Origin of the sequence: Streptomyces sp. GESEQ-4, assembly GCF_017948455.1 — a bacterium.
Taxonomy (GTDB): domain Bacteria; phylum Actinomycetota; class Actinomycetes; order Streptomycetales; family Streptomycetaceae; genus Streptomyces.
In genome coordinates this window covers 109,446-165,018 of the sequence record NZ_JAFFSU010000017.1, presented here as the reverse complement: position 1 = coordinate 165,018, position 55,573 = coordinate 109,446, and the positions used below count along the sequence as shown (strand labels likewise).

Here is a 55,573-nt window from a genome sequence, read left to right as displayed (position 1 = left end):
CTCGTCATCGGGCCGAACAAGTCCTTCCTGCACTACATCGAGCAAGTGCTGCCTGCCCTCGGCGAGTTGACGGTCCGGCAGGCGACGGTCGACGACCTCGTGGCGCACGTCGAGGTGCGGGGCGCGGACGAGGCGGCGGCCGCGGTGATCAAGGGGGACGCGAGGATGGCGGAGGTGCTGCGACGCGCCGTCCGCTCCCATGTGACCATGCCGACCGAGCCGGTCGTCGTCGTGCGCGGCTCGCGTCGCTGGCGCGTCCCGGCGTACGAACTCGAAGGCATCGTCCAGGAGTTGCTCGACCGCGACATCCGGTACGGCGCCGCCCGCGAGGCCCTGCCGCAGCGGATCGCGCACGCGGTGCTGGTGCAGATGGAACGCTCCGGAGAGGCGCCGGACGACCGGGTGCAGGACGCCGTCGCCCGCAACGCCGCGGTGAAAGCGGCGGTGAAGGCGATCTGGCCGCCGGTCGATCCGGCGAAGCTTGTGCTGCGGCTGCTGACGGACGCGGACTTTCTCGCCGTACACGCGGGAGGTGTTCTTGGCGCGGACGAGCAGAAGAGGATCCTGTGGGCGAAGCCGGTGCGGTCGGTGAAGGCCGCGAAGTGGTCCGCCGCGGACGCGGTGTTGATCGACGAGGCGACGGATCTGGTGCAGCGTACGCATTCGCTGGGGCATGTGGTTCTCGACGAGGCGCAGGATCTCTCGCCCATGCAGTACCGCGCGGTCGGCCGGCGGTGCACCACCGGTTCGGCGACGGTCCTCGGGGATCTGGCGCAGGGTACGACGCCGTGGGCTACGCGGAGTTGGGACGAGGCGCTGGCCCACCTGGGGAAGACGGACGCCGTGGTCGAGGAACTGACGGCCGGTTTCCGTGTGCCGACGGATGTGATCACGTATGCGTCCCGGCTGCTGCCGCATATTGCGCCGGGGCTGACGCCGGTGGCTTCGGTGCGGGAGAATCCCGGGTTTTTTGAGGTGCGTGAGGTGGCCGAGGCGGGGGAAGTGGTGGCCGCGTGTGAGGAGTTGCTGCGGAATGAGGGGTCTACGGGGCTGATTGCTGCCGATGCGCGGATCGCTGCGCTGGCGGAGGCGCTGGCGGTGGCGGGGATCGGTTTTCTCGATCCCGGTGAGGAGACGACGCAGGAGACGCGGCTGACGTTGGTTCCGGCGTCTCTCGCGAAGGGGCTTGAGTACGACTATGTGGTGCTCGATGAGCCGCAGGCGGTGGTTGATGGGGAGCCGGATGAGCGGACGGGGTTGCGGCGGTTGTATGTGGCGCTCACCCGGGCTGTCTCGGGGTTGATCGTGACGCATTCGGCGCCCCTGCCGCCTCAGTTGTGATTGCCTCTTGAGGTTGTGTGCGAGTGCGGGTGGGTGGGGGCTGGTCGCGCAGTTCCCCGCGCCCCTAGGGGGTTCCAGTCAGCCTTGGTCCAAGAGCCGACGCCACTTCCCTACCGCTTCCGCCGAGACCGGGGACGTCCAGCCCTTCGGCCTCGCCGCGCCCCCGATATGGAAGGCATCGACACCCGCGGCTTGCAGCTGCCGGACGTGGTCCAGCCGTAGGCCCCCGCCCACCAGGATCTGTTGCTCGTACCCCGGCTCCCCGCGCCGTCCCGCCTCCGCGAGCAGCGTCGAGAGGCCGTCGGTCACGCCGTCCGCCGATCCGGCTGTGAGGTAGGTGTCGAGTCCGGGCAGGTCGGCGACTTGCTTGCGTAGGGCTTCGCGGTCCGACGCGTGGTCGATGGCGCGGTGGAAGGTCCATCGGCAGCCGTGCAGTTCGGCCACGACTCGCTCCACCGCGTCCAGATCGACGCACCCGTGCCCGTCCAGGAAGCCGAGCACGAACTGGTCGGCCCCCGCGCCGCGCAGTTCCCGCGCCACCTCGACCAAGCGCTCGACATCCTCCGCCGCGAATCCGTCCGCGAGTCGCAGCATCACGCGCAGGTCGATGTCGACGGCGGCGCGGATCGCGGTGAAGGACGTGGTCGGCGGGGTGAGGCCGTCCGCTGCCATGTCGGTGACCAGTTCGAGGCGGTCCGCGCCTCCGGCCTGGGCGGCGAGGGCGTCCTCGGCGTCGAGGGCGATCACCTCCAGGACTGCACGCTTGCTCATGGGACCCCATTCCTCATTGCTCGGCGGCTCGGGACGGCTAGGAGGTCTAGTCCAATGCCAGCCTACGCGAGGACGGGGTCCAGAAAAGATCGTCTTCAGCCGAAGATGTTGAGCTCTGTCTCCTTCACGCCCGCCAGCTCGTACGACGCCCCTGCCGTCGTACGCCCCGAGTACAGCCGTACGAGCGTGGCGGCGTCCCCGATGAACCGTGCGGGTGTCCGCGTCCCCGACACATCGCCCAGCCGCACCGGCTCGTCGACGTCGTCGAGGTCGGCGTGCAACGGCAGATGGCCGCGCTCCCGGGTCACCGCGGCCAGCAGCGTGAGCGCGTACGGCAGTCCGGGCCCGGCGTAGGCTCCGGGCTCGCCCCACGCCTCGCGTACGTCCCCGGCGTGCACCCACTCACCGAGCGCGATCCCGTCGAAGGCGCCGCCCGACGCGGCGATCACGGGCCCGGCGTCGGTCATTCCGCGCTCCAGCTCGTCGACGACGCGCGCGTTGGTCCAGTCGGCGCGCTCGGCGATGTCCCGGTCGTTGGCCTCGGGTGAGAAAACGTCGTTCTCGAAGCGGCTCTCCACGACCCTCAGCAACGCGGCCGAACAGTGGGCCAGCACATCCCGGACGCTCCAGCCGGGGCAGGCGGCGACCGGCCTGGCGAAATCCGTGTCCGGTCGCTCCCGCAACAGCGGAATCAGCGTGTCGCGCTCGGTGATCAGCAGCCGTCCGGGCAGTTCGGGGTCACGTACGTCAGCAGAAGTCATGTCTCCCACGCTAGGGTGCGTGGCCCACGTCACGGGAGAATGGCGTACATGTCCGATCTCGAAGCCCTCGCCGCCCGCTTCGCCGACGCCCTGCGAGCGGCCCGCGCCCCGGTGGACTCGCCCGACCCGGCGCCGTACGCCGACGATCTGCTCACCCGCTGGCAGGAACCCCAGCGCCGCTATCACACGCTGAAGCACCTCGCCGCGGTCCTCGACCACATCGACGTGCTGGAGAAGCACGCGGCGGACCCGGACGTCGTACGTCTGGCCGCGTGGTTCCACGACGCGGTGTACCTGCCCGAGCGGTCCGAGAACGAGGAGCGGTCGGCCCGGCTCGCCGAGCGGGCGCTGCCCGAGGCCGGTCTGTCCGCGGCGAAGACCGCGGAGGTCGCCCGGCTGGTCCGGCTCACGGTCACCCACGCCCCGGCCGGCGACGACCGGGACGGGCAGGTGCTGTGCGACGCGGACCTGGCGATCCTCGCGTCGCCGCCGTCTGCGTACGCCGCCTACACCGCGGCCGTCCGCGAGGAGTACCACTTCGTCCCCAACGAGGCTTTCCGCGAGGGCCGTTCGGCGATCCTCCGCCAGCTCCTCGACCTGCCCCGTCTGTTCCACACGCCGCACGGGGAGCGGGAGTGGGAGGCGACGGCGCGCTACAACCTGCGGTCGGAGCTGGAAATGCTGTCGCTCGGCCGGCCTCCGTCGGCTTAGCGTGCACGGCATGCGGAACACGGGTGGGGATCAAGTACAGGAAGCCGTCGCGAGCTGCGTCGCTCTCCTGCGGACGGCCACGGACCGGGACTGGGAAGGCGTCAAGGCGGGTCGGATGAGCTGGAGTTGCCGCGGCACCGCGTTCCATGTCGCCGAGGATCTGATCGCGTACGCGGGCCAGCTCGCCGGACGCGCGCGGGACCGGTGGGTCCCGTTCGAGATCGTGCCCGAGGAGGGCATCGACAACGACGGCGTCCTGGAGGTGATCGAGACGTCCGGCGCGCTGTTCGCGGCCACCCTGCGCAGCACGCCCCGTGAGGTGCGCGCCTTCCACCCGTACCCCTTCCGCAGCGCGAACCGCGAAGGCTTCGCGGCGATGGGGATCGCGGAGGTGCTTCTGCACACGCATGACATCGCCGAGGGGCTCGGCCTGTCGTACGAAGCACCCGCCGAGCTCTGTGAGTCCGTCCTCACCACGCTCTTCCCGGATGTCCGCCCCGGCCCCGCGCCCTGGCCCACCCTGCTGTGGGCCACCGGCCGCGGCGACCTGCCCGGCCGCGCACCCGTCACCCAGTGGCGCTGGCACAACAACCTGGCCCTCCCCACCGACCGCCTCACCCTCGAGGGTGTCACCCCCGCGACCGCCGCCGACCTGCACGCGGGGGGTGACGGCGGGTTCGAGTGGGTCGACGGCGAGCCGTTCGAGGGCACCCGCGTGGCCTCCGGGATGCTGGTGAAGGCGTATGAAGAGGGGCTGCTGCGGCCCGAGTTCGGGGTGTTCGTGCTGGTGCGGCGGGAGGACGGGCGTGCCGTCGGTGCGATGGGCTTTCATGCGGCGCCGGACGACGAGGGCATGGTGGAGATCGGGTACGACCTGGTCGAGGGCGGCCGCGGCCATGGGTATGCCACGGAGGCGCTGCGCGCCCTGTCGGCGTGGGCCCTGGCCCGGGACGACGTCCGGCGGATCATCGCGAAGGTCGACCAGGGCAATCTGCCGTCGCAGGGTGTCGTGACCCGCGCCGGATTCGAAAAGGTCGGTGAGGACGAGGAGTTGTTCGTCTACGAGTTGCGCGGCTGACCGCTACGAGCTGCGCGGCCGACCGCTACGAGCTGCTCGGCTGACCTCGCCCCTTCGGCCGCCGCAACCCCGCCCCGTGCAACAGCCGCACCACCTCCCGGCTGCTGACCTCCACCGCCCCGGCGGCCACCACGTCCGCGTAACGGTGCGAGGGGATGTCGTAGTGATCCCGTTCGAAGGCGCGGCGGGGTACGCCCAAGCCCTCGGCGAACGTGTGGAGTTCGTCGTAGGAGACGTCGCTGACGAGGTGGGACCACATGCGGCCGTGGCCGGGCCAGGTGGGCGGGTCGATGTAGAGGGTCACGACGAGGCGGTCCCGCCGGCGCATGAACCGAGGGTGCCGACGGAGGCGACCTTCACGCCCGCCTTGTGGCACACCCAGTGCGGGTCGGGCCCCAGTTCCGGTTCTACGTCGAGGGCGTGCGGGTCGCCGGAGCCGCAGACGGGGCACAGGGGCCAGCGGCCGTACCGCTCCAGCAGCGCGTCCTGGACGTCCTGGGCGATCAGCCCGGCCACGAACACCGCGCCCTCCGGCCACTGCTCCACCCACCAGCGCCGCTGTACGACGGACTCCTCGACCAGCGACACCACGTCCGCCTCGGCGACATCGCCCGCGACCAGGTCGGCGAGCACGAGAGCGCGTGCCGCGTGCAACGCCTGCTCCAGGGGGCTGACAGAGGAGCCGGGAGAGTCGGGGGAGTCGGTGGGATCCATGTCTCCCATTGTGCGCACTCTTGACCATCACGCCGAGCCGAAAATATCTTTCAAGAGTGACCCAGGAAGTGAAGGAAATTTTCGGAACCGGCAACGGCACCCGACCTGGCGGCGCGCCCCCCGCGCCCGCCGCTCTCGCGGCCAAGGTGCGCACCCTCGCCCCCTCGATGACCCGTTCCATGCAGCGCGTCGCCGAAGCCGTCGCCCAGGACCCGGCCGGCTGCGCCGCCCTCACGGTCACCGGCCTCGCCGAACTCACCGGCACCAGCGAGGCGACCGTCGTCCGCACCGCCCGTCTGCTCGGATACCCCGGCTACCGGGATCTGCGCCTCGCCCTCGCCGGGCTCGCCGCCCAGCAGCAGTCCGGGCGGGCCCCCGCGCTCACCACCGACATCGCCGTCGACGACCCGATCGCCGACGTGGTCGCCAAGCTCGCCTACGACGAGCAGCAGACCCTCGCGGACACGGCGGCCGGGCTGGACACGGTGCAGCTGGGCGCGGCGGTGTCGGCGCTGGCCTCCGCGCGCCGGGCCGATGTGTACGGGGTCGGGGCGTCCGGGCTGGTGGCGCAGGACCTCACCCAGAAGCTGCTGCGGATAGGCCTGATAGCCCACGCGCACAGCGATCCGCACCTCGCCGTGACGAACGCGGTGCAGCTGCGCGGCGGTGACGTGGCGATCGCGATCACGCACTCCGGGTCCACGGGGGACGTCATCGAGCCGCTCAGGGTCGCGTTCGAGCACGGGGCCACGACGATCGCGATCACCGGGCGGCCGGACGGTCCGGTGTCGCAGTACGCCGATCATGTGCTGACGACGTCCACGGCCCGGGAGAGTGAATTGCGGCCGGCTGCGATGTCGTCCCGCACGAGTCAGCTCCTCGTGGTGGACTGCCTGTTCATCGGGGTCGCGCAGCGGACGTACGAGACGGCTGCGCCCGCGTTGTCGGCGTCGTATGAGGCGCTGGCGCATCGGCATCGGAACGGTTCGCGGTAGACGTAGGTCCGCCCCTGATCCTTGAGTGCCCCTGATCCTTAAGTGACCCTCGAGTGACCCTTGAGTGAAAGAGCCGCCCCCTCATGACCTCCACCTCTCCCCAGCGCGACGTCCGTGCCGAGTTGGAATCGCTGACCACGGAAGCCTTCCGGCCCGAACTCTCCGAGATCGACCAGCTGCCGACCCTGGAGATCGCGCGGCTGATGAACGGCGAGGACACGACCGTCCCCACCGCCGTCGCCGCGAAACTCCCGCAGATCGCCGCCGCCATCGACGCCGTGGCCGAACGGATGGCCCGTGGCGGCCGGCTCGTCTACGCCGGTGCCGGAACCGCCGGCCGCCTCGGTGTCCTGGACGCCTCCGAGTGCCCGCCCACCTTCAACACCGACCCCTCCCAGGTCGTGGGCCTGATCGCGGGCGGCCCTGCGGCCATGGTCACCTCCGTCGAGGGCGCCGAGGACTCCGCCGAGCTGGCGAGACGGGACCTCGACGGGCTCGGCCTGACCGCGCTCGACACGGTCGTCGGCGTCTCCGCGTCCGGCCGCACCCCGTACGCCGTCGGCGCCGTGGAGCACGCCCGGCAGCTGGGGGCGCTGACCGTCGGCCTGGCGTGCAACGCGGACAGCGCGCTCGCGGCGGCTGCCGATCACGGCATCGAGATCGTCGTAGGGCCGGAGTTGCTGACCGGATCCACCCGCCTCAAGGCAGGCACGGCGCAGAAACTCGTGCTCAACATGCTGTCGACGATCACGATGATCCGGCTGGGCAAGACGTACGGGAACCTGATGGTCGATGTACGCGCCTCGAACGAGAAGCTGCGCGCCCGCTCCCGCCGTATCGTCGCCCTCGCCACCGGCGCGTCGGACGAGGAGATCGAGGCCGCGCTCGCCGCCACGGACGGCGAGGTGAAGAACGCGATCCTGACCATCCTCACCGGCGCAGACGGCCCGACGGCCGCCCGCCTTCTGGAGGAGTCCGGCGGCCATCTGCGCGCCGCGCTGGCGGCGGCGAAGGGCTAGCCCGCACGCTCACCGCATGCACACCCCGCACACCCCACACACCCCCGCGACCACGGCCGCCGCCCTCCTCCCCCTGGTAGGCGGCCCCACGAACGTCACCTCCGTCGCCCACTGCATGACCCGCCTCCGCCTGGGCCTCGCCGACCGCTCCCTGGTCGACGACGAAGCCGTACGGGCCGTGCCCGGCGTCCTGGGCATGGTCGCCGACGACGACACGTACCAGATCGTGCTGGGGCCGGGGGTGGTGGCGAGGGTGACGCCGGAGTTCGATGCGCTGGTGACGTCGGCGGCTCAACTAGCCGTACAGGGCTATGAGTTGAAGGAAGCCCAGCGTGAGCGCAACGCAACCCCCCTCAAACAGACCCTCCGCCGCATCGCGAACATCTTCGTCCCCCTCATCCCCGCCCTCATCGGCTGCGGCATCCTCGCGGGCGTCAACGGCCTGCTCCTGAACGCCGGTTGGCTGCCCGGCCTCACCCCCGCCCTCACCGCCATCGCCGCCGCCTTCATGGCCCTGATCTCGGTCTTCGTCGGCTACAACACGGCGAAGGAGTTCGGCGGCACACCGGTGCTGGGCGGGGCGGTGGCGGCGATCGTCGTATATCCCGGAGTGGCGAAGGTGACGGCCTTCGGGGTCACCCTCGCTCCCGGCCAGGGCGGAGTGCTGGGCGCGCTGGCGGCGGCGCTGCTGGGGACGTACATCGAGAAGTGGTGCCGCACCCGAGTCCCCGAGACCCTCGACGTCCTGGTAACCCCCACCCTGACCGTCCTCATCTCCGGCCTGGCCACGCTCTACGGCCTCATGTACGCGGCCGGCGAGATCTCCACCGCCGTCGGCACCGCCGCGAACTGGCTCCTCACGACGACCGGCGCGCTCGCCGGCCTGATCCTGGGCGGCCTCTTCCTCCCCCTCGTCATGCTCGGCCTCCACCAGGCCCTCATCCCCGTCCATGTGACGCTGATCGACCAGCAGGGCCACACCACCCTGCTCCCCATCCTCGCCATGGCCGGCGCGGGCCAGGTCGGCGCGGCCCTCGCGGTGTACGTCCGGCTGCGCCACGACACCTCCATCCGTACGACGATCAAGTCGGCCCTCCCCGCAGGGCTGTTGGGCGTCGGGGAACCCCTGATCTACGGCGTCTCCCTCCCCTTGGGCCGCCCGTTCCTGACCGCCTGCGTGGGCGGGGCGGCGGGCGGCGGCTTCGTGGGCCTGTTCGCGATGCTCGGGGAGGGGGTCGGGGCGACGGCGATCGGCCCGTCGGGCTGGGCACTGTTTCCGCTGCTGGCGGGGGATGGAGGGTGGGCGGTGACGGTGGCGATCTACGCGGGCGGCCTGGTGACGGGGTACGGGGTTGGGTTCGCGGCCACGTATATGTTCGGCGGCTTGAGCGCCCCCGAAGGGGCGCGGGGAACTGCGCGACAAGCCACAACGGACCCGCAGATGACCGAGTAGCGTGACCGCATGTCCTCCGCAGCAACGACCACATTTCAGATCGGCGGCAACTTAGAGGTGGGCCGACTCGGATTCGGGGCGATGCACCTGCCGACAGACCCGGCTGATGCGCGCGCCGCCGCCATCGCGGTCGCGCGACGGGCCGTCGAACTGGGCGTCACCCTGATCGACACGGCCCACATGTACGGCTGGGGCGCGAACGAGGAGCTGCTAGCCGAGGCCCTGCACCCATACCCGGACGACCTCCTCGTAGCCACAAAGGTCGGCATCTCCCAAGTCGACGGCGAGTGGCAGCAGGACGCCAGCCCCGCCGGGCTACGCGCGGGCGTCGACGCGGCCCTGCGCCGACTCCGCCTCGACCGCATCGAACTCCTCCAACTCCACCGCATCGACCCGAAGATCCCGGTGACCGACCAGGTCGGCACACTCGGCGAGCTGGTGACCGAGGGCAAGGTAGGCCGGATCGGCCTGTCGGAGGTCACAGTCGCCGAACTCACCGAGGCACGAACCGTCGCCGACATCGCCAGCGTCCAGAACCGCTACAACCTGCTCGACCGCGAGCACGAACCCGTCCTGGAGGCCTGCGAGGCAGCGGGCATCGCCTTCCTCCCCTGGCGCCCGGTCGCCCACGGCACATCGGCCACGACCGCCGAGATCGCCGCCGTAGCGACAGAAGTCGACGCCACGGCAACGCAAGTGATGCTGGCCTGGCTCCTCGCACACTCGCCGGTGATGCTGCCGATTCCGGGAACGGCGAAGACGGCTCACCTGGAGGAGAACGTGGCGGCGGCGGAACTGGAACTCACGGAGGAGCAGATGACACGCCTGGACAAGCTCCACGCCGGTAACCCGTGACCTCGGCAATCCATGTCAGCAATATTGGTGCGGCGCACCACAGTTGACACACTGCTGCCCACGCGGCCTGGAAGACCTGGGCCACAACGTTCACGGGGAGCAGCCATGGCGTCGATCGGGTTGGCCGCAGCCATCGAGGAACTGCGGCAGGAGCTCTACCAGGCCCAGGCCCAGGGCGCCCAGCAGCAGTTCGCCTTTGAAATCGAGGAAGCCGAGCTGGAGCTGCTGCTGGAGCTGCGCAACGACGTCAATGGCAGTGGGAAACTGCAGTTCGGGGTGGCCACGGCAAGCGCGGGCGCCGGACACTCTTCCTCCCGCTCACACAGGCTGACGCTGAAGTTGCAGATCAAGGACCGTGCCACCGGCGGAACCAACCCCGAAATCGGCCATCGGCAGTCGGGTTCATGGAACGACGAGGCCTGACTTGGACCGTCGGAGGCTCGTCCTCATCCGAGGTGGCGATGACACCGGGTTCCGCCGGATCGGCAGCGGATACCTGATCGCACCACGTCTGGTGCTCACCGCCCGGCACGTGGTCGAGCAGAGGCATGCTGCTCCGTGGCCTCGGATCGACACGCGCGTGGGGCATCCCCAAGACGATGATGTACGCAGCAGTCGGGCGTCGGTGTGCTGGACGCACCCGGACGGTCGTGATGTCGCCCTGCTGCTGCTCACGGACACCGTCGAGGTACCGGGACCGGCGGTTCGCTGGGGCTGCCCCAACGGCACGGCCCCCCTGCCTTACAACGCACTCGGCTTCCCTTCGGCGTCCGTCAGGGACGGGCGGCACAGCGTCGAGCACATGAGAGGCGAGCTGCCCCCGCTGGCTGGCGGCGTCGGCCCCCAGGACCGGTACGTCCTGGACCAGGGCCCCGCGCCAGGCGTACGCACGGATGGCGGGCAGCCGTGGTCGGGCGCCTCCGGCAGCGCGGTTTTCTGCGATGACCATCTCATCGGCGTCGTCATCCACGACGACGCGGCGTTCGAGAACCGCCGCCTGCATGCGTGCCCGGCCCGCGCCTTCACCGACGACCCCGCGTTCACCGAACTGCTGTCACGCTACGGTGACGGCCCCCCGCGGCTGGTCCGCATTGGGGGTGCAGACGACGGGGACGACTTGGAGCGTTACCTACGCTCCGCTCGACTCGCCGCCGCCCAGCACCCGTACCCCGGAGTGGTCCCAGGTACGATGCCGCCGCTGTCCAACATCTACGTACGGCAGCAGGTCGTACGGCAGCAGCCGCCACTCAAGGACGCCGCACTCGGCTCGGAGAGCCTGCTCACCGTGGCGCCGCAGCAACCGGCCGACGAGGTCCTGACCGGCGACGGCGTCCGCCTGGTGGTCGCGGGACCGGGCGGCGGCAAGTCCAGCCTGCTGCGCACTCGCCTCGCCCACGGCGTCAGAGACTGGCTGGACGACCCCGACACGAGCCCGGTACCGGTCCTGGTACCCGCGGCCGCCCTGAACGGGGCACCGCTCACCAGAGCCCTGGCCGAGACGGTCAACGCCCAACTTCGCCAGTACGGCCTCACGGCTCCCCTGCCGGACGACTTCTTTGAGGGGCGACCGCGACGTGGAACGCGATGGCTGGTACTGGTCGACGGTCTCGACGAGGTCACGAGCCGCGACGGCCGCGAGGACGTCCTGAAGACCGTGACCCATGCCGGTGACCCGTACGCGTTCATCGTGGCCACCCGTCCCGTGCCCGAAGTCGAAACCGGCGTCCTCGGCCCGGAGGTCCCGCGTTACCACTTGGAGCCCTTCGACCCCGACGAGCTGGAACGCATCGCATGCGGCTGGTTCCGCGCCCTCGAACTCACCGAACCCGATGAGGCCGCCAAACGGTTCACGGGCGCCCTCGGCCCGGCCGGGCTGACCGATCTGGCCCGTGTCCCGCTGACGATGTCCATGCTCTGCCAGCTCCACGCCACTGCTCCGGAAAGGCCGCTCCCCCGTGGACGCGGCGAGATCTACCGGAACTTCGTGGAGTTGCTGCACGGACGCCAGTACGCCGTCGGCACATCGGGAGCCGTGCACCAGGCCAAGGCCGCCATGAAGCAGTACGGTTCCGACGCCGAGGCCAAGGCGGAGCGCACCGTCCAGAGCCTCCAGAGACTGCTCGCCTACCTGGCGGGCAACGAGCTGATCGCCAGTGATGATGAGCGGCACGTCGTGGACATCGTGCAGGAGCACGAGTGCGCCGAACGCCCTGAGGCGGTGCCGGAGCACCGATGGCGGGACTTCCTGGAGTCGGTCCTGTGCGGCACCGGCCTGCTGACCCGCCGCTCCGACGACCTCGTTTTCACCCACCACACGTTCGTCGAGTACTTCGCCGCTCTCCACGTCACCAGTGATGAAAAGAGACTCCGCAGCTTCTTCCGTGCGATCTTCATCAACCCGGCCCGCTACATCCCCTTGAGGTCGTACGCCCCAGCAGTACGACCGTGGCTGTGGTTGAGCAGGTACTGGCGACCGCCGATCTACGACATGTTCGACGGTTTCCTCCTCGATGTCACACCTGACGACTACCCCCTGAAACAGGAGTTCCTGAGCCGGATGGCGTCTCGGCGTGCGGGACTGGATGGCTTCGAGTTTCTGATCGGCCAGGCGCGATTGGGAACGTCCCTGCCCAAGGACATCATCCAGAGCGCCGTGAACCTAACCCGTCAGGCGGTCCACGACAGCACCCTGGACGACTACGACCGTCTCGCGGCGGCGAGAGTACTGGCCAGGAACGATTCAGTCGGCGGCGTCGAACTCCTCCGGGGCCTTACCCACGACAGCACCCTGGACGGCTACTACCGCATGGCGGCGGCAAAGGACCTGGCTGACATCGAAACCGCCGGGCTCACGGGACTTTTCCGGAACCTCGCCCAGGACAGGACCCTGGACGGCTACCACCGAACGGAGGCGGCGTGGTTCCTGGCAGAGCTGGATCCAGCTAACTGCACCGATCTCCTGCTCGCCCTCACCCAGGACAACACCCTGAACGACTCGCAGCGCGGGCAAGCGGCAAGGGCGCTGGCCAGGATCGATCCAGCGGCCGGTACCGAATTCGCCGATCTTCTCGCCCGCACCGAGTCCATGGGGCACTTCCACCTCGTGGCATCGGTGGAAGTGCTGGCCAAGGTCGATCCAGAGGCTGGCATCCAACGTTTGCGCGCCCTCGCCCACGACAGAGACCTGAGGGACTTCGACCGGGTGCAAGCAGCGTGGGAGCTGGCCAGGCTCGATCCGGCCGACGGCGCCGAAGTGCTGCGCGCCCTCGCCCAGGACAGCACGTTGGCGGGCCATGCACGCGTGGCAGCGCCAGTAGGCGTGGCCTTCACCGATCCAGAGGGCGCCGCCGAACTCTTCCGGGCTCTTTCTCTTGACCCCACCCTCCACGCCTCCGAGCGTCTGACAGCAGCGCATCGACTTCTTCTGTACAACCCGTCCCAAGGGCTGGCGATGCTTCGCGAGCTACGTCGCGACAACGCCCTCGGGCTCATCCATCGCTGCCGAGCGGCCGCATGGTTGATCAGGAACGGGCGCAACAGAGACTCAAGGTGACAGAAGCGCCGGCTCGGCCCCAACGCCCGCGCTCAACAGGGCAGCCTCCCCTCTCTGTTGACGCCCCGCACCCGAGCCCGCAGCACCTCCTCCCGCGGCGCGGGGCCCACTGCATCGGGCGGGCAGTCCCACTCCCGCCCGCCCCCGACCGGCCGCAACCGCACTGCGCCGCCCGCGTGTCCCATGACCTCGCCGATACGCCCGCTGCGCACGTCCACGACGTGCGTGCCGATCGCCGGCTTCTCCCCACGCAGCACGGAGGCCAGCTTCTCGGCGGTACGGACATTGCAGCGCCCCAGGTCGACCAGGGCGAACGGCTCATCGCTCGCGCCGCTGACGGGGTCCACGCACAGGGACGGCAGCAGGACGCCTACACCCACGAGAGCCTCCTTCAAGGTCGCCACCACTTCTTCGGTCGAGCGCACGCTTGCTCCTCCTTCACGTTGAGTTCGTGATTCACGACACAACGTGTCCGCCGCCTGCCTAACCTGGCCATACGGAGCGCCCCAACAACCTCTGTTGTCGAACCGGGAGTTGCCATGGCAGGACCGAGGGACCTCGACCCGTCGTCGTCGCCGCGTGCGTTGCTAGGCGCGGAACTCCGTCACGCAAGAGAGAAGGCCGGGCTGAGCCAGGAGGAACTGGGCGGCCGGGTCTTCGTCAGCGGCTCGTTCATCGGCCAACTGGAGGCCGGGACACGGAGGATGCAGCCGGATCATGCGCGGTTGTTGGACGAAGTGCTGGGGACGGGGGACTTCTTCACGCGCAACTGCGGTGCGGCAGCCAGGTCCCGCTATCCAAGGTATTTCGCCCAAGCGGTAGAAGCCGAGGCAGAGGCCACGGCCATCCGCCAGTACGCACCGTCATTGATCCCAGGACTACTCCAGACTCCCGCGTACGCACGAGCCGTGTGCCGCGCCTACGACCCAACGGGATCAGCCGAAACCATCGACAAACTGGTCGCCGATCGGATGGCGCGGACCTGTCTACTCGATGACCCGACAAAGCCGTTGTTGTGGGTGGTGCTTGACGAGGCCGCACTACGCCGGGAAACGGGTGGCCGAGCGGTGATGGCAGAGGTGCTGCGCCACATTGCCGGGCTGGCCCGCCGAGGTCGGGTCATCGCGCAAGTGCTGCCGTTCAATGCGGGCGCTCACACATTGATGCAGGGTCCGCTGAAGCTGATGGACTTCGATGCTGCTCCCCCGCTGATCTACTACGAAGGAGTCGGCTCTGGGCAACTGGAGGACGACCCGGCCACTGTCGCCCACCACAGGCTTCTCTTCGAACTCGTCACGGCCTCCGCGCTCCCGCCGGAGAAGTCCCTGGCCTTGATCGAGGCGTTGGCGCAGGATTACTCCCATGAGGAACACCCCTGACTACGACTTGAGCACGGCGATCTGGCACAAGTCCAGCCACAGCGGCGGCGATGGCAGCGACTGCCTCGAAGTCACCCACGACCTCCCCGCCCTCGTCCCCGTCCGCGACTCCAAGAACCCTCAAGCCCCGAACCTCGTATTCCGAGCGTCGGCCTGGTCGGTCTTCGTCAATGCGGTTCAACGCGGACAGGAACTGACCTAAAGGCCCTCTAGCGTGGCCGTCATGACACAGACCACGCACACCGCCACCGCCGCCGCCACCGACGAGCGCGCCGACCTGCTGGAAGCGCTGGCCAAGCAGCGGTACTTCCTGCGCTTCACCACCCGCGACCTCACCGACGAACAGGCCGGTCAGCGCACCACCGCCAGCGAACTGTGCCTGGGCGGCCTGATCAAGCACGTCGCGTCGACGGAGCGGAGCTGGGTGGACTTCATTCTGAACGGCCCCTCGGCGACGGACGACTTCACCGCCATGACCGAGGCCGACTGGGCGCAACGGGCCGACGAGTTCCGGATGCTGCCAGGCGAGACGCTGGAGGGCGTGCTGGCGGAGTACGAGGAAGTGGCCCGCCGGACAGAGGAGTTGGTCGCCGCCCTGCCCGACCTGAACGCGGCCCATCCGCTGCCCAAGGCCCCGTGGTTCGAAGCCGACGCTCGATGGTCGGCCCGCAGGACGCTGCTGCACATCATCGCCGAGACCGCCCAGCACGCCGGCCACGCCGACATCATCCGCGAGTCCCTGGACGGCGCGAAGAGCATGGGCTGACCCGGCCCGAAGCTCAAGCCGCCAGCTCCAAGCCCTCTTTTCAAGGAATGGGTGGAGGGCCTCAACCCGCCCTCCCACCCCGCGTGTTGACTTGACGCGTTCGGCTTGCCACGCACCGTGACGATCGTCTAGCGTCCCGAACAACGAAACAGCCCCCGCCAGGTGCTAGCAACACCTGCGGGGGCTTAACCAACGAGATCGAAGGCTGACGAGGTCCGATCCCATGGCTGACGCCAAGCTTAATGCTGCCTTCCTGCCCGCGCACGCCTCCCCGCACCCAATGGCCAATCCGGGTTACGGAAAACGCTCCGCCCCTGACCAACTCCCCGGCACGGCTCACGACTTCGCCCACCTCCCACCCCGCGAAGCCGCCATCGCCGCATTCATCGACCGCCTCCCCGACGGCGCCGACATCTCCGTAAAAACGCTGGCCAAGACGCTCCCGTACGGCCAATGCGCCCTGCGCACCGCCCTCAACAACCTTCAGCAGGCAGGGCACTTGCGCCGAGGGCGCGAGCACATCGCCGACTCCGGCAGCCAGCGCTGGATCACCCGAACGTGGTTCAGCCGTAACGCACGTGACGACACCTGGTGGGCGACCTTCGCGCGCGGCGACGTACCGGAGGAAGCGCCACCGGAACGCTCCCGCCCGACCCGTTCCCGCGCCCACATCCTCCTCGCCGCCCTCGGTCGCACCGCCCCCGTCCTGTCCCTCTCCGAGGCCGACTGCGCAGCCCTCGCTCCGCTGGTGACGGAGTGGTTCGCGCGGGGTGCGACCGACGAGGCCGTATTGCACGCCCTGACCACCGGCCTGCCGACCCCGGTCCACCACCCGGCGGCCCTGGTCCGCAGGCGGCTCACCACAAAGCTGCCACCGCCGCCCGAGGCCGCACGCCCGCCCCTCCGCGTCCTGGAGTGCGGCAAGTGCGGGACACCGGGACGGCCGGAGGCCCTGCCCGGCGGCATCTGCGGCGCGTGTCGGGGTGAGCCCGCCTCTGTCCAACGCGACGCGCCCCTGGCGGCCTCCGCAATCCATGCCCGAGCGGCAGAGATCCGTGCCGCAATGTCCCAAAGGCGACACGAGAGGACGCTCACATGACCGCTCCCACGGTCCGACGACACCACGTCGGGGCACGATGGAGGGGAGGAGGCGACGTAATGACCCCTGGCACCGCCGAACGCCCACAGATCTCGAACGAGGACTTCGCGGAACTGGCCCGCAAGGCTCCGGAAAACGTGCAGCTCGAACTCCTCCACGGGCGGCTGTACGTCAAGGGTGACCGGATCACCGTGGAGGACTTCGAAGAGCTGGCCCGCAAGGCCCCTGAAGGGGTCAAGCTCGAACTGATCGACGGAAAGCTAGAGGTCAAGCCCGTGCCGGACAACCGACACAGGGCCATCGTCGTGTGGCTCACGCGGCTGTTCATGGTGCAGCGCCCCGAGCTGGCCCTGTATCCCGAGCAAGAGCTCAAGATCGGCGCGTACCGTAAGGGCCATGCCTGTGCGGACGGAGCGCTGGCACCGCTGGATCACTTCATCGCCCAGGAAGACGACTGGGCAGATCCGGAAGGCGTCCTGATGGTCATCGAGGTCACCTCCCACGACCGCGACACAGACCGGCGTGACCGCATCGACAAGGTCCGCGGCTACGCGGAGGCGGGCATCCCTGTCTACCTGCTCATCGACCGGGACGTCGACACACTCACCGTGTTCAGCGAGCCGATGAACTCCACCTACCAGCAGAGGCCCTCGTACCCCTACGGAGCCCTCGTCGACCTACCCGACCCCGTCAACATCACCCTCGACACCGAAAAGCTCAAGGACTACGCAGACTGACCCCATGAACCACGCCCAGCTAACCGCCCTCGGCCGCGCCCTCCGCCTCCTTGGCGAGCACGGTGAGGCGCTCACCGGCGACACCCCCGACGCCCGTCTCCACGAGGTCAAGGCCGACCTCCGCCGTGCCCTGGACCTCCTCGACGAGAGCGTCAACGGCGCCGCCCCCGCCACCCGCTGCCCCGAGCACCCCACGGGCCCGGTCGACGAGAGCGCCCCCGACCTGTGCCTGCTCTGCGAGACCAGGCGCCGCGCCGCCCGCCGTTCCGAGATCAACAGAACAGCGCCCCGCCCTCAGTCCGTCTCCCCCGTCCCCTCCCGGTACGGCGTCCGCGACGACCGTCCGCAGCCGCAGCAGCGCTGGCTGCCGGAGATGTGGAACGGCCAGGTCTGGCAGCTGTGCGGCACCCCGCGCCGCGACCGGCGCGAGGCGGAGCTGTATCTCGCCGCCCAGCGCCGCGGACCGCGCCCGGCCATGGCATACCGGCTGGTGCACGAGTTCACCGACTACGAGGTGCTGCGCGTGTGGGGCACACCGGTACACGTCGACATCGAGCCGCTCGGGAACCTGTAAACACCGGGGCCTGCGAATACGAACGTCCCCTACGACTTCACCGCCGTCTCCGCGCCCGCCGGCTCCGACGCAGCCCGCGCCGCCCCCACCCGCTCCGCCTGCTGGCGCGGGATCAGCGAGGCCACCGCGAAGGCCAGCAGCGCCGCGCCCGCGCCCACGGCCAGAACGACCTTGAAGCCGTTCTGGGACGGGAGGGCGTAGCCGCCGAAGTCCGTCGTCATCTGGGCCAGGATCACACCGGCGATGGCGCTCGCCGACGACGTACCGATGGACCGCATCAGGGTGTTGAGGCTGTTCGCCGCGGCTGTCTCCGACGCGGGCACGGCAGCCATGATGAGCGCGGGCATCGAGCCGTAGGAGAAGCCGATACCGGCGCCGATGACGCAGGACACCAGGACGAAGTGCCAGACCTCGGACATCAGGACGATGTTGAGGAGGTAGCCGGCGGCCACGATCAGGGCACCGATCATCAGCGTGACCTTCGGGCCACGCGCCTTGGACACCGCGGCGGAGACCGGCGCCGTCGCCATCATGACCAGGCCGGACGGTGCCATGACCAGACCGGCGATCAGCATGGACTTGCCCAGGCCGTACCCGGTCTGCGCGGGCAGCTGGAGCAGCTGCGGCAGGACCAGGGACATCGCGAACATCGCGAAGCCGACGGCGATCGAGGCGAGGTTGGTGACCAGGACCTGACGGCGGGCGGTGGTGCGCAGGTCGACCAGCGGCTGCTCGGTGCGCAGCTCCCACCAGCCCCACAGCAGCAGGACGACGACGGACGACAGGAACAGTCCGATCGTGGTGGCGCTGCCCCAGCCCCAGTCCGCGCCCTTGGAGATCGCCAGCAGCAGGCAGACCAGGCCCGCGGCCATACCGAGGCCGCCCACCAGGTCGAACCGTCCGCCGGTGCGCACCTTCGACTCCGGTACGAGCGTCAGCACCAGGCCGAGTGCTACGACGCCCAGTGCGGCCGACGTCCAGAAGAGCGTGTGCCAGTCGAAGTTGTCGGCGATGAGCGCGGCGGTGGGCAGTCCGAGGGCGCCGCCGACGCCGAGGGAGGCGCTCATCATGGCGGTGGCGGAGCCGAGCCGTTCGGCGGGGAGTTCGTCCCGCATGATGCTGATGCCGAGCGGGATCACGCCGGCGGCGAGGCCCTGCAGGACCCGGCCGATGACCATCGGGACCAGGGACTCGCTCAGCGCGCAGACCACCGAACCGGCTATCAGCATCACGACACTGACCAGCAGCATCCGCCGCTTGCCGAACATGTCACCGAGCCGGCCGACGACCGGCGTCGCCACGGCCGCGGCGAGCAGTGTCGCCGTGACCGCCCACGCGGTGTCCGACGCGAGGGCGTCGAGCAGCTTCGGCAGCTCCGGGACGATCGGGATGACCAACGTCTGCATCAGCGCGACGACGATTCCGGCGAAGGCCAGCACCGCCACCACGGCGTTCGGCCTCGGCGATGGGGGCCCCTCCCACGCCTTTCGGGCAGTGGGGGAGGAGCCTGCCGCCTCGGCGGGACGGGCGAGGGCGTCGGACATGAGGGGGCCTCCGTAGGAGCGCAGTAAGCTTGACCAAGGCAACTTTAAGTCAGTTGATTGACTTAAGCAAGCAGCACTCTCGCTCCTCGGAAACGCCCGGAAACGCCCGAGGGCGGCACCCCCTGCTGAACAGGGAGTGCCGCCCTCGGTCGTAGGACAGACGATCGACCGGAGTCGATCAGAAGTCCATGTCACCGCCCGGCATGCCGCCGCCGGCCGGGGCGGCGCCCGCCTTCTCCGGCTTGTCGGCGATGACGGCCTCGGTGGTGAGGAACAGCGCGGCGATGGAGGCGGCGTTCTGCAGAGCGGAACGGGTCACCTTCGCCGGGTCGATGATGCCTTCGGCGATCATGTCGACGTACTCACCGGTCGCGGCGTTGAGGCCGTGGCCGACGGGCAGGTTGCGCACCTTCTCGACGATGACGCCGCCCTCGAGACCACCGTTGACGGCGATCTGCTTGAGCGGGGCCTCCAGGGCGAGCTTCACGGCGTTGGCGCCGGTCAGTTCGTCACCCTCGAGCTCCAGCTTCTCGAAGACCGTGGAGGCCTGGAGCAGGGCCACGCCGCCACCGGCGACGATGCCCTCCTCGACGGCCGCCTTCGCGTTGCGAACGGCGTCCTCGATGCGGTGCTTGCGCTCCTTGAGCTCGACCTCGGTGGCGGCACCGGCCTTGATGACGGCCACGCCGCCGGCCAGCTTCGCCAGACGCTCCTGGAGCTTCTCGCGGTCGTAGTCCGAGTCGCTGTTCTCGATCTCGGCGCGGATCTGGTTGACCCGGCCGGCGACCTGGTCGGCGGAGCCGGAGCCGTCGACGATGGTGGTCTCGTCCTTGGTGATGACGACCTTGCGGGCGCGGCCCAGGAGGTCCAGGGTCGCGTTCTCCAGCTTGAGGCCGACCTCCTCGGAGATGACCTCGCCGCCCGTGAGGATGGCGATGTCGCCGAGCATGGCCTTGCGGCGGTCACCGAAGCCCGGAGCCTTGACGGCGACGGACTTGAAGGTGCCACGGATCTTGTTGACGACCAGGGTCGACAGAGCCTCGCCCTCGACGTCCTCGGCGATGATCAGCAGCGGCTTGCCCGACTGCATGACCTTCTCCAGGAGCGGGAGCAGGTCCTTGACCGAGGAGATCTTGGAGTTGGCGATCAGGATGTACGGGTCGTCGAGGACGGCCTCCATACGCTCCATGTCGGTGGCGAAGTACGCCGAGATGTAGCCCTTGTCGAAGCGCATACCCTCGGTGAGCTCCAGCTCCAGACCGAAGGTCTGGGACTCCTCGACGGTGATGACGCCTTCCTTGCCGACCTTGTCCATCGCCTCGGCGATGAGCTCGCCGATCTGGGTGTCGGCGGCGGAGATGGAGGCGGTCGAAGCGATCTGCTCCTTGGTCTCCACGTCCTTGGCCTGGTCGAGCAGGGCAGCGGAGACGGCCTCGACGGCCTTCTCGATACCGCGCTTGAGGGCCATCGGGTTGGCGCCCGCGGCTACGTTGCGCAGGCCTTCCTTGACCAGGGCCTGGGCGAGCACGGTCGCCGTGGTCGTACCGTCGCCGGCGACGTCGTCCGTCTTCTTGGCGACTTCCTTGACCAGCTCGGCGCCGATCTTCTCGTACGGGTCCTCGAGCTCGATCTCCTTGGCGATGGAAACACCATCGTTGGTGATCGTGGGGGCGCCCCACTTCTTCTCGAGGACGACGTTCCGGCCCTTGGGGCCAAGGGTGACCTTGACGGCGTCGGCGAGCTGGTTCATCCCGCGCTCGAGACCGCGCCGTGCCTCCTCGTCGAACGCGATGATCTTGGCCATGTGAAGTGGTCCTCCCGGACTGGGGTGGATTGCTCCGGACCGCGCTGGCGCCCGCGACGGACGGCTCGCCTGCCTGTGGTTCCTTGCCCCACCCGGCCTGCGGGCCTCACCGACCCGGTCCTGGTTGTCACTCTCACCTTCAGAGTGCTAACGCCAATGATTAGCACTCGCCCATGCCGAGTGCAAGCGCTCCTCAGTGATCCTCAGGCGAGACAAGGGGTCCGGGACCTGCTCCGGACATGCCGGAGGGCTCGCAACCCATGACTCCCCATGGGAAACGAGCCCTCCGAAGTTGAACCAAAGAACGTCGCTGCAGTCAGTCGGCGCGTGCTTCAGCTGGTCGCGAGACGGACCATGTCCGCCTGCGGCCCCTTCTGGCCCTGCGAGATCTCGAAATCGACTCGCTGACCTTCTTCCAGGGTGCGGTAGCCGTCCATCTGAATCGCGCTGTAGTGGACGAATACATCCGCACCACCGTCGACCGCGATGAAGCCGTACCCCTTCTCCGCGTTGAACCACTTGACGGTGCCCTGAGCCATGCCTAACTCCCCTATTACTGGCCCTTGCACAGATCCACACTTCGCGGATCCGGGTCAGACCTCACCCCCCACGGTTGGGGGCGTGCGCCGGAACGCGTCGACCGCGGCTGAATGTATCTGTCCAACTGCCGTCTGCAACAGGTCAATCGGACGAGAAATCCGGGCGCGACCGGTCGGCGAAATGCGGAGGAATTGTGTAAATCCAGGGCAAGTCGGACCCGATAAAGGGAGCGAATGACGCAAAAGGCCCGCGTACTTTGGCTACTTCTTGTCGGCCGTGCGGGCGGAACTCATATGCGCGCGGCATGAAAGCCCGAGCAGGTTCCCCAACTGTACCGTGCTCAACCATAGAGAATGGCCCCCTCCGCTTCTCTCACGGAGGGGGCCATTCGATGAACAATGCGTGATTCAGCCGCCCGCGACCGCCGGAATGATCGAGACACCGGCCCCGTCCGGCGTCGCCGTCTCCAGCCCCTGCTCGAAACGGACGTCGTCGTCATTGACGTACACGTTGACGAACCGCCGCAGCTTCCCCTGGTCGTCGAGGATGCGGGCGGCGATGCCGGTGTGGTTCTTCTCCAGGTCGGAGATGACGTCGGCGAGGGTCGCCCCCTCGGCGGAAACCTCGGCCGCACCGCCGGTGTAGGTGCGCAGGATGGTAGGGATACGGACGCTAACGCTCACGATGTGACCTCCGGTCAGTCAGGCGCCCCTCCAGGGGCGCGGGGAACTGCGCGACCAGCCCCCACGGGCCCGCAGACAAAACCAATGGGACGGGACCTACCCGAGACCCGCCTCGCGGAACGAGTCCAGGCTGGGCCGAATCGTCGCGGTGAGCCCTGTCCCGGCAACCGCGTCAAGGGTCTTGAGACCATCACCGGTGTTGAGAACGACCGTGGTCTTGGTCGGGTCGAGGACACCGTCCTCGATGAGCTTCCTCGCGACGCCCACCGTCACACCACCGGCGGTCTCCGCGAAGATGCCTTCCGTCCGCGCCAGCAACTTGATCGCATCGACGACCTGCTCGTCATTCACGTCCTCCACCGCCCCGCCGGTACGGCGAGCGATGTCCAGGACATACGGACCGTCCGCCGGGTTGCCGATCGCCAGCGACTTGGCGATCGTGTTCGGCTTCTGCGGCCGGACGACGTCGTGCCCGCCCTTGAAGGCGACGGACACCGGCGAGCAGCCCTCGGCCTGCGCACCGAAGATCTTGTACGGCTTGTCCTCGACGAGCCCGAGCTTGATCAGCTCCTGCAGACCCTTGTCGATCTTCGTGAGCTGCGAGCCGGAGGCGATCGGGACCACGAGCTGGTCGGGCAGCTGCCAGCCGAGCTGCTCGCAGATCTCGTACGCCAGGGTCTTGGACCCTTCCGCGTAGTACGGCCGCAGGTTGACGTTGACGAAGCCCCAGCCCTCGCCGGCCGGGTCGCCGATCAGCTCGGAGCAGAAGCGGTTCACGTCGTCGTAGTTGCCCTCGATGCCGACGAGTTCGCCGCCGTAGACCGCGGCCATGACGACCTTGCCCTGCTCCAGGTCGTGCGGGATGAACACGCAGGAGCGGAAGCCGGCGCGGGCGGCGGCGGCGCCCACCGCACCGGCCAGGTTGCCCGTGGAGGAGCAGGACAGGGTGGTGAAGTTGAACGCACGCGCGGCCTCGATGGCCTGGGCGACGACGCGGTCCTTGAAGGAGTGCGTCGGGTTGCCGGAGTCGTCCTTGATGAAGAGCTTGCCGGCGTCGACACCCAGCTCGCGCGCGAGGTTGTCGGCCTTGACGAGCTTGGTCCAGCCCGGGTTGATGTTGGGCTTGTCGGCCACGTCCGCGGGGACGGGCAGCAGCGGTGCGTACCGCCAGATGTTCGCGGGTCCCGCCTCGATCTGCTTGCGGAGCTCTTCGGCGTCGTAGGCCGAGAAGTCGTAGGCGATCTCGAGCGGGCCGAAACACTCCTCGCAGGCGAAGACCGGGCCGAGGGGTACTCGGTGACCGCATTCGCGGCACGAGAGCGCCGCGGCGGGGCCGAGGTCCACGGTGGGGGTGGTGCTTGCAACTGTCTGCGCAGCCATGTGAGGCGAGGCCCTTTCTCCTCATCTTCCTCACGACGCATCTCGCCGTGAGACGGATTTGGCACCTTCCCTAGCCGGGAGCCTCGCGGAGAACGATCAACACTGATCTACGAGTACCGACTGGAGGGTTGCCGGGGCTTCAACGGGCCGTATCCCTCTGCCCCTCTGGATGAGCGGTATTCAGTTGTAGACGCAAACGACCCCCGACATGCGATGGTCATCAGCGTTGTTCAAGACTGTAACCGAAGGCCAGGACAGTTGAGATAGTCGTCCGAACCGCGAGATGGATCACACACCTCTAGTCGTGATCCGCGACAGTGAGGAGCCGCTTACTGTGCTGGAAGAAGTCGAGCGCTGGTTGAGCGCACGCTCCTGGTCCCTGACCGATCGCCCGCTGCACAAGATCCTGGCCGCGAAACGCGCCACGGGCCAGACCGTCAGTGTCGTGCTGCCCGCGCTCAACGAGGAGGAGACGGTCGGCGAGATCGTCGCCGTGATCCGTCACGACCTCATGCACCAGGTCCCGCTCGTCGACGAGATCGTCGTCGTCGACTCGGGATCGACCGACCGCACCTCCGAGGTGGCCGCCGCCGCGGGCGCCCGGGTCGTCCACCGCGACGACATCCTGCCGCGCATACCGGCCGTCCCCGGCAAGGGCGAGGTCCTGTGGCGCTCGCTCCTCGTCACCAGCGGTGACATCGTCTGCTTCATCGACGCGGACCTGAAGGAGTTCTCGTCGGACTTCGTCACCGGCATCGTCGGCCCGCTGCTCACCGACCCGGAGGTCGACCTCGTCAAGGGGATGTACGACCGTCCGCTCGGCGGCGCGGCAGGCCAGGGCGGCCGGGTGACGGAACTGATGGCCCGCCCCCTGCTGAACATGCACTGGCCGCAGCTGGCCGGATTCGTCCAGCCGCTGGGCGGCGAGTACGCGGCCCGCCGCTCCCTGCTGGAACAGCTCCCGTTCCCCGTCGGCTACGGCGTGGAGCTGGGCATGCTGGTCGACGCCCTGCATCTGGTGGGCCTGGATGCCCTCGCCCAGGTCGACATCGGCGTCCGCAAGCACCGGCACCAGGACGGCCAGGCCCTGGGCCGGATGTCGGCCGCGATCTACCGCACGGCCCAGCTCAGGCTGGCCCGTGGGCATCTGATCCGCCCCTCCCTCACCCAGTTCGAACGGAGCGCGGACGGATTCGAACCCCGCACCTACTCCGTGGATACGGAGGAACGACCTCCGATGGCCGACATCACCGAGTACCAGTCCCGCAAAGCGGCATAAACGTGCGCGTGGCGTAACGGAACGCGCCGGTTGTATACCGCTGAGCCGCACGTTTGAGCGGTTCTGGCCTGGGCTAGGTTGTGGCGTATGGCTGCAACTTTCGGTGCTGCGCAGGTACTGGTCGCCTCCAACCGCGGCCCCGTCTCGTACGGGGTCCGGGAGGACGGCTCGCTGCACGCCAAACGCGGCGGCGGCGGGCTGGTGTCCGGTCTCTCCGCGATCGGGTCGGACGCGGACGCTCTGTGGGTCTGCTCGGCCCTCAGTGACGGCGACCGCGAGGCGGTCCGGCGCGGAGTCGGCGAGTCCGGTGTGCGGATGCTGGACATTCCGGCCGACGTGCACGCGGACGCGTACAACGGCATCGCGAACTCGGTCCTCTGGTTCGTCCACCACCTGCTGTACCAGACGCCGCTGGAGCCGGTCTTCGACGCGGAGTTCCGGCGCCAGTGGGAGTCGTACGTCCGCTACAACCGCGCGTTCGCCGATGCGCTGGCCGAGGAGGCGGGGGCCGGGGCGGCGGTGCTGGTGCAGGACTACCACCTGACGCTGGTGCCGGGCATGCTCCGCGAGCTCCGCCCCGACCTGCGGATCGGCCACTTCTCGCACACTCCGTGGGCGCCGGTGGAGTACTTCCGCATGCTGCCGGACGACATCGCCGAGCAGGTGCTGCGCGGGATGCTCGGCGCCGACCGGCTGGGTTTCCTCACCCACCGCTGGGCCGACGCGTTCACCGCGTGCGCCGAGGCCCTCGTCGGCGGGCTCGGCGACACCCGGGTCGGTGTGCACGGGCTGGGCGCCGACGCCGACTTCCTGCGCCGGCGCTCGCACGAGACCGACGTCGAGGAACGGATGGCCGCGCTGCGGGCCGAGATCGGCCCGGGCCGCCAGACCATCGTCCGGGTCGACCGCACCGAGCTGTCCAAGAACATCGTCCGCGGCCTGCTGGCGTACCGGCAGCTCCTCGACGACCACCCCGAGCTGCGCGGACGGGTCGTGCATGTCGCGTTCGCGTATCCGTCGCGGCAGGATCTCGCCGTCTACCGGGAGTACACGGCCGAGGTGCAGCGGGTCGCGGAGGAGATCAACTCCGGGTACGGGACGCCGGACTGGACGCCGGTCGTGCTGCACGTCAAGGACGACTTCGCCCGCTCGCTGGCGGCCTACCGGCTCGCGGACGTCGCCCTGGTCAACCCGATCCGCGACGGCATGAACCTGGTCGCCAAGGAGATGCCGGTCGTCTCCGACGAGGGCTGCGTGCTGGTGCTTTCGCGGGAGGCGGGGGCGTACGAGGAGCTGGGCGAGGACGCGATCACCGTGAACCCGTACGACGTGACGGGCACGGCCGAGGCGTTGTACGAGGCGTTGACGATGCCGGCCGGGGAGCGGGGCGAGCGGACGAAGCGGCTGGCGGCGGCAGCGACTTCACTGCCGCCGGCGCAGTGGTTCCTGGACCAGCTGAACGCGCTACCCGATACGGGCCGCCAGCTCCGCCAGTAGCCGTACGACCCCCGCCGGACCGTCCACCACCACGTCCGCCCGTTCCCTCAGCTCGGTCACCTCGTCGCTGCCGCTGCACACCAGCAGGCCGGGGGTGCCGTCGGAGCGGAGCTTGTCGATGGCGGCGTAGGCGGGAAGGTCGCCGAGGTCGTCGCCGGCGTAGAGGACGGACTCGGCGCCGATGTCGCGAGCGTGGTCGGTCAGGGCCACGCCCTTGTCCATGCCCGGCGGGCGGAGTTCGAGGACCAGGCGACCCGGCTCGACGATCAGGCCGTGGCGGGTCGCGAGGTCGGCGAGCGGCTCGCGGAGGGCCTCGAAGGCGGCCTGGGGATCGTCGGCACGGCGCGTGTGCACGGCGACGGCCCGGCCGCCCTTCTCCTCGACCCAGGCGTTGGTCCCGTCCAGGAGCGTCGGCAGCTCCGCACGGACGGCGGCGACCCCGGGGTGCGCCGGCGGGGCGGTGACGGCATCAGTGACGGCATCCCAGCGCTCGGCGCCGTAGTGGCCGAGGACCACGAGATGTTCCAGCCCGGGAACACCGGAAAAGCCCCCGTACCGGACGGCGACCTCCGCCGGACGCCCGGTGATCACCGCAACACCGGCCACCTTCGGCGCCAGCGCGGCCAACGCCGGCACCGCCCCCGGATGCGCCCGCGCCCGCTCCGGATCCGCCACGATCGGCGCGAGCGTCCCATCGAAGTCAAGAGCGATCATCGCCGCGCTGGGCCGCTCGAGAAGAGCAGCAAGCCCGGCCCGACCGAGCGGGGTGGCGGGGTTCGGCAAGGCTTCATTTGTCGAGTCCACAGACCTGACCATATCCACGCAGGCCAGCTCAGCGCCCCGTCAGGGGCGCGGGGAACTGCGCGACCAGCCACAACGGCGCAGCAGACAAACACTGCACCGAACGGAGCGCTACCGTTCCGCCCGCCGCGCTTCCCTGACCCTTCTCAGCCTGTTCACCGTCACCGGATCGTGCGCCAGTGCCCTCGGGTCATCCAACAGCGCATTCAACAGCTGGAAATACCGCACCGGCGCCAACCCCAGCTCCTCCCGTATCGCCCGCTCCTTCGCCCCCGGCCCCGGAAAACCCCGGCGCTCGAGCGCGAGGATGTCCCGCTCCCTGCGGCCCAACTGCTCCATGCCCCGCACGCTATCCCCCGCCACTGACAGCGGGACCGGCGTCACTCGGAGCTCGCGGCCGAATCCGCCGTCGCCTGCAACTGCTTCAGCACCGCCGACGGATTGCCGCCGGAGCCCACGGCCTGCCCGATCCGCTCCTTGACGGCCGCGCTGACCTCGGCCCAGGAGGTCTTGCCGACCGGATAGAGCTCCGAGAGCGGCAACTCATCCAGGAATGGCTTGAGATCGGCGTCCTGCTTCGCCTCCGTCATCGTCGCGGACGCGTCCGTCGTGACCGGCAGCAGGTCGTACTCACGCGAGAAGTCCAGCACGTTCTTCTCGTCGTACACGAAGTCGAGGAAGTCGCCGACCTCCTCGGCGTGCCCGTTCTTCTTGAACGCCGTCATCCAGTCGGCGACGCCCATCGTGGCGTCGCTCTCCCCGTCGACGCCGGGCATCGGCACCATGCCGAACTTCACGCCCTGCTTCCCGGCCATGTGCATCAGCGAGGGGTGCCCGTTGAGCATGCCGACGTCCCCCTTGGCGAACGCGGCGAAGGCGTCGGCGCGGTTCAGCTCGCCCGGCGCGACGGGCCCGGTCAGGCCCTTGCCGACGAGTTCGTCCTTGAGCCAGGTGAACGTGTCGACGTTCTGCGCGGAGTCGATGCCGTAGGTGCCGTAGCCGTCGGTGTAGCCGCCCCCGCCACTGAGCAGCCACTGCATCGTCTCGGCCTGCGCCTCCTCCGGCCCCAGCGGCAGGGCGTACGGGTACTTCACCCCGTCCGCCTTCAGCGCCGCGGCGTCGGCGGCGAGCTCGTCCCAGGTGGTCGGCGGGGTGAGGCCGGCCTTCTTGAAGAGGTCCTTGTTGTAGAACAGCAGCCGGGTGGAGGCGGCGAAGGGCATGCCGTACTGCATCCCGTTCACCTGCCCCGCCTTCGCGAGCTGGGAGGCGAAGCCGGCCTGGGTGGCGATGGAGAGCAGGTCGTCGGCGCGGTAGAGCAGACCCTTGTCCGCGTAGTCGGCGTACGCGCCGATCTGCGCCATGTCCGGGGCCTGGCCGGCGTCAGCCAGCTCCTTGACCTTGCGGTCGACGTCGTTCCAGGAGTAGACGCTGACCTGGATCTTCACCCCGGGGTGGGCGGCCTCGTACTCCTCGACCAGCTTGTCCCAGTACTTCTCGGAGCTGTTGGCCGCGCTGTCGCCGTAGTCGGCCGCGACCAGCTTCAGGGTCACCTCGTCCGCGTCGTCGCCGAGGCCGCAGCCGCCGAGCACCGCCGTCATGCCCAGAGCGGACACCACCGCGATCGCCCCTGTCCTCTTCCGCCCCTGCACAGCTCTCCTGCCCCATCCTTCGCGATCACGCAGCACGATCGCGAAAACTTTCGATACGTAGCCATAAGGTCTACACCACGCAAGTGGACTAGACCTCTTACGGGTCCACGGGCCACACTGTCCCCGTGAGACATGTCATCGCCCTCGACGTGGGCGGCACCGGGATGAAGGCCGCCCTGGTAGGGGCGAAGGGCGAGCTGCTGCACCGGGCCCGCCGCGCCACCGGCCGCGAGCGCGGCCCCGGGGCCGTCGTCGAGCACATCCTCGACTTCGCCGCGGAGCTGCGCGCGCACGGCGAACAGGCCTTCGGCGAGCCCGCGTCCGCCGCCGGAGTCGCCGTCCCCGGCATCGTCGACGAGGCCCACGGCATCGCCGCCTACTCGGCCAACCTCGGCTGGCGCGACGTCCCCCTGCGCGACCTGCTCACCGCCCGCATCGGCAACGTCCCCGTAGCCCTCGGCCACGACGTCCGCACCGGCGGCCTCGCCGAGGGCCGCATCGGCGCGGGCCAGGGCACCGACCGCTTCCTCTTCGTCGCCCTCGGCACCGGCATAGCGGGCGCGATCGGCATCGAGGGCCGGGTGGAGTCGGGCGCGCACGGCTTCGCGGGCGAGATCGGCCACATCGTCGTACGACCGGCAGGGTCCCCTTGTCCATGCGGTCAGGCCGGTTGCCTGGAGCGGTACGCCTCGGCGGCGGCGGTGAGCGAGGCCTGGGCGAAGGCGTCCGGCAACCCGGACGCGGACGCGGCGGACTGCGCGAAGGCGGTCGAGTCGGGCGACCCGAAGGCACAGGCCGTCTGGCAGCAGGCCATATCCGCCCTGGCCGACGGCCTGACCACCGCCCTCACCCTGCTGGACCCCCGCACCCTCATCATCGGTGGCGGCCTGGCCGAGGCGGGGGAAACGTTGTTCACACCACTGCGGGACGCGGTGAAGCAACGCGTGACCTTCCAGAAACTGCCGGAAATCGTCCCCGCGGCCCTTGGGGACACGGCTGGCTGCCTCGGTGCCGGACTCCTGGCCTGGGATCTCCTAGACACTACTGACCGCACGGAGGTAACGACCTGATGGCAACCCCCTCAGGGGCGCGGGGAACTGCGCGACCAGCCACAGTCAACCCGCAGCCCGCGACGGCGAAGGCACCCCTCGTCCTGTCCGGTGCCAACGTGGTCATGCCCACAGGAACCGTCAAAGACGGCTCAGTGATCGTCAACGGCACCCGAATCACCAGCACAGCCCCAGAAAACGCCCAGGTCATCGACGTAACCGACCACTGGCTACTCCCCGGCTTCGTCGACATCCACAACCACGGCGGAGGCGGAGCCTCGTTCACCTCAGGCACCCCGGACGACGTAGTCACCGGCATCCACACCCACCGCCTGCACGGCACCACCACCCTCGTCGCCTCCACCGTCACCGGCGACATGGACTTCCTGATCCAGCGCGCGGGCCTGCTCAGCGAGCTCGCCGAGCAGGGCGACGTCGCCGGCATCCACTTCGAGGGCCCGTTCATCTCCCCGTGCCGCAAGGGCGCGCACTCCGAGGAACTGCTGCGGGACCCGGACCCCGCGGAGGTCCGCAAACTGATCGACGCGGCGCGCGGCCAGGCGAAGATGGTCACGCTCGCGACCGAACTCCCGGGCGGCATCGACTCCGTGAGGCTGCTGGCCGAGCACGGCGTCATCGCGGCGATCGGCCACACGGACGCGACGTACGAGCAGACGGTGGAGGCGATCGAGGCGGGCGCGACGGTCGCGACGCACCTCTTCAACGCGATGCCGACGCTGGGACACAGGTCACCGGGCCCGATCGCCGCGCTCCTGGAGGACGACCGCATCACCGTCGAGCTGATCAACGACGGCACCCACCTCCACCCCGCCTCCCTCCAACTCGCCTTCCACCACGCGGGAGCGAGCCGCGTGGCGTTCATCACCGACGCGATGGACGCGGCCGGTTTCGGCGACGGCCGCTACATGCTCGGCCCGCTGGAGGTAGAGGTCAGCGAGGGCGTCGCCCGCCTGGTCGAGGGCGGCTCGATCGCCGGCTCCACCCTCACCCTGGACCGCGCCTTCAAGCGCGCGGTGACGATCGACCGCCTCCCGGTCGAGGACACGGTCACGGCCCTGTCCGCCAACCCGGCCAGGCTGCTGGGGATGTACGACACGATCGGCTCCCTGGAGCCGGGCAAGTACGCGGACCTGGTGATCCTCGACACGGACTTCGAGCTCAAGGGCGTCATGCGCAGGGGCGAATGGGTGGTCGATCCCCAACTGGCCTGATCCGTCCGGCAGTCAGCGAGACGGTGGCCGACCCGGGACTGGGCTCGGCGGCCGTCTCTTTGGCATGATCTGACATCCGGACAGACAGACGGCAAGCGGGATTCCGCATCCATCGGGGGAGGTCGGCCCAGGTGATCCTCACGGTCACGCTGAACACCGCTCTCGACATCACCTATCGCGTACGGGCGCTACGGCCGCACACCTCGCACCGGGTGTCCGAGGTAACCGAACGCCCGGGAGGCAAAGGCCTGAACGTCGCCCGCGTACTCGCCACCCTCGGCCACGAGGTGACGGTCACCGGCTTCACGGGCGGCGCGACGGGCCGCGTCGTCCAGGACCAACTCACCACCACACCGGGCCTGGTGGACGCCCTCGTCCCGATCTCCGGCCCGACCCGCCGCACGATAGCCGTCGTGGACGAACAGACCGGCGACACGACCCAGCTCAACGAGCCCGGCCCGGTCATCACCCCCGCCGAGTGGTCCGCCTTCCAGGAGGCATACGAGGATCTGCTCCCGTCCGCCTCCGCGGTGGCCCTGTGCGGGAGCCTGCCGCCGGGCGTGCCGGTGGGCGCGTATGCGGGACTGATCCGGGACGCGAGGGCGGCGGGCGTCCCGGTCCTCCTCGACACCAGCGGTGAACCACTCCGCCGCGGAGTCGCCGCCCGCCCCGACATCATCAAGCCCAACACCGACGAACTCGCCGAACTCACCGGCTCCCACGAGCCGTTCCGCGCCACGCAGGACGCCCGCCGTCGCGGCGCCCACGCGGTCGTCGCGTCACTGGGCCCCGAGGGACTGCTCGCGGTGACCCCGGAGGGCCGCTGGCGCGCGACCCCGCCCACCCCGGTACACGGCAACCCGACCGGCGCGGGCGACTCCGCGGTCGCGGGCCTGCTGTCGGGCCTCGTCGAGCGCTTGCCGTGGCCGGACCGACTGGCCCGCGCGATCGCCCTGTCGGCGGCGACCGTACTGGCGCCGACGGCGGGCGAGTTCGACCGAAGGGCGTACGAGGAGCTGGTGGGGCGGGTGGCGGTGACCGGGGAGGTCAGCGCGGCCTGACGATCAGGACTTGACCCAGCCCTTGACCAGCCACACCTGGTCGAGGAGGGCGTCGCACTGGTTGCCCTGCTCGCAGGAGATCTTGACGGTGTTGGTGCCCTTGTTGAGCTGGATGTAGTTGTAGGTCTGCGTCCAGCCCTTCTCGTAGTCGCCCTCCGCGGCATTGGCGTAGTTGTCCATGCCGACCGGCGTGGTGGAGGCGGTGCCATTGACCGTGAGAGTGGCGGTGGCGTCCTTGCCCGGGACGCTGTAGCCCGTGTACAGCGTGTACTTGCCGGACTTCGGGATGCCGTTGACGGTCCACGTGACCGAGGCGCCGACCGCGTTGAAGCCGTTGACGTAGACGCCGCCGTCGGCCTTGGCGCCCTTGACGTCCGAGGCGGTGACCGCTCCGCCGCCCAGCTGCAAGGCCTTGGCGTCGAGCGCCGGCAGCTCCGCCTCGTTGCCGGCGTCGCCGCTCGCCGACTGGCTCGGCTCCGCGCTCTGCCCTGCGGAGGGCGTGCTGGACGCGCCGCCGCCTTCGGCCTTGTCGTCGTCGTTGCCGTCCATCATCGCCAGGCTGATCCCGATCACGACCGCGGCGACCACCGCGACCGCGCCGATCAGCAGCCCCTTGGTGTTCGGGCCGCGCCCGCGCCCACCGCCGCCGTCGCTGTACGACGGCTGCTGCGGAGACGTGGGAGCCCCGCCGCCGGGGAACGTCTCCGGCGCGGCGTAGTGGGCGCTCGGCTGGCCGTACGCGCCCTGCTGCTGCGGCACGGTCTGGCCGTACTGCGCGGTGGGTGCCGTGGGGGCGGGTGCCTGCTGGCCGTACTGGCGCTGGCCGACCGAGCGCGCCGCTCTGTTGACGGAGCCGACGGAGCCGGGGTAGCCGTAACCGCCGGAGGGCGGCTGGGCGCCGTTGGCCTGACCGTCGGCGTAGAGATAGCCGAACGGGTCGTCGTCCTCGGGCGTGCTCGCGCCGTTGTTGCCGGGCGTCATCCCTAGGTCTCCTCAACAGGTGCGGTGCGGATGCAGTGCATGGGGTCAGAATGGCGAGCCTACCCGCTCCGCGAGGCCCAAACGGGTGACTCCGGTCGCATCAACTCACTGACCTGGAGTCATCCGGCGCGTCTGTGCTGTTTGGGACGCGATCGTTTCTCGACGTACATCCGCTCGTCAGCGGACTTCAACACTTCGTCAGCCGTCATCCCGCAGTGTGCCCACCCGATTCCGAAGCTGGCGCCGACCCGCACGGCGCGGCCGTCGACCCGGATCGGCTGGATGATCTCGCTGCGCAGCCGGGCCGCGAGGTCCGCCGCGTCCGCGCTCCCGAGGCCGTCGGCGAGGACGACGAACTCGTCACCGCCGAGCCGGGCGACGGTGTCGCCGTCGCGGACGCCGCGGGACAGTCGCCTGGCCACCTCGATGAGCACCGCGTCGCCCGCGTTGTGCCCGAACCGGTCGTTGATCGACTTGAAGCCGTCGAGGTCGCAGAAGAGGACCGCGAGCCCCTTGGTGCCGTCGTCGTGCTCGCCTTCGGGGGCGACGGTGTGCACGTGGTGGTCGTAGGCGTCGTAGACATCGATGCCACCGCCCGGGCGGAAGTCGAAGCCGTGGCCGTTGGCGTCGTAGGCGGGATGGCCGAAGGCCGCGTCGACCGGTTCGAGGGCGCCGGGGTGGGTGGGGCGCTGGCAGAGGCGGGAGGAGAGCCGGGCGCGCAGCTCGGCGGAGTTCGGCAGGCCGGTGAGGGAGTCGTGGGAGGCGCGGTGGGCGAGCTGGAGCTCGCGGCGCTTGCGCTCCTCGATCTCCTCGACGTGGGTGAGGAGAAAGCGGGGGCCGTCGGCGGCGTCGGCGACGACGGAGTTGCGCAGGGAGACCCAGACGTACGTCCCGTCGCGGCGCCCGAGCCTGAGCTCGGCCCGGCCGCCCTCGGCCGAGGTCCGCAGCAGCGTGCCGATGTCCTCGGGGTGGACGAGGTCGGAGAAGGAGTAGCGGCGCATCGCGGAGGCGGGGCGGCCCAGCAGACGGCAGAGGGCGTCGTTGGTCCTCAGGATCCGGCCGTGCTGGTCGCCGCCCATCTCGGCTATGGCCATGCCGGAGGGGGCGTACTCGAAGGCCTGCCGGAAGCTTTCCTCGCTCGCTCGCAGGGCCTGCTGCTCCCGTTCGAGCCTGACCAATGCCCGCTGCATATTCGCGCGTAGACGTGCGTTGCTGATGGCGATGGCGGCCTGAAACGCGTACATCTGCAGGGCCTCACGGCCCCAGGCGCCGGGCCGGCGGCCGTTGCGCGGCCGGTCCACGGAGAGCACGCCGATCAGTTCGCCGCACGAGCCGCCCTGGATACCCGGGGTATGCATGGGCGCGAAGAGCCGGTCGGAGGGGTGCCACTCGTCCTCGAAGCGGGGCGCGGGCCCGTCGGTGTACCACTGCGGTACGTCGTCGTCATCGAGGACCCAGCCCTCGGTGTGCGGGATGAAGACCAGGTCGCCCCACTGCTCACCCATGCTGAGGCGGCGCTCCCAGGACTCGCGGGAGCCGACACGGCCGGTGATGAGCGCCTCGGCGGCGGGGTTGCCGGCGAACGCGGCGACGACGAGATCGCCGTCCGGCCGGACCAGGTTGACGCAGGCCAGCTCATAGCCGAGGCCGGTCACGACGCCGTCGGCGACGGTCTGCAGTGTGTCGGCAAGGCTGCGTGCCGTGTTCATGTCCGCCATGACCTGGTGCAGCTGTCGCAGGGTCGCAAGACGGACGTACGGCTCCGACTCGGTCTCCATGCTCGCCCTCCCCCCGAGACCTCGGCAGCGAATCAAGGGTTCTCTTCGGCGGTTCTTGATCAGTGGTGCCCTTGCAGCTTCCCGCCACTGAATCACAGCGCGCTGCTCACTCGGTACACAGGGTCAACAATTAATGGCTCTTGTGACTCAAGTCACAGCGAAACATGAATAATTGAGCGGTGTTTCTGCGATTTTCCTGTGCGTTTACCGACCGCAAATTTCGCACCTCTGTGGAGATTAGGTATCTGGTCCTAGGACCCGGTTCGGGCTGACGCCCGATGTGCCCCGCACCGGCCGGAGACTAGCGTTTCCGCGTGCTGAACACTCCCCCTGCCACCACCCCGCCCGTCCCCGCGCCCCGCGCCGGGCATGCTGAGGGGGTGAGCAACGACGAGTTCCGCGCAGCCATGTCCCGGCTGGCCGCGGGCGTGGTCCTGGTGACCGCACAGGAACCCCCGCTCGACCCGGACGACCCCATGTCGCCGAAGGTCGAGGACGTCGGCATGACCGCGACGGCCTTCATGTCGGTGTCCCTCGACCCGCCCCTGGTCCTGGTCAGCCTGCGCGACGGTTCCCGCATGGACGATCTGCTCGCCGAGCAGCCCCTGTGGGCGGTCTCGGTCCTCTCCGAGAGCCAGCGCCACATCGCCGGCCGCTTCGCCATGAAGGGCCGCATCAGTGACCGTCTGCTCTTCGAGGACATCCCCTACGTCCGCGGCGAGGCGACCAGCGCTCCCCTGGTGGGCGGCGCCCTCGCGACCCTGGAGTGCCGTACGGAACAGCGGGTGCCCGCGGGCGACCACACCCTGGTGATCGGCCGGGTGCTGACGGCCGCCGTACCGAGCGCGGACGGCGGCCCGCTCGCGTATTTCCGGGGGCGGTACCGGCAGTTGGGGTGACGTCACGCAGGTCACACGTCACGTAGATCACATGTCACACACAGGTCACACATCCAGGAGCGTGATGTCGAGGGCGGCGGCGCGGGCCGGGTCGGTCGTGATGTCGATCGCGGTGATCCGGTCGTGTGCGACCGTGAAGCTGAGCGCCCGCACGGGGCGGCCGTCCACGAGGACGACGATGCCGACGTTGCCGCCGATCAGGGCGGGGCGGGTGATCAGGGCGGGCCGTGCCAGGGTTGCCTGCGCGTAGCGGGGCGCGGACGAAGCGACCGCCACGGCGCCCGAGGTCACGCCGGCCTCGGACCGCGCCACGACATCCGGGTCCAGAACCTCCACCAGCGCGTCGAAGTCGCCGTCCCGCGCGGCGGCCAGGAAGGCGTCGACGACCCGCCGCTGCCGTACCAGATCGGTGTCCGGGGCCTCGGCGCCCTGCACCCGTCGCCGGGCGCGACTGGCCAGCTGCCGGGCCGCGGTCGGCGTCCGCCCCACGATCGTGGCGACCTCGTCGAACGGCACCGCGAACAGGTCGTGCAGCACGAACGCCAGCCGTTCCGCGGGCGACAGCGTCTCCAGTACGACCAGCAGCGCGACGCCCACCGAGTCCGCGAGCAGCGCGTCCTGCTCCGGGTCCGGCGCCGTGTCCGCGGGGACGGGTGGGCGTGAGTCCAGTGGCAGTTCGGCGCGGGACTTGCGGGTGCGGAGCATGTCGAGACAGACCCGGCCCACCACCGTCGTGAGCCAGCCCCCGAGATTGTCGACCCGACTGGCGTCCGACCGGCTCAGCCGCAGCCACGCCTCCTGCACCGCGTCCTCCGCCTCCGCCCGCGATCCGAGCATGCGGTACGCGACGGCCCGGAGGTGACTCCGGTGCGACTCGAACCGCTCGGCGAGAAACTCGGTGCTGTGCGGCGCGTCGGTCATGGTCGGGGTCCCCTCGTACGTACGGCTCGCGGTCGGTCGACACGAACATGACGGAGGGGGTGGGGGAAACGTGACAGGCGTCGCCGGCCGGCTCAGGACCAGTCCCGCCCCGACCGTCCCCGCTTCGTGTCCGACCGTGCCTTCTTCTGCCGCAGCCGCCGCTCGTTGATCCCGCGGGGGATGCGCGTCGGCCGCCGCGGCTTGGGCGGCGGCGCGGTGGCCTCGGCCAGAAGCGCCGCGAGGCGTACGGCCGCGGTCTCGCGGTTGCGCCACTGGGACCGGTGCTCGGAGGACCGTACGGTGATGACCCCGTCGACGAGCCGGGCGGCCAGCCGCTCCAGGGCCCGCTGCTTCCACACCTCGGGCAGCGCCTCGGTCTTCGCCAGGTCGAAGCGCAACTCCACCTGCGAGTCACTGGTGTTGACGCGCTGCCCGCCCGGACCCGAGGACCGCGAGAAACGCCACATGAGCTCGGCCTCGGGAAGCGAGACGGAGCCGCGAATGGGATAGGGACCGGACATGGCTCCATGGTCGCCGCTCTGTCCGGTCCACGTCACCCGAATATCCGGAGCGTTCCGGCCATCCCAGGTAAAGAAAGTAAAGCCACCTGGAACCTCGCGTACGCTCCCGGCGTTGGTAGGGGTAGCTGTAGCGTTCTTGCCGTACGTAAACGAGGGAAGGGACTCCCAACAATGGCTGTAAGCCTGTCCAAGGGTGGCAACGTCTCGCTCACCAAGGAGGCTCCGGGCCTGACCGCCGTCACCGTGGGCCTCGGCTGGGACGTCCGCACCACCACCGGCACGGACTTCGACCTCGACGCCTCGGCGATCGCGGTCAACCCGCAGGGCAAGGTGTACTCCGACGCCCACTTCATCTTCTTCAACAACAAGCAGACGCCGGACAACACCATCGTCCACACCGGCGACAACCGCACGGGTGAGGGCGCGGGCGACGACGAGGCGATCAAGGTCAACCTGGCGGCCCTCCCGGCCGACATCGAGAAGATCGTCTTCCCGGTGTCCATCTACGACGCCGAGAACCGCACGCAGAACTTCGGCCAGGTGCGCAACGCCTACATCCGCATCCTCAACGAGGCCGGCGGCGCCGAGATCGCCCGCTACGACCTCTCGGAGGACGCGGCCACCGAGACGGCCATGGTCTTCGGCGAGCTCTACCGCAACGGCGCGGAGTGGAAGTTCCGCGCCGTCGGCCAGGGCTACGCCTCGGGCCTGGTCGGCATCGCCCAGGACTTCGGCGTGAACGTCTGAGGTTCGGCAAGGCAGTCGAGACGGGCCCCGGCACGACGTTCCGTGCGGGGCCCGTTCTTCTGCTCCGCACGCGTGAGCCTCAGGTGGGCGCGTCGACGGGGATTCCCGCGTCCCGCGCCGCCTCGGCCAGCCGCTTGTCATAGGTCACGAAGGACGTCAGCCGTGAGCGGATGCGCAGGGCTGTCGCCAGATGAATGGCGTCGAGGCTGCGTACAGTCACGGGCTTGACGGTCTGGGCCAGGATGCGGATTCCGGCATCGAGATCCACCAACTCGATCAGATCGAGGACAGGATGCAGCCGGGCGATCGCATCCGGGGCGTAGCTAGCCAGCGCCCGCGATGCCTCGATCTCCAGGAGAACCGAGCTCGTCCACCCGGTCTCCGCCCGCTCATCGAGCCAGTCGCGCAACGCCTGCGACTCGCTCTCCGCATGGGCCAGCTTCACGACCGCGGCCGAGTCGAGGTAGATCATCAGCGCTCTCCTTCACGGCCGCGCGCGATCTCCTCCCCGATATCGATCCCATCCGGCTCCCCTATGGGCATGCGCAGCACCGCTCGCCGCAGGGCCACGGCGCGCTCCTTTCGCAGAGCGGCTTCCAGCACGGCCTGCCGGATGGCGGCCGAGCGCGAGCTGCCGTCGCGGGTGAGGACGTCCAAGGCATGCTCGGTCTCGGAGTCGCTGCGGATGGTGATGGTGTCTGCCATGCCAGTAGCGTAAGACAAGCTGTCTTACACCATAAGCGCGCGGACAGCACTGCCGTACGTCCCTCAAGGACCGCTCCGCTCAGGCCGTTCGCTTTCGGGGCGTCGTCTTCTTGGCCTGCGTTTTCTTTGCCGTACTCTTCGCAGCCGTCGACTTCTTCGCCCCCTGCGCCGACTTGGCCGTCGTCTTCTTCGCGGAGGCTGTCTTCTTCGCGGCCGTCTTCTTGGCCGCCGTCGACTTCTTGCCGGCCGGCTGTTTGGGGGCGGCGCGGGCGGTTTTGCGGGACGGGAGGCGTTTGACCTGGGCGGGTTCCTCTTCCGGCGCCTCGCCGCGGGACTCCTTCGCGTCCCGGACGCTCTTCTCCAGGGCGGCCATGAGGTCCAGGACCTTGCCGCCCTTCGCGGGCTCGGGGGCCTCGGGCGGCGCCTCGCCGGCGGCCTTCGCGGCGATGACCTCCTCGACGGCCTCGCGGTACTCGTCGTGCAGATCCTCGAGCTCGACCTCGCCGAGGGTGTCCATCAGGGCGTCCGCGAGGTCCAGCTCCTTGTCGCGGACCGTGACTCCGGTGTCCGGGGCGACGCCCTCTGGGGCGCGGACCTCGTCCGGCCACAGCAGCCCGTGCATGGCGATCGCGTCGTCGACCACCCGCAGCATGCCCAGCCGCTCCCGCCCGCGCAGGGCGAATTTCGCGATGGCGACCTTGTTGCTCCGTTTGAGTGCCTCGCGCAGCAGCGTGTACGGCTTGGCGGCCGGGGCGCCGCTGGCCGCGAGGTAGTACGCGGCGTCCATCTGGAGCGGGTCGATCCGGTCGTTCGGCACGAACGCCACGATCTCGATCGTCTTGGCGGTGGGGAGCGGGAGGTGGGACAGGTCCTCGTCGGTGATCGGGATGAGCGAGCCGTCCGCGTCCTCGTACGCCTTGCCGATCTCCCCCTGCGTGACCTCGCGGTCCTCCAGTTCGCAGACCTTGCGGTAGCGGATACGGCCGCCGTCCTCCGTATGGATCTGGCGGAAGGAGATCGAGTGGCTCTCGGTGGCGTTCACCAGCTTGATCGGGATGCTGACCAGGCCGAACGAGATGGCGCCGTTCCAGATGGATCGCACGTGCAGCACCCCTCCGCACCCTTTTGTCACTGTTTACGGGAGATTCCCATCGTATGACGTCAGGGCTGGTCCGGCCTGCCCTCGCCGTACAGCCACTCCTCCCAGACCGGCGTGAAGTCCTGGTCCGGGGCCTGCCGCTCGACGTACGCCGTGAAGTCGTCGGTGTCCGCGTTGCCGTGGCGGTGGGTGGCGGCCCAGCCCTGGATGATCTCGTAGAACGTGTCGTCGCCGACCGTCTCCCGGATCTTGTGGAGGACCATCGCGCCGCGTACGTAGACAGGGGGGTCGGAGATGTGCGCGGCGTCGGTCGGCTTGCCGGGCGGGAAGGCCCAGATCGCCTCGTTGTCCTCGGGGTCGTCGTAGTAGTCGCCCGCGTAGAGCTGGTCGAAGATCTGCTGGGCGGTCTCGCCGTCGTGGTCCTCCTGCCACAGCCACTCGGCGTAGGTCGCGAAGCCCTCGTTGAGCCACATGTCCCGCCAGGTCTTCGGGGAGACGGAGTCGCCGTACCACTGGTGGGCGAGTTCGTGGACGAGGAGTTCCGTGTCGGGGGCGCCGGGGAAGACGGGCCGGTTCTGGGTCTCCAGGGCGTAGCCGATGTCGTCCTCGCGCTCGATGATCGCCCCGGTGGAGGAGAAGGGGTACGGGCCGAAGCTGTTCTCGGCCCACTCCATGATCTCGGGGAGCTGCCCCAGCACCTCCCGGCTCGCCTTGGTCTGGCGGGGGTCCACGGCCGTGTACGCCGGCAGGTCGTCCGCGACGGTGGTGCGGCTGATGTCGTAGCGGCCGACGGCGAGCGTGGCGGCGTGGCTCGGCACGGGCTCGGCGGTGTGCCAGGTGAAGGTCGTACGGCCGTCCCGGGTCGTCTCGTTGGTCAGCTCCCCGTTGGAGACGGCGTGCAGCCCCTTCGGCACGGTGACTTCGATGTCGTACGCCGCCTTGTCGGACGGGTGGTGATTGCCGGGGAACCAGGCCATGGAGCCCGTCGGTTCGCCAAGCGCCAGGGCGCCGTCCTCGGTGGGCAGCCAGCCCTCCTCCGAGCCGTCCGGGTCGGTGATCGTCTCGGGGGTGCCGGAGTAACGGACGGTGATGCGGAAGGTGTCCTGGTCGTCCAGGTCGTGGCGCGGGCGGACGGTCAGTTCCTGGCCGGTGCGGTTCCAGCGGGCGGGCTCGGTGTCCACGGTGACGGATTCGACGTCCAGGCCCTTGAGATCGAGGTTGAGGGCGGAGAGGTCCTGGGTGGCCGTCGCCGTGATCTCGGCGGTGCCGGTGAGGTGCTGCCTCTCGGGGACGTAGTCGAGGGTCAGGCCGTAGTGCGTGACGTCGTAGCCGTCGTTGCCCGCCTTCGGGAAGTACGGGTCGCCGAGGCCCGAGCCGCCGGGGGTGCCGACGACTCCACCGCCGCATGCGGTCGACGCGAGGGCGAGCAGGGCAAGCGCGCAGGTCGGGACAACGGGTGCGGATCGGGACACGTCAAGGATCCTAGGCGGGCCGTGACACCATCGCGTACGTGCTCGACATCGGCTACGCCCTTTCCACCCGTTTCCCCGATCCGCCCCAGACCGACTACCGGCGCGCGGACGTCCGGGCGCTGCGGCACGATCTGTTCTGCGGGGACGTCTATCTCGCCGACACCAAGGCGGACCGGGAGTTGTCCACAGCCTGGGGATGGGTGCCGGTGCTCGACTTCGCGTGGGCGCTGTGCGACATCGTCGAGCGGATCGACCGGGATCCGGCCGGCTCCCGGGCCTCCCGCCCCCAGCGGGCGGAACTCGACTTCACCGAGTCCACCGACCGCCTGTTCTTCGAGCGCCGCTTCGGGTGGGTGGACATCGAGGCCGACTGGATGCCGGCGGAGGAGCCGCCCCTGAGCTTCTCCCACGCCGAGCTGCGGCGCGAGGCACGGGACTTCCTCCACGACCTGATCGCCGACCTGTGCGATCTGCACGACGACCTGGCGGAGAACCCGGCGATCTGGACCCTGCAGGCGAAGTTCCCGCGGGTGGGGTGAGCCGCGGCGGCGATTGCCGCAGCTCTACCGCCACGGCGGGCAGCGTCTCTCAGTCGCCCCTGCGCCGTGAGTGCAGATGACCGTCGAGTGGGAAGGACGGCGGCGCGGCGGGCAGGAGGCGGTCGAAGTCGTAGCCGCTCTTGTGCGCCACCCGGCACGAAGCCAGGTTGTCGGCCTGGTGCAGGAGCTCCAGACGTACGAGGTGGTCGGCACCCAGGTGCCCGAAGGCCCACGCGGTGACGGCTTCCAGAGCCCGGGACGCTACTCCGCGTCCACGGGCACGCGCCGCGGTCCAGTAGCCCACCTCGGCCGACGGCTTCCCCGGAGTCACGTCCTTGAGCACCACATAGCCGACCAACTGCCGCTGATCTGCTCCGGGTTGCGTCTCCAGGACCGCGAAGCCGAACCGGTCACCGGCCGCCCATCCCCGCTCCTGACCCCGCACCCACCTCAGCGCGTCGGCCTCGTTCTCCACGGCGAGGCTCGTCCAGTGCCGCAAAGCGGGATCCCGGCCCGCCTCGACCAGGGCGGGGACGTCGTCGACGCACCAGGGGCGCAGGATGAGGGCGGGCAGCGACGGTGTCGCTTCAGCGGTGAGTACGACGGTGTCGGGCACCGGCCCATCGTATGAGGCTGCGTGCCTACCCCGGGTCCGCCCCGTACCGCGCCCCTCTCCCCGTCACCCCTCCACCCGAATCCCCAACTCCCCCGCCAACGCCCCCGCCAGATCCAGCAGTTGGCCCGTGCTGATCACCGCCCCCGACAGTCGGCCGATCCCCCGTGCGATGCCCAGTTCCGCCGCTTCCCTCAGGTCGACGTCCAGCAGCGTCGCCGAGGTGAAGTCGGCCTCCTTGAGGACGCAGCCGGGGAACTCCACGCGCTCCAGGCGAGCGCCGCCGAAGTCGGGTTCGACCAGGACGCAGTTCTCGAAGACGACGTCTCTGAGGCGGGCGGCGCGCAGGTTCAGGTAGTCGATCTTGCCGCCGCGGATGACGACGCGTTCCAGGACAGCGCCGTGCAGTTGGGTTCCGCCGAGCCGGGCGTCCAGCACTTCGACGTCGCGCAGGGTCGACTCCGCGAGGTTCGTGCCGACGCCCCGCGGGGCGGTGAGGACCGCGTCGAGGAAGCGGGCGTGGTGCAGCCGTGTCTCGTCCAGCGCGCAGCCCGTCAGCGCGCAGTCCATGAAACGGGCGCCCCCGCCGTCCTGCCCGGCGAGGTCGGACTCCCGGAACTCCAGCCCGTCGTAATCCCCGTCCGGCTCCAACTCCCCGTCCCCGAACGGCTCCAGCGCCGGCAACCGCACCTCCGGCCGCCGCGCCCCCTTCACGGCCCCGACCTTCTTCGCCACGCCCTGCCTCCCGTCACTCACGCACCAGACCGCCCGTACCGAACCCGTACCGCGCCCGTACCACCCCCCATGCTGCACCCCACCACTGACAATCCACCTGACCTGCGAAAACCCCACCCACGCAGCCCGCCATGTCACGTTCCGGCCCCCTCCGACCGTCGTACTCCCAGAAAGGCGACCCAACCGGAGCCCAACCAGAGGGAGACCCCCAGCCATGCACCGCATCACCGTCATCGGCGGCGGCTTCGCCGGACTCACCGCGGCCATCACGGCCGCGGAGGCAGGCGCCAAGGTCACCATGCACGAAGCGCATCACACCCTCGGCGGGCGGGCGCGGACCGCGGAGGGGCCGTACCGGACGAACGAAGGCCCGCACGCCCTCTACAGCGGCGGCCCGCACTGGGCCTGGCTCCGGCAGCGCGACCTGATCGGGCCGCTCGCCCCGATCCCGCCCCTGGAGGCGGCCCGGCTGCGGCTGAAGCACCACGGCGTGCTGCGCCGCACCCCACCGTTCGCGATGCTCAAGCTGCTCCGCCGCAGCGCGCAACAGGCGCCTGTCGACGTCGACTTCATGACGTGGGCCGAGCGGGAGGCGGGTGAGGAGGGGGCCCGTGCCGCCGCGCACTACTCCGCCGTCGCGCTCTTCCATCACGACCCCGGCAGCCTGTCGGCCGCCTTCGTGCAGGAGCGGCTGCGGCGTGCCACGAAGCTGCCTCCGGAGGCGCACTATCCGCGCGGCGGCTGGGCCACGCTCATCGACCGGATGGCCGCCCGGGCGTGGAATCTGGGTGTGCGGATGGAGACGCTGTCCCGCGTCGACACCCTGCCGACCGACACGCCCGTCGTCGTCGCGACCTCCCTCGACTCCGCTCGCAGCCTGCTGAAGGACGACTCCCTGACGTGGACGAGCGGGCGTACGGCCCTGATCGACCTCGCGGTGCGGACCCGGCGCGGGGACGCCTTCGTCGTCTCCGACCTGGACTCCCCCGGCTGGCTGGAACGGTTCACCGCGCAGGACCGTTCGCTGGCGCCGGCCGGTGAGCAGCTCATCCAGGGGCAGATCCCGATCGCCCCGCACGAGTCACGGGCCGACGGGATCGCCCGTGCCGAGCGGCTGCTCGACATGGCCTTCGAGGGCTGGCGCGAGCGCGTCACCTGGCGGCGCGAGGCCGTGGCGAACGGCCGTACGGGCGCCGTCGACCTGCCCGGCACCAGCTGGCGCGACCGGCCGGCCGTCGACCGCGGGGCCGGCGTCTATCTCGCGGGCGACCAGGTCGCCGCGCCGGGCGTGCTGTCCGAGGTCTCCTTCAACAGCGCGCTCACCGCGGTGTCACTGGCCCTCGGCCGACACAACGCCCTTGACCTCAAGCAAGCTTGAGGTTGAAGAGTGAGCGCCATACAGAGCGATCGAATCGCCGTACGGGTCGATCACAGAGCGATCACACGAGGAGCGCGCCATGCACGCCATCCGCCTGCACACCTTCGGCCCGGCCGAGAACCTCACCTACGAAGAGGTCCCGGACCCGCTGCCGGGCCCGGGCCAGGTCCGTATCGCCGTGAAAGCGGCCGGAGTCCACCTCCTCGACACCGCCCTGCGCGAGGGCATGCGAGGGCCCGCGCCCGAAGCCTCGCCCCTGCCCACCATCCCCGGCCGCGAGGTCGCCGGTGTCGTCGAGTCCCTCGGCGAGGGTGTCGCGGCGCTGTGGCTCGGCAAGCGCGTGGTCGCCCACCTCGGCTTCGCGCCGGGTGGCTACGCCGAACTGGCCGTCACCGACGTCGACCGCGTCCACGAGATCCCCGAGCGCCTGGACTTCGCGCAGGCCGTCGCCATGATCGGCACGGGCCGTACGACGATGGGGATCCTGCAGTTCACCGAGCTCGGCCCCGACTCGGTGGCCGTGATCCCCGCGGCGGCCGGCGGCATCGGCACCCTGCTCGTGCAGTACGCCCGCAACGCCGGCGCCACCGTGATCGGCCTCGCGGGCGGCCCGGAGAAGGTCGCCCGCGTGCAGGCGAACGGCGCCGATCTCGCCGTCGACTACAAGGACCCCGCCTGGCCGGACAAGGTCCGCGCCTACCTCGGGGGACGCGCCGCCACCGTCGTCTTCGACGGAGTCGGCGGCGACGCCGCCCGCGCGGCCGTCGACCTGCTCGGACCCGGCGGACAGCACCTCGTCTTCGGCTGGTCCGGCGAGGGGCTTCACGACGGCAGCCCGTACGTCGTCGAAGGCGTGACCGAGCAGGTCCTCGGGCCCGTGATGATGCAGAAGGCGGGCGGCCCCAACCCCATACACACCCTCGAACTCCGCGCCCTCGCCGAGGCCGCCGAAGGCCGCCTCACCCCGGCCGTACAGCGCTTCCCACTCACCGAGGCCACCGCCGCGCACCGCGCGCTGGAGAACCGCGGGACCACCGGGAAGGTCGTACTGGAGCCATGAGCGGGAGGAAATGCGACGCAGCTCTGAGGGCATGAACGCCGAGGGGCGGCCACGGAGAACCCGGGCCGCCCCCTCATGCCACCGCGTCAGCTCACCTGACGACCGCCTTCGTCGCCTTGCTCACCGCAGACCCGTCCTTGTGACCCGCGCGGTGCGCGATCACCTTCACGGTGATCTTCTTGCCCTTCTGGGCCGACTTCAGCACCAGCGTGGCCTTGGTGGCCCCGCTGATCACCGTGCCGTTCGCGTACCACTGGTACGAGTAGGAGGTCGGGCTGAGATTCCACGTTCCCTTGGACGTCTTCAGCGTCTTGCCGACCTTCGCCGTCCCGCTGATCACCGGCAGCTTGGTCGCCTTGGGCGCGTCCCCCTTGGCGACGGTCACCGCCGCCGAGGTCGCCGTCCCGCTCTGCCAGCCGCTCCTGACCGCCGTGACGGTCACGGTCAACTTCTTGGCGACCACCGAGGAGGCGATGGTGTACGTCTTCGCCGTCGCCCCGGATATCGCCTGGCCGTTCGCCTTCCACTGGTACGTGTACGACGTCGGAGCCGCTGACCAACTTCCCGGATCCGCCGTGACCTTGGCGCCCACCTTGGCCGTGCCGGTCACCTTGGGGGCGCCCGTGTTGGTCAGCTGGGGCTCGGTCACCGTGAAGGTGCCGCGCGAGTGCTCGCAGCACGTGGTGAGCACGCTGACGTTCCAGTCGCCGGCCGCCGCGCCGGTCAGGTCGACGGTCGCTGTCACCGACCGGTTGTCGGCAGCCACCGAGTCGGCCGCAGCGGTGATCGTCTTACCGCTGCGAGTGAGCCTGACCTTGGTGTTCGCGCCGAGTGCGGTACCGGTCACCGTGACCTTGACCTTGCTCTCGCCGACCCCGGTCGTGGGGCTCAGGCCGGTGACGCTCACCTTGTCCGGCCCGCACAGCGTCGAGACGCAGGCCAGCTTGGCGCTGTAGGAGGTGGCGGACGTCGTCTCCGGCAGGCCGAGCACGAACAACGAGGGTGCGGCTCCGCTGGTGCCGCCCCCGGCCGAGCACGCGTAGCCGGAACTCGTCCAGGAACAGCCGTTGTTCCACTTCGCGTTGTAGAGCGCGGGCACCGCCGTCGCGGTGGCGCCCGTGGTGTCCGCGATCTCGGCGTCGAAGCGGTCGAACCCGGCCGTCGGCAGCACCGCGCACACCGCGCTGTGCTGCTCGTCGAGCGTGCCGGTGACCGGCCCGTAGCCGTAGGACACCGACGGCACCTTGGTGCACTCCGGCGCCGGACCGGCCGCGGTCGCGACGCGCAGGGCGTCCAGGCGGTACGCGGGCGCCGCCTTCAAGGTGGCCGGGGTCTGCACGAGGACCTGGTGGGTGGTGGAACCGGTCACCGCGCAGGAGCGGTTGCGGTAGGAGCACTCGGAGCTGCCGTCACCGCCGAACACGGCGATGTTGGCGGTGCCCAGGGCGTCCCGGACGTCCATGTGCAGGACGTCGGTGGCCGCGTCGGTGGTGACCTGGTGGCAGTTCACGGTGCCGGGCTCGCCGTACGCGGCACCGAGGGACGGGCCGCCGACCTTGCCCACGGCGGTCGTCGCGCAGCCCGCCGAGGAGGCGCTCGCGGTCACGTCACGCCGGGCGAGGGTGTACGTGGCGGCCAGGTCCCGGCCGGTGACCAGCACGGTGTGGGCCTGGCCCGGGGTCAGCGAGCAGACGGTCCAGCCGTTGACGGTGGCCGTACGGTCGCAGATCTTCTTGCCCGTGGCGTCCAGCACGGAGAACTTCGCCGGTACGCCGCCGGAGGCGCCGATCAGCTGGAAGAGCTCCGCGCCCGTGTGGGCGTCCGCGGGAATGGTCAGGCACTGGGAGAAGACACCGTCGCCCGTACCGAAGGCGGCCTTGGCCCCGTCAGCGGTGAAGCTGCCGGCGGGCAGGACCGGGCAGTCGTTCGCCGCGTCGGTGCGGTGGAAGGCGATCGCGTACGGGCCGGTGGCGTCCTCGCCGACGTCGTCGGTGTGCACCAGCGCCCGGTAGGGGGCTGTGCCGGTCAGCGCGCAGTTCCCGTCGGCCAGTTCCGTGCCGCTGCACTGCACGGTGCCGTCCCGGTCGACGACCTCCACCTCGGCATCCACACCGGATGCGGCGATCGGGGTGAGCGCGGCGATCCGCGCGCCCTGCGGGGCGTCCAGCGTCAGGCAGTCGTACTGCCCCACGGTGCTCAGCTCACCCCGGTACACGCCGGTCTCAGTGGCCACGCATCCGGCGTCGGAGGCGCGGTCGAGGACGACCAGGTCGTCGCTGTTGTAGTCGGGGTAGTCGAAGAGGGGCCTGCCGAGAACCGCGGTGTAGGTACCTGCGGCGGGCAGCCGGCACGGGTCGGTCTGCTCGCAGGCGATCTTCCCGACCGCGTCGTAGACGAGGACGGGGCCCGCGGAGTACTCGTCGACCTCGTGGACCAGGTACCGGCCGGCCTTGCCGACGGTGAAGGTGAAGCAGGGGTTGGTCTGGAAGTCGAGGCCCTCAGCAGGTCCGAAGGGACGCACGGGCGCGGCCCGGCAGCCCTGCGGGTCGGACAGCGAGCGCACCCTGACCGCGTACCCGGCGGGGAAGCCCCGCTCAGAGTCGGTCACCTTGGAGATCACCCGGTAGGGGCCCTCTCCGGGCAGCACACAGCTGAGGGTGCTCTCGTCGTCAGCCGTGATGCGCGGGCAGATGCGGGCCCCGGTCGAGTCGGTGATCCACGCGACGATGCCGCCGTAGACCTCCGTTGCCCGGCCGAGCAGGACGCGCTCTCCCGGCTCGCCCTCGAAGGCCTGGCAGTCGATCTCCAGCGGGCCCACCGAGGTCCGGCCGGGCGTCGGCACGTCCCAGGCGGTGCTGACCGGGTCGTAGCAGCCCTCGGTGGCCGAGCTCAGCGGGACGACGGTGAACTCGGCGTCCGTCAGGTCCGACCAGCCGCTGTTGACGATCTTGAGGGTGTAGTCGCCGGGTGCGGGCACGTCGCAGTGACCGCCCTCGGAGAACTGCTCGTCGTAACAGTCGACTTCGGTGCCGTCCGCGGCGAAGAGCTGCGCGTTCGGGCTGTCGCCGTAGCCGTCGGACAGCAGGTAGCGGCCGGCCGCCGGGGCCGACATGGTGAAGCAGACACTTTCCCCGACCGGGATGGTCGCCTTGTTGACGGCGTCCCCGGGATCGCCGAACGGCGCGAGCACGAGCGGTGCGCAGTCCCCGTCAGCGGCAGCAGCGGGGCTCACTGCGGTCAGGGTGAGGAGTGAAGCGAGCAGCGAGACGAGTGCGGCGAAGACGGCCGGGACGACAGCTGCCCGCCCCCGTCTCGCCGATCGCCGGAAACCGGCGTCGGACAAGGATCCCCCCTGGATCAGTGGTCGTTGAGGCGATAGTGGCACACGGGACTGACAATGCCTCCCTGAGTTTCCCAGGGGTGCCAGAAACCAGCCGAAGCCGCTCAGCCTGCGGGCATTCGTGCCGCCTAGGGCGGCACGGGTGGGCGCAGGCGGCTCCCCGTCAGCGCCGGGCTGCGCGACCCACCCCCGCCCAGCCCCCACGCACGGTCACCGCCCCGCGCTCCTCCGCCCGCTCACCGCCCCGCAACCCGATCCGCCCACCGAGCCAGCCGCGACGTCTCCCCGCTCCGCATCTCCGCCTCCCGCCGATCCGCCGCCCGATACGCCGCGTACATCCCCTGCACCCCCACCCAACGCAACGGCTCCGGCTCCCACTTCCGCACCTTGTGCCCCACCCACGGCAAATCGGTGAGCTCGGTCCGCCCGCCCTGCCCCGAGTCCTGCTGCACCAGATCCCGCAGTGTCCGCGCGGCGAGATTCGCGGTGGCGACGCCCGAACCGACGTAACCGCCCGCCCAGCCGATCCCCGTCGACCGGTCCAGCGTGACGCCGGCGCACCAGTCGCGCGGCACGCCCAGCACCCCGGACCAGGCATGCTCGATCCGCACTCCGGCCAGCGACGGGAAGAACCGCACGAGGATGTCCCGCAGCGCCTCGATGGTCGCCTCCTGCGTCCGCCCGTCGTTGTCGGTCCGCGATCCGAACCGGTACGGCACCCCACGCCCGCCCAGTGCGATCCGCCCGTCGGCGGTGCGCTGCGCGTACATATAGGCGTGCGCCATGTCGCCCAGCGTCTCGCGCCCGTCCCAGCCGACCGACGCCCACTGCTCGTCGGTGAGCGGCGCGGTCGCGATCATCGAGGAATTCATCGGCAGCCAGGTGCGCTTCTGACCCTTGAGGGCGGCCGTGAACCCCTCGGTGCAGCGCAGCACATACGGCGCCCGGACCGTCCCGTACGGCGTCACCGCGTGCTTCGGCCGGATCTCCGTCACCGGCGTCCGCTCGTACACGCTCACCCCGAGCGCCTCGACGGCCGCCGCCAGCCCCTTCACCAGCTTGACCGGATGCACCCGCGCCCCATGGGGCGTCCAGCTCGACCCGACGGCATCCATCACCCGGATCCGCTCGGCGGTCTCGCGGGCGCCGTACAGTTCGCGGTCCTTCTCACCGTACGACAGCTCGCGCTCGTGGAATGCCTTCAGCCGCGCCAACTGGGCGGGCCCGAGGGCGAGTTCGAGGACCCCGCCGCGATGAATGTCCGCGTCGATCCCTTCCGCCGCGGCGACCTCGACGACCTCGCTCACGGTGTCGTTCATGGCCCGCTGCAGTCGTACGGCGGCCTCGTGGCCGTGCAGTTTCGCGTACCGGTCACGCCCCGCGATCCCGTTGTACAGCCACCCGCCGTTCCGCCCCGAGGCCCCGTACCCGCAGAACTTCTGCTCCAGGACGGTGATGCGCAGGAACGGCGCCGCCTTCTTCAAGTAGTACGCCGTCCACAGTCCCGTATAACCGCCGCCGACGATCACGACATCCGCCGACGCGTCACCGGCGAGCGGCTCCCGCACCGCCGGGAGTCCGTCGTCCGCGTACCAGAAGGAGATACCGCCGTTTGTGGCACCGCTCGCCGAGCTGCTCATGGCGAGGACATTAATTCGCGTGAGCCGATTCCCCCACGCCAGTACGGTCACAAGGTGGTCGACATTCCGCAGGAGCTCGCCGCGTCGCAGCAGATGTACAACGGGGAAGCGGGCCGCGCCTTCATCGCCCGACTCCCGGACCTGACGGCCGACTTCCTGGCCCGCTGGCAGCTGAGGGTCGACGGCCGGCCGATGCACGGAGTCGGCGCCCTGGTCGTGCCCGTCGTCCGCGCGGACGGCACGACAGCCGTCCTGAAGCTGCAACTCCTCGACGAGGAGAGCGAGGGCGAACCGGTCGCGCTGCGCATCTGGGACGGCGACGGGGCGGTACGGCTCCTCGACCACGACCCGGCCACCGGCACGATGCTCCTCGAACGGCTCGACGAGAAGCGCATGTTGTCGCACCTCGGCGACACCCGCGAGGCCGTGCTGATCATCGCCCGGCTGCTGGCCCACCTGACATCCGTCCCCGTACCGCACGGCATGCGCCGGCTCGGCGACATCGCGCAGGCCATGCTGGACCAGGCCCCCTGGGCGCTCCAGCGGATCCCCGACCCGGAGGCCCGCCGCCTGGTCGCCGACTGCGCGGCCGCCGTACGCGAGGTCGTGGACGAGCCCGGCGACCGGCTCCTCCACTGGGACCTGCACGACGAGAACGTCCTCGCCTCCGACCGCGCCCCCTGGCTCGCGATCGACCCCAAACCGCTGTCCGGCGACCCCGGCTTCGAACTGTGGCCCGCCCTCGACAACCGCTTCGACGCCGACGACATCCTCTGGCGCTTCGACGCGATGACGGACGTCCTCGGCCTGGACCGGTCCCGCGCGCGTGCCTGGACCCTGGGCAGGCTGCTCCAGAACACCCTCTGGGACATCGAGGACGAACGCCCGCTGGAGGAACGGCAGTTGGAAATCGCCAGGCGCCTGCGGAACCACCCTGGCTAACCTCGCCCCATGATTCGCCCCGCGGCCCCCGCCGACATCCCCGTCATCCACACCCTGATCCGCGAACTCGCCGAGTACGAGAAGGCCCCGCACGAGGCCAGGGCCACCGAGGAGCAGCTCCACGACGCCCTGTTCGGCGACCGCCCCGCCGCCCACGCCCACATCGCCGTCGACGACACAACGGGCGACCCGGTCGGCTTCGCCCTCTGGTTCCTCAACTTCTCCACCTGGCGCGGCGTCCACGGCATCTACCTGGAAGACCTCTACGTCCGCCCCACCGCCCGCGGCGCCGGCCACGGCAAGGCCCTGCTCACCGAACTGGCCCGCCTCTGCGTGACCCGCGGCTACGGCCGCCTCGAGTGGTCCGTCCTCGACTGGAACCGCCCCGCGATCGACTTCTACGAGTCCCTGGGCGCCCGCCCCCAGGACGAGTGGACGGTGTACCGACTGACGGACGAGGCCCTGACGAAGCTGGGCAACGCTTAGCCGGCCGATCCCCCGATCGCGGCGATCCCCGCCCCGACCGTACGCCTCAGCTCCCGCGGATCCGCCCCGGCCCGCGAGCGCAGATTGACCCCGTACGCCAGCAGCGCCAGCAGGTCGGCCGCGGCGTCGAGGTCGGTGTCGGGGCCGAGTTCGCCGCCGGCGCGGGCCTGGCCGAGGGCGGAGTGCATCGCGTCGCGCAGCTGCCGGTGGTGCCGTTCGAGGAGGTCGAGGACTTCCGGGTCGCCGTTCTCGGCACCGGCGTGCGCATTGGCGACCATGCAGCCCCAGCGCGCGTACTCGCCCGAGCAACGGACCTGGATCAGCCCGTCGAAGAAGTCGGACACGGCCGCCAGCCCTCGCCCGTCCTCGGCGAGATGGCGGAACGCAGGCCGGGAGTGGGTGTCCACGTACCGGCGCAGCGCGGCCCGGTAGAGATCCTGCTTGCCCCCGAACGTGGCGTACAGGCTGGAGCGGTTGAGCCCGGTCGCCGCCACGACGTCCCGGATGCCGGTCGAGGCCACGCCCTGCCGCCAGAACAGCCGGACCACCGTCTCCAGGGCCGTGTCCGGGTCGAAGTGCTTGATGTCCGGCATGGTTCCTCCGCCATCTTGAACTGACGGTTCCAAGATACGCCGGCGAAGGACTATCTTGAAACGAACGTTCCAAGATGAAGCCGCATACCGCACGAGGCACCCCTCACCCCTCGCCCAGAAGGAATCCGATGCCCCTCGAGGCCGAACTCCGCGCCATCTTCGACAACCGCCACACCCGCATCCCCGCCGAAGCCCTGGAGATCATGGACCGCAGGAGCCGCGAACTGGCCGAATCCAGCCAGCCGGACCGCGCCCCGACCGCGAGCGACCGAGCCCCCGCCTTCTGCAACCTCACCCTGCGAGCCCTCCAGCACATTCACTCCGACATCACCGCACACGGCGCCCAGTTGGTCGCCGTCTCCCCGCAGATCCCCGACGAGTCCCTCTCCCTCACCGAGAAGCACGGCCTCGCCTTCCACGTCCTCAGCGACCTCGCCTTCGACCTCGCCGCCCTCTACGACAGCTTCGGCTTCGACCTCCAGCGCGTGAACGCGGGCCACGCCCGCACCCTCCCGCTCCCCGCGACATACGTCATCGACCGCGCCGGCACGATCCGCTGGGCGTTCGTGAACACGGACTACGAGAAGCGGGCGGAACCGCAGGACATCCTGGGGGCCCTCTCCCGTTACGCAACGTCCTGACACGGCCACGCGTCAGGAACCTCGTGGCTTGGAGAAACGCGCTCTGTGTACAGTGGTGCCGCCTTCGCGTACGGCATCGTTGTACGCGCTGCCTCCTTAGCTCAGATGGCCAGAGCGGGTCACTTGTAATGATCAGGTCGTCGGTTCGAGTCCGACAGGGGGCTCCATGAATACGGACACCAGCCCGGTGAGCCCCGATGAGGGCCACCGGGCTGTGCCTTGGCCGTCGCTTCGGTAACCGCGTACGCCTGGCGGCGTTTTTTGTGGGGCGAACGACCGGCACACACAGTGACCGGGCCGGGCTACTGTCCTCGTCGTCTCGTACACACGAAAAAGGACTGCATGTGAATCGTGTATCCACGAAGCTCCGCAAGCGAATCGGAGTCTTGGGGGCCTCCGCGGCGGTCCTCGCCGGCGGTCTGACGGCCAGCCCGATCATGACCGGGGCGGCACACGCCGCGTACGGCACCTGCAATACGGTCCACAAGTACGACCCGCCGAATCTCGGGCCCGAAAACTATCGCCCGGTACCCGCCCGCACGGGCAACGGGACCGACTGCTACATGGGCTACCACCAGGGTTCCACGTCGGCGGTCAAGGCTCTCCAGAAGGCCATCCTGACGTGCCACGACGGCACCTGGGCCGCCAACCAGATCAGGAACTCCGGTGGCGCCGACGGCATTTACGGATCCGGCACGGTCGCGGCCGTCGAGTCGCTCCAGAAACTGTTCGGACTCACGGCCGACGGCGTCTACGGCCCCAATACCCGGGACAAGCTGAAGTGGCCCCTCTATTACAACGATCGAGCGCTCGACTTCTGTGAGAGGGTCTGAGAATTACCGACCCCACAAACGTGAGGGCCACGAGCGAATCATCATCGCTCGTGGCCCCATTGGGCTCGTCCCGCACGCCTGGCAGCATCAGGAGCATGGACTACTGGCCCTACCCACCGGATGAGGCGGACCGTCTCGATCCCTTCGACGGCGAGCGCACCGAGACGCAGTACATCCTCTTCGGCGGCCACCGGCCCACCTCGGCGTTCACGGACCCCGCCTGGTTCGGCCACCGCGATCTGCACCTGTACATCCCGTGGGGCTACAAGATCCTGCGGATGGCGCAGAAGGTGGCCATCCACCGCCACGGTGACCTCGTACGGGAATGGCCGGTCCTGCACCGCGACCCTCGCGTCGACCCGGTGGACCCGCCCGCCGGCGAGACGCTGTACCTGGACATCTGGCGGCGCGGCGTCTGCGGATACCGGATCCTGACATCGCCGACCGAGATGACCGCCGCCGAGGACGCGTACGACTACGCCGCCGCGACCGAGATGGCCCGCGCCGTCTCGCGAGCCGAGGGCCGCGCTCTGGTGGTGTACATGTACAACGCCGTGGACTGGCACTGAGTACGGGCGACGTCGCCGTCGCCGCACAGGCCCGTGTCACGCTCAGGCAGCCAGGAACTCCCGGGCCGCCGCCGCCCCCGCCGCGGCGTCCCAGCCGCCCTTCCCGATCACGGCCGTCACATGCGCCTCCGTGACGTCGCCGTCTGCCGCGATGAGTGCGTCGATGGCGTCCGCAGGAGGCGCCGCCCCGCCGAGTCCCGGCGCGTCCTGGGTGAACTCGACGACGCTCTTGTGGGTGCGGTCGGCATTCAGGGCGGGCAGGCCGACGCTGAGGAAACCGTCCGCGAGGTCGTACTCGGCGCGCTGCCACCGGGTGCCGTCGAAGCCGTACACAAAGCCCACGTACTCGTCCTTCGCCATCACCTGTGACACCACCGGCCGCCACCAGTCGGGCGCCCCCGCGAGCAGGTCGGTCTCGTCCTCGCCGAAATACTCCGCCGCGGGACCGTAGTACGTCTCCGAATACTCATGGTCGTTGCCCAGCATGACCGCGCGGCCCTCGCCGACGTGGTGCAGGTCCGCCCAGTTGCCGCCGCCGTCGTCGAAGTGCCAGACGGAACCGCGCGCGTAGCACCCGCCTCCCCATCCTCTGGCCGCCAACAGCGCGGCGAATGCCGCCCAGCGGCCCCGCATCCGTGCCGGCGCGGGCAGGTCGAGCGTCACAAGGCCCATGGGGAGTCCACCTCTCTCCGAGTCAGCCGTCGTCCCAACGACGTTTCGGCCAAGCCCATTCAAGCGCGCACCTCTGACAATCAC

57 protein-coding genes, 1 tRNA gene and 1 riboswitch (1 of these 59 running past the window's edge) are annotated in these 55,573 nt (G+C 69.9%); of the genes, 31 read left to right on the top strand and 27 right to left on the bottom strand.

Annotation, left to right across the window (positions count from 1 at the left end):
* On the top strand, window positions 1-1,341 hold the 3' portion of the coding sequence (locus KCH48_RS29120) for a UvrD-helicase domain-containing protein (RefSeq protein WP_210577874.1). The gene continues 699 nt to the left of window position 1, outside the view; only the last 1,341 of its 2,040 coding nucleotides appear in the window; its start codon lies beyond the left edge, outside the window; the stop codon is at window positions 1,339-1,341.
* Window positions 1,342-1,419: 78 nt separating this feature from the next.
* Here the strand turns inward: KCH48_RS29120 and KCH48_RS29115 are convergent, their stop codons facing one another.
* Both KCH48_RS29115 and KCH48_RS29110 read right to left on the bottom strand, forming a co-directional pair.
* Window positions 1,420-2,112 carry a copper homeostasis protein CutC gene (locus KCH48_RS29115; RefSeq protein WP_210577873.1) on the bottom strand — a complete coding sequence of 231 codons (693 nt, stop codon included), beginning with the start codon at window positions 2,110-2,112 and terminating at the stop codon, window positions 1,420-1,422.
* A 95-nt stretch (window positions 2,113-2,207) separates the two neighbouring features.
* Entirely contained in the window at window positions 2,208-2,873 is a 666-nt protein-coding gene (locus tag KCH48_RS29110) for a maleylpyruvate isomerase family mycothiol-dependent enzyme (RefSeq protein WP_210577872.1), read from the bottom strand.
* A 48-nt stretch (window positions 2,874-2,921) separates the two neighbouring features.
* Here KCH48_RS29110 and KCH48_RS29105 point away from each other — a divergent pair, with 48 nt between their 5' ends.
* Window positions 2,922-3,584 carry a hypothetical protein gene (locus KCH48_RS29105; protein WP_210577871.1) on the top strand — a complete coding sequence of 221 codons (663 nt, stop codon included), beginning with the start codon at window positions 2,922-2,924 and terminating at the stop codon, window positions 3,582-3,584.
* Window positions 3,585-3,594: 10 nt separating this feature from the next.
* Window positions 3,595-4,662, top strand: a complete 1,068-nt coding sequence (locus KCH48_RS29100) for a GNAT family N-acetyltransferase (protein ID WP_210577870.1) — start codon at window positions 3,595-3,597, stop codon at window positions 4,660-4,662.
* 25 nt (window positions 4,663-4,687) lie between these two features.
* Here KCH48_RS29100 and KCH48_RS29095 read toward each other — a convergent pair whose 3' ends face one another.
* On the bottom strand, window positions 4,688-4,966 hold the full coding sequence (locus tag KCH48_RS29095) for a DUF4031 domain-containing protein (protein ID WP_210577892.1): 279 nt from the start codon (window positions 4,964-4,966) through the stop codon (window positions 4,688-4,690).
* Window positions 4,963-5,376 carry a hypothetical protein gene (locus KCH48_RS29090; protein WP_210577869.1) on the bottom strand — a complete coding sequence of 138 codons (414 nt, stop codon included), beginning with the start codon at window positions 5,374-5,376 and terminating at the stop codon, window positions 4,963-4,965. Before KCH48_RS29090 ends, KCH48_RS29095 begins: the two co-directional genes overlap by 4 nt.
* 56 nt (window positions 5,377-5,432) lie before the next feature.
* On the opposite strand from KCH48_RS29090, the gene KCH48_RS29085 reads away from it, so the two are divergent.
* From KCH48_RS29085 to KCH48_RS29060, 6 genes are all read left to right on the top strand, one after another.
* Complete coding sequence (locus tag KCH48_RS29085; RefSeq protein WP_210577868.1) at window positions 5,433-6,371, top strand: MurR/RpiR family transcriptional regulator; 939 nt, start codon at window positions 5,433-5,435, stop codon at window positions 6,369-6,371.
* An 83-nt stretch (window positions 6,372-6,454) separates the two neighbouring features.
* Window positions 6,455-7,390: an N-acetylmuramic acid 6-phosphate etherase gene (gene murQ / locus KCH48_RS29080; RefSeq protein ID WP_210577867.1), complete on the top strand. Its 936-nt coding sequence runs from the start codon at window positions 6,455-6,457 to the stop codon at window positions 7,388-7,390.
* A gap of 16 nt (window positions 7,391-7,406) precedes the next feature.
* Entirely contained in the window at window positions 7,407-8,843 is a 1,437-nt protein-coding gene (locus KCH48_RS29075) for a PTS transporter subunit EIIC (protein WP_210577866.1), read from the top strand.
* 9 nt (window positions 8,844-8,852) lie between these two features.
* The gene (locus tag KCH48_RS29070) at window positions 8,853-9,698 is read left to right on the top strand and encodes an aldo/keto reductase (RefSeq protein ID WP_210577865.1); all 846 of its coding nucleotides are present in this window, start codon (window positions 8,853-8,855) and stop codon (window positions 9,696-9,698) included.
* A 105-nt stretch (window positions 9,699-9,803) separates the two neighbouring features.
* Window positions 9,804-10,121: a trypco2 family protein gene (locus tag KCH48_RS29065; RefSeq protein ID WP_210577864.1), complete on the top strand. Its 318-nt coding sequence runs from the start codon at window positions 9,804-9,806 to the stop codon at window positions 10,119-10,121.
* A complete protein-coding gene (locus KCH48_RS29060; RefSeq protein ID WP_307840974.1) occupies window positions 10,054-13,251 on the top strand; it encodes a trypsin-like peptidase domain-containing protein in 3,198 nt (1,065 codons plus the stop codon). Before KCH48_RS29065 ends, KCH48_RS29060 begins: the two co-directional genes overlap by 68 nt.
* A 32-nt stretch (window positions 13,252-13,283) precedes the next feature.
* On the opposite strand, the gene KCH48_RS29055 is transcribed toward KCH48_RS29060, so the two are convergent.
* The gene (locus tag KCH48_RS29055) at window positions 13,284-13,676 is read right to left on the bottom strand and encodes a hypothetical protein (RefSeq protein WP_210577862.1); all 393 of its coding nucleotides are present in this window, start codon (window positions 13,674-13,676) and stop codon (window positions 13,284-13,286) included.
* Between the two features lie 114 nt (window positions 13,677-13,790).
* On the opposite strand from KCH48_RS29055, the gene KCH48_RS29050 reads away from it, so the two are divergent.
* The 6 genes from KCH48_RS29050 (at window position 13,791) to KCH48_RS29025 (ending at window position 17,806) form a co-directional block, all read left to right on the top strand.
* Window positions 13,791-14,630, top strand: a complete 840-nt coding sequence (locus tag KCH48_RS29050) for a helix-turn-helix transcriptional regulator (RefSeq protein ID WP_210577861.1) — start codon at window positions 13,791-13,793, stop codon at window positions 14,628-14,630.
* Entirely contained in the window at window positions 14,614-14,832 is a 219-nt protein-coding gene (locus KCH48_RS29045) for a DUF397 domain-containing protein (RefSeq protein WP_210577860.1), read from the top strand. The genes KCH48_RS29050 and KCH48_RS29045 overlap by 17 nt, the downstream gene beginning before the upstream one ends.
* Before the next feature lie 21 nt (window positions 14,833-14,853).
* Window positions 14,854-15,396: a DinB family protein gene (locus KCH48_RS29040; protein ID WP_210577859.1), complete on the top strand. Its 543-nt coding sequence runs from the start codon at window positions 14,854-14,856 to the stop codon at window positions 15,394-15,396.
* Between the two features lie 223 nt (window positions 15,397-15,619).
* Window positions 15,620-16,495, top strand: coding sequence for a hypothetical protein (locus tag KCH48_RS29035; RefSeq protein WP_246886029.1), 876 nt, complete (start codon window positions 15,620-15,622; stop codon window positions 16,493-16,495).
* Complete coding sequence (locus KCH48_RS29030; RefSeq protein WP_307840973.1) at window positions 16,492-17,232, top strand: Uma2 family endonuclease; 741 nt, start codon at window positions 16,492-16,494, stop codon at window positions 17,230-17,232. The genes KCH48_RS29035 and KCH48_RS29030 overlap by 4 nt, the downstream gene beginning before the upstream one ends.
* A gap of 4 nt (window positions 17,233-17,236) precedes the next feature.
* Entirely contained in the window at window positions 17,237-17,806 is a 570-nt protein-coding gene (locus KCH48_RS29025) for a hypothetical protein (RefSeq protein ID WP_210577858.1), read from the top strand.
* Window positions 17,807-17,835: 29 nt separating this feature from the next.
* Here the strand turns inward: KCH48_RS29025 and KCH48_RS29020 are convergent, their stop codons facing one another.
* From KCH48_RS29020 to thrC, 5 genes are all read right to left on the bottom strand, one after another.
* Window positions 17,836-19,350, bottom strand: coding sequence for an MFS transporter (locus tag KCH48_RS29020; protein WP_210577857.1), 1,515 nt, complete (start codon window positions 19,348-19,350; stop codon window positions 17,836-17,838).
* 178 nt (window positions 19,351-19,528) lie between these two features.
* Window positions 19,529-21,154, bottom strand: coding sequence for a chaperonin GroEL (gene groL, locus KCH48_RS29015; RefSeq protein ID WP_210577856.1), 1,626 nt, complete (start codon window positions 21,152-21,154; stop codon window positions 19,529-19,531).
* A 332-nt stretch (window positions 21,155-21,486) separates the two neighbouring features.
* On the bottom strand, window positions 21,487-21,693 hold the full coding sequence (locus KCH48_RS29010; protein WP_019057200.1) for a cold-shock protein: 207 nt from the start codon (window positions 21,691-21,693) through the stop codon (window positions 21,487-21,489).
* Between the two features lie 408 nt (window positions 21,694-22,101).
* The gene (locus KCH48_RS29005; protein WP_210577855.1) at window positions 22,102-22,377 is read right to left on the bottom strand and encodes a MoaD/ThiS family protein; all 276 of its coding nucleotides are present in this window, start codon (window positions 22,375-22,377) and stop codon (window positions 22,102-22,104) included.
* A 96-nt stretch (window positions 22,378-22,473) separates the two neighbouring features.
* A complete protein-coding gene (thrC, locus tag KCH48_RS29000) occupies window positions 22,474-23,757 on the bottom strand; it encodes a threonine synthase (protein ID WP_210577854.1) in 1,284 nt (427 codons plus the stop codon).
* 18 nt (window positions 23,758-23,775) lie between these two features.
* A riboswitch (SAM riboswitch) is annotated at window positions 23,776-23,933 on the bottom strand.
* A gap of 158 nt (window positions 23,934-24,091) precedes the next feature.
* Here thrC and KCH48_RS28995 point away from each other — a divergent pair.
* Entirely contained in the window at window positions 24,092-25,036 is a 945-nt protein-coding gene (locus KCH48_RS28995) for a glucosyl-3-phosphoglycerate synthase (RefSeq protein WP_210577853.1), read from the top strand.
* A gap of 87 nt (window positions 25,037-25,123) precedes the next feature.
* Window positions 25,124-26,533, top strand: a complete 1,410-nt coding sequence (locus KCH48_RS28990; protein ID WP_210577852.1) for a trehalose-6-phosphate synthase — start codon at window positions 25,124-25,126, stop codon at window positions 26,531-26,533.
* On the opposite strand, the gene otsB is transcribed toward KCH48_RS28990, so the two are convergent.
* The 3 genes from otsB to KCH48_RS28975 all read right to left on the bottom strand — a co-directional run bounded on the left by otsB (window position 26,501) and on the right by KCH48_RS28975 (window position 28,932).
* Window positions 26,501-27,349 (bottom strand): trehalose-phosphatase, encoded by an 849-nt coding sequence (gene otsB / locus KCH48_RS28985; protein WP_210577889.1) that lies wholly within the window; start codon window positions 27,347-27,349, stop codon window positions 26,501-26,503. The genes KCH48_RS28990 and otsB overlap by 33 nt on opposite strands.
* Window positions 27,350-27,445: 96 nt before the next feature.
* A complete protein-coding gene (locus tag KCH48_RS28980; RefSeq protein WP_210577851.1) occupies window positions 27,446-27,673 on the bottom strand; it encodes a DUF3263 domain-containing protein in 228 nt (75 codons plus the stop codon).
* Window positions 27,674-27,714: 41 nt separating this feature from the next.
* Window positions 27,715-28,932, bottom strand: a complete 1,218-nt coding sequence (locus KCH48_RS28975) for an extracellular solute-binding protein (RefSeq protein WP_210577850.1) — start codon at window positions 28,930-28,932, stop codon at window positions 27,715-27,717.
* 176 nt (window positions 28,933-29,108) lie between these two features.
* On the opposite strand from KCH48_RS28975, the gene KCH48_RS28970 reads away from it, so the two are divergent.
* From KCH48_RS28970 to KCH48_RS28960, 3 genes are all read left to right on the top strand, one after another.
* Window positions 29,109-30,053, top strand: a complete 945-nt coding sequence (locus KCH48_RS28970) for an ROK family protein (RefSeq protein ID WP_210577849.1) — start codon at window positions 29,109-29,111, stop codon at window positions 30,051-30,053.
* Entirely contained in the window at window positions 30,053-31,264 is a 1,212-nt protein-coding gene (gene nagA, locus KCH48_RS28965) for an N-acetylglucosamine-6-phosphate deacetylase (RefSeq protein WP_210577848.1), read from the top strand. Before KCH48_RS28970 ends, nagA begins: the two co-directional genes overlap by 1 nt.
* Window positions 31,265-31,395: 131 nt before the next feature.
* Complete coding sequence (locus KCH48_RS28960; RefSeq protein WP_210577847.1) at window positions 31,396-32,325, top strand: 1-phosphofructokinase family hexose kinase; 930 nt, start codon at window positions 31,396-31,398, stop codon at window positions 32,323-32,325.
* Window positions 32,326-32,328: 3 nt separating this feature from the next.
* Here KCH48_RS28960 and KCH48_RS28955 read toward each other — a convergent pair whose 3' ends face one another.
* Window positions 32,329-33,306: a carbohydrate-binding protein gene (locus tag KCH48_RS28955; protein WP_210577846.1), complete on the bottom strand. Its 978-nt coding sequence runs from the start codon at window positions 33,304-33,306 to the stop codon at window positions 32,329-32,331.
* Window positions 33,307-33,425: 119 nt separating this feature from the next.
* Window positions 33,426-35,084 carry a diguanylate cyclase CdgB gene (cdgB, locus tag KCH48_RS28950; protein WP_210577845.1) on the bottom strand — a complete coding sequence of 553 codons (1,659 nt, stop codon included), beginning with the start codon at window positions 35,082-35,084 and terminating at the stop codon, window positions 33,426-33,428.
* A gap of 314 nt (window positions 35,085-35,398) precedes the next feature.
* Here cdgB and KCH48_RS28945 point away from each other — a divergent pair, with 314 nt between their 5' ends.
* On the top strand, window positions 35,399-35,983 hold the full coding sequence (locus tag KCH48_RS28945; RefSeq protein WP_210577844.1) for a flavin reductase family protein: 585 nt from the start codon (window positions 35,399-35,401) through the stop codon (window positions 35,981-35,983).
* A 45-nt stretch (window positions 35,984-36,028) separates the two neighbouring features.
* Here KCH48_RS28945 and KCH48_RS28940 read toward each other — a convergent pair whose 3' ends face one another.
* Both KCH48_RS28940 and arfB read right to left on the bottom strand, forming a co-directional pair.
* Window positions 36,029-36,904 carry a sigma-70 family RNA polymerase sigma factor gene (locus KCH48_RS28940; protein WP_210577843.1) on the bottom strand — a complete coding sequence of 292 codons (876 nt, stop codon included), beginning with the start codon at window positions 36,902-36,904 and terminating at the stop codon, window positions 36,029-36,031.
* A 92-nt stretch (window positions 36,905-36,996) separates the two neighbouring features.
* Window positions 36,997-37,425: an alternative ribosome rescue aminoacyl-tRNA hydrolase ArfB gene (arfB, locus tag KCH48_RS28935; protein WP_210577842.1), complete on the bottom strand. Its 429-nt coding sequence runs from the start codon at window positions 37,423-37,425 to the stop codon at window positions 36,997-36,999.
* Window positions 37,426-37,596: 171 nt separating this feature from the next.
* Between arfB and KCH48_RS28930 the strand changes: the two genes are divergently transcribed.
* Window positions 37,597-38,172: a TerD family protein gene (locus KCH48_RS28930; protein WP_210577841.1), complete on the top strand. Its 576-nt coding sequence runs from the start codon at window positions 37,597-37,599 to the stop codon at window positions 38,170-38,172.
* Window positions 38,173-38,251: 79 nt separating this feature from the next.
* Here KCH48_RS28930 and KCH48_RS28925 read toward each other — a convergent pair whose 3' ends face one another.
* The 4 genes from KCH48_RS28925 to KCH48_RS28910 all read right to left on the bottom strand — a co-directional run bounded on the left by KCH48_RS28925 (window position 38,252) and on the right by KCH48_RS28910 (window position 41,448).
* Window positions 38,252-38,644 carry a type II toxin-antitoxin system VapC family toxin gene (locus KCH48_RS28925; RefSeq protein WP_210577840.1) on the bottom strand — a complete coding sequence of 131 codons (393 nt, stop codon included), beginning with the start codon at window positions 38,642-38,644 and terminating at the stop codon, window positions 38,252-38,254.
* The gene (locus tag KCH48_RS28920; protein WP_210577839.1) at window positions 38,644-38,877 is read right to left on the bottom strand and encodes a ribbon-helix-helix protein, CopG family; all 234 of its coding nucleotides are present in this window, start codon (window positions 38,875-38,877) and stop codon (window positions 38,644-38,646) included. Before KCH48_RS28920 ends, KCH48_RS28925 begins: the two co-directional genes overlap by 1 nt.
* Before the next feature lie 79 nt (window positions 38,878-38,956).
* The gene (locus tag KCH48_RS28915; protein WP_210577838.1) at window positions 38,957-39,988 is read right to left on the bottom strand and encodes a Ku protein; all 1,032 of its coding nucleotides are present in this window, start codon (window positions 39,986-39,988) and stop codon (window positions 38,957-38,959) included.
* A gap of 50 nt (window positions 39,989-40,038) precedes the next feature.
* Window positions 40,039-41,448, bottom strand: a complete 1,410-nt coding sequence (locus tag KCH48_RS28910; protein WP_210577837.1) for a M1 family metallopeptidase — start codon at window positions 41,446-41,448, stop codon at window positions 40,039-40,041.
* A 38-nt stretch (window positions 41,449-41,486) separates the two neighbouring features.
* Between KCH48_RS28910 and KCH48_RS28905 the strand changes: the two genes are divergently transcribed.
* The gene (locus KCH48_RS28905; RefSeq protein ID WP_210577836.1) at window positions 41,487-41,987 is read left to right on the top strand and encodes a hypothetical protein; all 501 of its coding nucleotides are present in this window, start codon (window positions 41,487-41,489) and stop codon (window positions 41,985-41,987) included.
* Window positions 41,988-42,036: 49 nt separating this feature from the next.
* Here KCH48_RS28905 and KCH48_RS28900 read toward each other — a convergent pair whose 3' ends face one another.
* Together KCH48_RS28900 and KCH48_RS28895 are read right to left on the bottom strand one after the other, a co-directional pair.
* Complete coding sequence (locus KCH48_RS28900; protein ID WP_210577835.1) at window positions 42,037-42,603, bottom strand: GNAT family N-acetyltransferase; 567 nt, start codon at window positions 42,601-42,603, stop codon at window positions 42,037-42,039.
* A gap of 63 nt (window positions 42,604-42,666) precedes the next feature.
* Window positions 42,667-43,314, bottom strand: coding sequence for a pentapeptide repeat-containing protein (locus KCH48_RS28895; protein WP_210577888.1), 648 nt, complete (start codon window positions 43,312-43,314; stop codon window positions 42,667-42,669).
* A 235-nt stretch (window positions 43,315-43,549) separates the two neighbouring features.
* On the opposite strand from KCH48_RS28895, the gene KCH48_RS28890 reads away from it, so the two are divergent.
* Together KCH48_RS28890 and KCH48_RS28885 are read left to right on the top strand one after the other, a co-directional pair.
* Window positions 43,550-44,713, top strand: a complete 1,164-nt coding sequence (locus KCH48_RS28890; protein WP_210577834.1) for an NAD(P)-binding protein — start codon at window positions 43,550-43,552, stop codon at window positions 44,711-44,713.
* 79 nt (window positions 44,714-44,792) lie between these two features.
* Complete coding sequence (locus KCH48_RS28885; protein ID WP_210577833.1) at window positions 44,793-45,773, top strand: zinc-binding dehydrogenase; 981 nt, start codon at window positions 44,793-44,795, stop codon at window positions 45,771-45,773.
* Window positions 45,774-45,864: 91 nt separating this feature from the next.
* Here KCH48_RS28885 and KCH48_RS28880 read toward each other — a convergent pair whose 3' ends face one another.
* Both KCH48_RS28880 and KCH48_RS28875 read right to left on the bottom strand, forming a co-directional pair.
* Window positions 45,865-49,116 carry a Tat pathway signal protein gene (locus KCH48_RS28880; RefSeq protein ID WP_210577832.1) on the bottom strand — a complete coding sequence of 1,084 codons (3,252 nt, stop codon included), beginning with the start codon at window positions 49,114-49,116 and terminating at the stop codon, window positions 45,865-45,867.
* Window positions 49,117-49,349: 233 nt separating this feature from the next.
* Window positions 49,350-50,753, bottom strand: coding sequence for an FAD-binding oxidoreductase (locus KCH48_RS28875; RefSeq protein WP_210577831.1), 1,404 nt, complete (start codon window positions 50,751-50,753; stop codon window positions 49,350-49,352).
* Window positions 50,754-50,846: 93 nt separating this feature from the next.
* On the opposite strand from KCH48_RS28875, the gene KCH48_RS28870 reads away from it, so the two are divergent.
* Window positions 50,847-51,695 carry an aminoglycoside phosphotransferase family protein gene (locus KCH48_RS28870; protein ID WP_246886048.1) on the top strand — a complete coding sequence of 283 codons (849 nt, stop codon included), beginning with the start codon at window positions 50,847-50,849 and terminating at the stop codon, window positions 51,693-51,695.
* A 9-nt stretch (window positions 51,696-51,704) separates the two neighbouring features.
* On the top strand, window positions 51,705-52,181 hold the full coding sequence (locus tag KCH48_RS28865; protein WP_210577829.1) for a GNAT family N-acetyltransferase: 477 nt from the start codon (window positions 51,705-51,707) through the stop codon (window positions 52,179-52,181).
* Here the strand turns inward: KCH48_RS28865 and KCH48_RS28860 are convergent.
* Entirely contained in the window at window positions 52,178-52,774 is a 597-nt protein-coding gene (locus KCH48_RS28860; protein ID WP_210577828.1) for a TetR/AcrR family transcriptional regulator, read from the bottom strand. The two genes, KCH48_RS28865 and KCH48_RS28860, sit on opposite strands and share 4 nt — an antisense overlap.
* A gap of 128 nt (window positions 52,775-52,902) precedes the next feature.
* Here KCH48_RS28860 and KCH48_RS28855 point away from each other — a divergent pair, with 128 nt between their 5' ends.
* From KCH48_RS28855 to KCH48_RS28840, 4 genes are all read left to right on the top strand, one after another.
* Window positions 52,903-53,415 carry a redoxin domain-containing protein gene (locus KCH48_RS28855; protein ID WP_210577827.1) on the top strand — a complete coding sequence of 171 codons (513 nt, stop codon included), beginning with the start codon at window positions 52,903-52,905 and terminating at the stop codon, window positions 53,413-53,415.
* 90 nt (window positions 53,416-53,505) lie between these two features.
* A tRNA-Thr gene (locus KCH48_RS28850) sits at window positions 53,506-53,582 on the top strand.
* 177 nt (window positions 53,583-53,759) lie between these two features.
* Window positions 53,760-54,248 (top strand): peptidoglycan-binding protein, encoded by a 489-nt coding sequence (locus KCH48_RS28845; RefSeq protein ID WP_210577826.1) that lies wholly within the window; start codon window positions 53,760-53,762, stop codon window positions 54,246-54,248.
* A 95-nt stretch (window positions 54,249-54,343) separates the two neighbouring features.
* Window positions 54,344-54,817 (top strand): hypothetical protein, encoded by a 474-nt coding sequence (locus KCH48_RS28840; protein WP_210577825.1) that lies wholly within the window; start codon window positions 54,344-54,346, stop codon window positions 54,815-54,817.
* Between the two features lie 42 nt (window positions 54,818-54,859).
* Here KCH48_RS28840 and KCH48_RS28835 read toward each other — a convergent pair whose 3' ends face one another.
* The gene (locus tag KCH48_RS28835; RefSeq protein ID WP_210577824.1) at window positions 54,860-55,489 is read right to left on the bottom strand and encodes a proteophosphoglycan 5; all 630 of its coding nucleotides are present in this window, start codon (window positions 55,487-55,489) and stop codon (window positions 54,860-54,862) included.
* Between the last annotated feature and the right edge of the window lie 84 nt (window positions 55,490-55,573).

Coding starts and splice junctions, on each gene's coding strand:
- KCH48_RS28865 (WP_210577829.1), top strand. CDS start 51,705: ATGATTCGCCCCGCGGCCCCCGCCGACATCCCCGTCATCCACACCCTG.
- KCH48_RS29090 (WP_210577869.1), bottom strand. CDS start 5,376: ATGGATCCCACCGACTCCCCCGACTCTCCCGGCTCCTCTGTCAGCCCC.
- arfB (WP_210577842.1), bottom strand. CDS start 37,425: ATGTCCGGTCCCTATCCCATTCGCGGCTCCGTCTCGCTTCCCGAGGCC.
- otsB (WP_210577889.1), bottom strand. CDS start 27,349: ATGGTCAGGTCTGTGGACTCGACAAATGAAGCCTTGCCGAACCCCGCC.
- KCH48_RS29025 (WP_210577858.1), top strand. CDS start 17,237: ATGAACCACGCCCAGCTAACCGCCCTCGGCCGCGCCCTCCGCCTCCTT.
- KCH48_RS28835 (WP_210577824.1), bottom strand. CDS start 55,489: ATGGGCCTTGTGACGCTCGACCTGCCCGCGCCGGCACGGATGCGGGGC.
- KCH48_RS29115 (WP_210577873.1), bottom strand. CDS start 2,112: ATGAGCAAGCGTGCAGTCCTGGAGGTGATCGCCCTCGACGCCGAGGAC.
- KCH48_RS28955 (WP_210577846.1), bottom strand. CDS start 33,306: ATGACGCCCGGCAACAACGGCGCGAGCACGCCCGAGGACGACGACCCG.
- KCH48_RS29110 (WP_210577872.1), bottom strand. CDS start 2,873: ATGACTTCTGCTGACGTACGTGACCCCGAACTGCCCGGACGGCTGCTG.
- KCH48_RS28855 (WP_210577827.1), top strand. CDS start 52,903: ATGCCCCTCGAGGCCGAACTCCGCGCCATCTTCGACAACCGCCACACC.
- KCH48_RS29070 (WP_210577865.1), top strand. CDS start 8,853: ATGTCCTCCGCAGCAACGACCACATTTCAGATCGGCGGCAACTTAGAG.
- KCH48_RS28925 (WP_210577840.1), bottom strand. CDS start 38,644: ATGATCTACCTCGACTCGGCCGCGGTCGTGAAGCTGGCCCATGCGGAG.
- KCH48_RS29100 (WP_210577870.1), top strand. CDS start 3,595: ATGCGGAACACGGGTGGGGATCAAGTACAGGAAGCCGTCGCGAGCTGC.
- KCH48_RS29105 (WP_210577871.1), top strand. CDS start 2,922: ATGTCCGATCTCGAAGCCCTCGCCGCCCGCTTCGCCGACGCCCTGCGA.
- KCH48_RS29050 (WP_210577861.1), top strand. CDS start 13,791: ATGGCAGGACCGAGGGACCTCGACCCGTCGTCGTCGCCGCGTGCGTTG.
- KCH48_RS28890 (WP_210577834.1), top strand. CDS start 43,550: ATGCACCGCATCACCGTCATCGGCGGCGGCTTCGCCGGACTCACCGCG.
- KCH48_RS29030 (WP_307840973.1), top strand. CDS start 16,492: ATGACCGCTCCCACGGTCCGACGACACCACGTCGGGGCACGATGGAGG.
- groL (WP_210577856.1), bottom strand. CDS start 21,154: ATGGCCAAGATCATCGCGTTCGACGAGGAGGCACGGCGCGGTCTCGAG.
- KCH48_RS29040 (WP_210577859.1), top strand. CDS start 14,854: ATGACACAGACCACGCACACCGCCACCGCCGCCGCCACCGACGAGCGC.
- KCH48_RS28875 (WP_210577831.1), bottom strand. CDS start 50,753: ATGAGCAGCTCGGCGAGCGGTGCCACAAACGGCGGTATCTCCTTCTGG.
- KCH48_RS29020 (WP_210577857.1), bottom strand. CDS start 19,350: ATGTCCGACGCCCTCGCCCGTCCCGCCGAGGCGGCAGGCTCCTCCCCC.
- murQ (WP_210577867.1), top strand. CDS start 6,455: ATGACCTCCACCTCTCCCCAGCGCGACGTCCGTGCCGAGTTGGAATCG.
- KCH48_RS28885 (WP_210577833.1), top strand. CDS start 44,793: ATGCACGCCATCCGCCTGCACACCTTCGGCCCGGCCGAGAACCTCACC.
- KCH48_RS28990 (WP_210577852.1), top strand. CDS start 25,124: ATGGCTGCAACTTTCGGTGCTGCGCAGGTACTGGTCGCCTCCAACCGC.
- KCH48_RS29035 (WP_246886029.1), top strand. CDS start 15,620: ATGGCTGACGCCAAGCTTAATGCTGCCTTCCTGCCCGCGCACGCCTCC.
- KCH48_RS29065 (WP_210577864.1), top strand. CDS start 9,804: ATGGCGTCGATCGGGTTGGCCGCAGCCATCGAGGAACTGCGGCAGGAG.
- KCH48_RS28980 (WP_210577851.1), bottom strand. CDS start 27,673: ATGGAGCAGTTGGGCCGCAGGGAGCGGGACATCCTCGCGCTCGAGCGC.
- KCH48_RS28870 (WP_246886048.1), top strand. CDS start 50,847: ATGTACAACGGGGAAGCGGGCCGCGCCTTCATCGCCCGACTCCCGGAC.
- KCH48_RS29075 (WP_210577866.1), top strand. CDS start 7,407: ATGCACACCCCGCACACCCCACACACCCCCGCGACCACGGCCGCCGCC.
- KCH48_RS28940 (WP_210577843.1), bottom strand. CDS start 36,904: ATGACCGACGCGCCGCACAGCACCGAGTTTCTCGCCGAGCGGTTCGAG.
- KCH48_RS29010 (WP_019057200.1), bottom strand. CDS start 21,693: ATGGCTCAGGGCACCGTCAAGTGGTTCAACGCGGAGAAGGGGTACGGC.
- nagA (WP_210577848.1), top strand. CDS start 30,053: ATGGCAACCCCCTCAGGGGCGCGGGGAACTGCGCGACCAGCCACAGTC.
- KCH48_RS28975 (WP_210577850.1), bottom strand. CDS start 28,932: ATGACGGCGGTGCTCGGCGGCTGCGGCCTCGGCGACGACGCGGACGAG.
- KCH48_RS28930 (WP_210577841.1), top strand. CDS start 37,597: ATGGCTGTAAGCCTGTCCAAGGGTGGCAACGTCTCGCTCACCAAGGAG.
- cdgB (WP_210577845.1), bottom strand. CDS start 35,084: ATGGAGACCGAGTCGGAGCCGTACGTCCGTCTTGCGACCCTGCGACAG.
- KCH48_RS28920 (WP_210577839.1), bottom strand. CDS start 38,877: ATGGCAGACACCATCACCATCCGCAGCGACTCCGAGACCGAGCATGCC.
- KCH48_RS29045 (WP_210577860.1), top strand. CDS start 14,614: ATGAGGAACACCCCTGACTACGACTTGAGCACGGCGATCTGGCACAAG.
- thrC (WP_210577854.1), bottom strand. CDS start 23,757: ATGGCTGCGCAGACAGTTGCAAGCACCACCCCCACCGTGGACCTCGGC.
- KCH48_RS28840 (WP_210577825.1), top strand. CDS start 54,344: ATGGACTACTGGCCCTACCCACCGGATGAGGCGGACCGTCTCGATCCC.
- KCH48_RS28860 (WP_210577828.1), bottom strand. CDS start 52,774: ATGCCGGACATCAAGCACTTCGACCCGGACACGGCCCTGGAGACGGTG.